This is a genomic window from Colwellia maritima (genome assembly GCF_022669015.1).
Lineage (GTDB): Bacteria > Pseudomonadota > Gammaproteobacteria > Enterobacterales > Alteromonadaceae > Colwellia > Colwellia maritima.
This window is the reverse complement of the sequence record NZ_JAKKSL010000008.1, coordinates 1-57,671: the sequence shown is the minus strand read 5'-3', so window position 1 is coordinate 57,671 and position 57,671 is coordinate 1. Positions and strand designations below refer to the sequence as shown.

General features: G+C 42.8%; 57 protein-coding genes and 6 pseudogenes (1 of these 63 running past the window's edge). 37 read left to right on the top strand and 26 right to left on the bottom strand.

The annotated features are described in order from the left end of the window. Window positions 1-895: the 5' portion of an amidohydrolase gene (locus L3081_RS25825; RefSeq protein ID WP_338027507.1), read on the bottom strand. Its footprint begins 410 nt before the window's first position; the window shows 895 of its 1,305 coding nt (coding positions 1-895); its start codon is at window positions 893-895; the stop codon falls past the left edge of the window. Further along, a complete protein-coding gene (locus tag L3081_RS27695; RefSeq protein ID WP_274620785.1) occupies window positions 856-1,170 on the bottom strand; it encodes an amidohydrolase family protein in 315 nt (104 codons plus the stop codon). The genes L3081_RS25825 and L3081_RS27695 overlap by 40 nt, the downstream gene beginning before the upstream one ends. A gap of 310 nt (window positions 1,171-1,480) precedes the next feature. On the opposite strand from L3081_RS27695, the gene L3081_RS25820 reads away from it, so the two are divergent. The 3 genes from L3081_RS25820 to L3081_RS25810 all read left to right on the top strand — a co-directional run bounded on the left by L3081_RS25820 (window position 1,481) and on the right by L3081_RS25810 (window position 3,621). Continuing rightward, window positions 1,481-1,747: a hypothetical protein gene (locus tag L3081_RS25820; protein ID WP_242289608.1), complete on the top strand. Its 267-nt coding sequence runs from the start codon at window positions 1,481-1,483 to the stop codon at window positions 1,745-1,747. After that, window positions 1,717-2,529: a helix-turn-helix transcriptional regulator gene (locus tag L3081_RS25815; protein ID WP_242289606.1), complete on the top strand. Its 813-nt coding sequence runs from the start codon at window positions 1,717-1,719 to the stop codon at window positions 2,527-2,529. The genes L3081_RS25820 and L3081_RS25815 overlap by 31 nt, the downstream gene beginning before the upstream one ends. Window positions 2,530-2,763: 234 nt before the next feature. Then, a complete protein-coding gene (locus L3081_RS25810; protein WP_242289603.1) occupies window positions 2,764-3,621 on the top strand; it encodes a LuxR C-terminal-related transcriptional regulator in 858 nt (285 codons plus the stop codon). A 149-nt stretch (window positions 3,622-3,770) separates the two neighbouring features. Here the strand turns inward: L3081_RS25810 and L3081_RS25805 are convergent, their stop codons facing one another. The 3 genes from L3081_RS25805 to L3081_RS27690 form a co-directional block, all read right to left on the bottom strand. Continuing rightward, complete coding sequence (locus tag L3081_RS25805; protein ID WP_242289600.1) at window positions 3,771-5,276, bottom strand: aldehyde dehydrogenase family protein; 1,506 nt, start codon at window positions 5,274-5,276, stop codon at window positions 3,771-3,773. 158 nt (window positions 5,277-5,434) lie between these two features. Further along, window positions 5,435-6,349 carry an aminotransferase class III-fold pyridoxal phosphate-dependent enzyme gene (locus L3081_RS25800; RefSeq protein WP_274620784.1) on the bottom strand — a complete coding sequence of 305 codons (915 nt, stop codon included), beginning with the start codon at window positions 6,347-6,349 and terminating at the stop codon, window positions 5,435-5,437. Then, window positions 6,238-6,834 carry an aminotransferase class III-fold pyridoxal phosphate-dependent enzyme gene (locus L3081_RS27690; RefSeq protein ID WP_274620783.1) on the bottom strand — a complete coding sequence of 199 codons (597 nt, stop codon included), beginning with the start codon at window positions 6,832-6,834 and terminating at the stop codon, window positions 6,238-6,240. The genes L3081_RS25800 and L3081_RS27690 overlap by 112 nt, the downstream gene beginning before the upstream one ends. A 179-nt stretch (window positions 6,835-7,013) precedes the next feature. On the opposite strand from L3081_RS27690, the gene L3081_RS25795 reads away from it, so the two are divergent. The 4 genes from L3081_RS25795 to L3081_RS25780 all read left to right on the top strand — a co-directional run bounded on the left by L3081_RS25795 (window position 7,014) and on the right by L3081_RS25780 (window position 9,207). Then, window positions 7,014-7,373 carry a hypothetical protein gene (locus L3081_RS25795; RefSeq protein WP_242289597.1) on the top strand — a complete coding sequence of 120 codons (360 nt, stop codon included), beginning with the start codon at window positions 7,014-7,016 and terminating at the stop codon, window positions 7,371-7,373. 191 nt (window positions 7,374-7,564) lie between these two features. Next, window positions 7,565-7,855: a helix-turn-helix transcriptional regulator gene (locus L3081_RS25790; RefSeq protein ID WP_242289594.1), complete on the top strand. Its 291-nt coding sequence runs from the start codon at window positions 7,565-7,567 to the stop codon at window positions 7,853-7,855. Between the two features lie 124 nt (window positions 7,856-7,979). After that, window positions 7,980-8,810, top strand: a complete 831-nt coding sequence (locus L3081_RS25785) for an MFS transporter (RefSeq protein WP_242289591.1) — start codon at window positions 7,980-7,982, stop codon at window positions 8,808-8,810. A 16-nt stretch (window positions 8,811-8,826) separates the two neighbouring features. Further along, window positions 8,827-9,207 carry a hypothetical protein gene (locus L3081_RS25780; RefSeq protein WP_242289589.1) on the top strand — a complete coding sequence of 127 codons (381 nt, stop codon included), beginning with the start codon at window positions 8,827-8,829 and terminating at the stop codon, window positions 9,205-9,207. A 119-nt stretch (window positions 9,208-9,326) separates the two neighbouring features. Here L3081_RS25780 and L3081_RS25775 read toward each other — a convergent pair whose 3' ends face one another. Next, window positions 9,327-10,286, bottom strand: coding sequence for a CobW family GTP-binding protein (locus L3081_RS25775; protein ID WP_242289587.1), 960 nt, complete (start codon window positions 10,284-10,286; stop codon window positions 9,327-9,329). A 99-nt stretch (window positions 10,287-10,385) separates the two neighbouring features. Beyond that, a complete protein-coding gene (locus L3081_RS25770; protein WP_242289584.1) occupies window positions 10,386-11,309 on the bottom strand; it encodes an amidohydrolase in 924 nt (307 codons plus the stop codon). Between the two features lie 64 nt (window positions 11,310-11,373). Here L3081_RS25770 and L3081_RS25765 point away from each other — a divergent pair, with 64 nt between their 5' ends. The 3 genes from L3081_RS25765 (at window position 11,374) to L3081_RS25755 (ending at window position 14,965) form a co-directional block, all read left to right on the top strand. After that, on the top strand, window positions 11,374-11,943 hold the full coding sequence (locus L3081_RS25765; protein ID WP_242289581.1) for a DUF4158 domain-containing protein: 570 nt from the start codon (window positions 11,374-11,376) through the stop codon (window positions 11,941-11,943). After that, entirely contained in the window at window positions 11,909-14,416 is a 2,508-nt protein-coding gene (locus L3081_RS25760; RefSeq protein WP_242289579.1) for a Tn3 family transposase, read from the top strand. Before L3081_RS25765 ends, L3081_RS25760 begins: the two co-directional genes overlap by 35 nt. Window positions 14,417-14,689: 273 nt before the next feature. Further along, entirely contained in the window at window positions 14,690-14,965 is a 276-nt protein-coding gene (locus tag L3081_RS25755; protein ID WP_182254011.1) for a DUF2913 family protein, read from the top strand. 300 nt (window positions 14,966-15,265) lie between these two features. Here L3081_RS25755 and L3081_RS25750 read toward each other — a convergent pair whose 3' ends face one another. After that, on the bottom strand, window positions 15,266-16,198 hold the full coding sequence (locus L3081_RS25750; RefSeq protein WP_242289632.1) for an IS1595 family transposase: 933 nt from the start codon (window positions 16,196-16,198) through the stop codon (window positions 15,266-15,268). A 383-nt stretch (window positions 16,199-16,581) separates the two neighbouring features. Between L3081_RS25750 and L3081_RS25745 the strand changes: the two genes are divergently transcribed. Further along, window positions 16,582-17,250, top strand: a complete 669-nt coding sequence (locus L3081_RS25745) for a PEP-CTERM sorting domain-containing protein (protein ID WP_242289577.1) — start codon at window positions 16,582-16,584, stop codon at window positions 17,248-17,250. 435 nt (window positions 17,251-17,685) lie between these two features. Here L3081_RS25745 and L3081_RS25740 read toward each other — a convergent pair whose 3' ends face one another. Both L3081_RS25740 and L3081_RS25735 read right to left on the bottom strand, forming a co-directional pair. Further along, window positions 17,686-17,841, bottom strand: a complete 156-nt coding sequence (locus L3081_RS25740) for a hypothetical protein (protein WP_242289574.1) — start codon at window positions 17,839-17,841, stop codon at window positions 17,686-17,688. 125 nt (window positions 17,842-17,966) lie between these two features. Continuing rightward, window positions 17,967-18,575 carry a patatin-like phospholipase family protein gene (locus tag L3081_RS25735; RefSeq protein ID WP_242289571.1) on the bottom strand — a complete coding sequence of 203 codons (609 nt, stop codon included), beginning with the start codon at window positions 18,573-18,575 and terminating at the stop codon, window positions 17,967-17,969. Between the two features lie 478 nt (window positions 18,576-19,053). On the opposite strand from L3081_RS25735, the gene L3081_RS25730 reads away from it, so the two are divergent. Next, complete coding sequence (locus L3081_RS25730) at window positions 19,054-19,689, top strand: recombinase family protein (protein WP_242289568.1); 636 nt, start codon at window positions 19,054-19,056, stop codon at window positions 19,687-19,689. A 262-nt stretch (window positions 19,690-19,951) separates the two neighbouring features. Next, window positions 19,952-20,104: a hypothetical protein gene (locus L3081_RS25725; RefSeq protein ID WP_242289565.1), complete on the top strand. Its 153-nt coding sequence runs from the start codon at window positions 19,952-19,954 to the stop codon at window positions 20,102-20,104. Between the two features lie 53 nt (window positions 20,105-20,157). Here the strand turns inward: L3081_RS25725 and L3081_RS25720 are convergent. Then, a pseudogene (locus L3081_RS25720) lies at window positions 20,158-23,144 on the bottom strand (Tn3-like element ISKox2 family transposase). Window positions 23,145-24,605: 1,461 nt separating this feature from the next. Then, window positions 24,606-25,253, bottom strand: coding sequence for a sulfurtransferase (locus L3081_RS25715; protein ID WP_242289562.1), 648 nt, complete (start codon window positions 25,251-25,253; stop codon window positions 24,606-24,608). A 361-nt stretch (window positions 25,254-25,614) separates the two neighbouring features. Here L3081_RS25715 and L3081_RS25710 point away from each other — a divergent pair. Beyond that, window positions 25,615-25,731, top strand: a pseudogene (locus tag L3081_RS25710) (IS110 family transposase); the annotation flags it as partial. A gap of 51 nt (window positions 25,732-25,782) precedes the next feature. Here L3081_RS25710 and L3081_RS25705 read toward each other — a convergent pair. From L3081_RS25705 to L3081_RS25695, 3 genes are all read right to left on the bottom strand, one after another. Continuing rightward, the gene (locus L3081_RS25705) at window positions 25,783-27,153 is read right to left on the bottom strand and encodes an efflux RND transporter permease subunit (protein ID WP_242289559.1); all 1,371 of its coding nucleotides are present in this window, start codon (window positions 27,151-27,153) and stop codon (window positions 25,783-25,785) included. Between the two features lie 238 nt (window positions 27,154-27,391). Beyond that, window positions 27,392-28,834, bottom strand: coding sequence for an efflux RND transporter permease subunit (locus L3081_RS25700; protein ID WP_242289556.1), 1,443 nt, complete (start codon window positions 28,832-28,834; stop codon window positions 27,392-27,394). Then, window positions 28,831-29,883, bottom strand: coding sequence for an efflux RND transporter periplasmic adaptor subunit (locus tag L3081_RS25695; protein ID WP_242289554.1), 1,053 nt, complete (start codon window positions 29,881-29,883; stop codon window positions 28,831-28,833). The genes L3081_RS25700 and L3081_RS25695 overlap by 4 nt, the downstream gene beginning before the upstream one ends. 55 nt (window positions 29,884-29,938) lie before the next feature. On the opposite strand from L3081_RS25695, the gene L3081_RS25690 reads away from it, so the two are divergent. Next, window positions 29,939-30,577: a TetR/AcrR family transcriptional regulator gene (locus L3081_RS25690; protein WP_242289552.1), complete on the top strand. Its 639-nt coding sequence runs from the start codon at window positions 29,939-29,941 to the stop codon at window positions 30,575-30,577. Between the two features lie 320 nt (window positions 30,578-30,897). Here L3081_RS25690 and L3081_RS25685 read toward each other — a convergent pair whose 3' ends face one another. The 3 genes and pseudogenes from L3081_RS25685 to L3081_RS25680 form a co-directional block, all read right to left on the bottom strand. Then, entirely contained in the window at window positions 30,898-32,022 is a 1,125-nt protein-coding gene (locus L3081_RS25685; protein WP_274620782.1) for an L-serine ammonia-lyase, read from the bottom strand. Further along, window positions 32,003-32,278 (bottom strand): serine dehydratase beta chain, encoded by a 276-nt coding sequence (locus L3081_RS27685; protein ID WP_274620781.1) that lies wholly within the window; start codon window positions 32,276-32,278, stop codon window positions 32,003-32,005. The genes L3081_RS25685 and L3081_RS27685 overlap by 20 nt, the downstream gene beginning before the upstream one ends. Before the next feature lie 255 nt (window positions 32,279-32,533). Next, window positions 32,534-34,043, bottom strand: a pseudogene (locus L3081_RS25680) (transposase). Window positions 34,044-34,296: 253 nt separating this feature from the next. On the opposite strand from L3081_RS25680, the pseudogene L3081_RS25675 reads away from it, so the two are divergent. From L3081_RS25675 to L3081_RS25645, 7 genes and pseudogenes are all read left to right on the top strand, one after another. After that, window positions 34,297-35,083 (top strand): annotated as a pseudogene (locus tag L3081_RS25675) (IS3 family transposase); the annotation flags it as partial. Between the two features lie 114 nt (window positions 35,084-35,197). After that, on the top strand, window positions 35,198-35,857 hold the full coding sequence (locus L3081_RS25670) for a carboxylesterase family protein (RefSeq protein WP_242289551.1): 660 nt from the start codon (window positions 35,198-35,200) through the stop codon (window positions 35,855-35,857). Further along, entirely contained in the window at window positions 35,767-36,480 is a 714-nt protein-coding gene (locus L3081_RS25665) for a carboxylesterase family protein (RefSeq protein ID WP_242289549.1), read from the top strand. Before L3081_RS25670 ends, L3081_RS25665 begins: the two co-directional genes overlap by 91 nt. Window position 36,481: 1 nt before the next feature. Then, window positions 36,482-36,898 (top strand): carboxylesterase family protein, encoded by a 417-nt coding sequence (locus tag L3081_RS25660; protein ID WP_242289547.1) that lies wholly within the window; start codon window positions 36,482-36,484, stop codon window positions 36,896-36,898. A gap of 437 nt (window positions 36,899-37,335) precedes the next feature. Continuing rightward, on the top strand, window positions 37,336-38,160 hold the full coding sequence (locus L3081_RS25655; protein WP_476728561.1) for an alpha/beta hydrolase family protein: 825 nt from the start codon (window positions 37,336-37,338) through the stop codon (window positions 38,158-38,160). 89 nt (window positions 38,161-38,249) lie between these two features. Continuing rightward, window positions 38,250-39,023 (top strand): poly(ethylene terephthalate) hydrolase family protein, encoded by a 774-nt coding sequence (locus L3081_RS25650; RefSeq protein WP_242289543.1) that lies wholly within the window; start codon window positions 38,250-38,252, stop codon window positions 39,021-39,023. Between the two features lie 624 nt (window positions 39,024-39,647). Further along, window positions 39,648-40,169 carry an SDR family oxidoreductase gene (locus tag L3081_RS25645; protein WP_242289542.1) on the top strand — a complete coding sequence of 174 codons (522 nt, stop codon included), beginning with the start codon at window positions 39,648-39,650 and terminating at the stop codon, window positions 40,167-40,169. A gap of 528 nt (window positions 40,170-40,697) precedes the next feature. Here the strand turns inward: L3081_RS25645 and L3081_RS29320 are convergent. Then, entirely contained in the window at window positions 40,698-40,985 is a 288-nt protein-coding gene (locus L3081_RS29320; RefSeq protein WP_420839795.1) for a transposase, read from the bottom strand. 253 nt (window positions 40,986-41,238) lie between these two features. Continuing rightward, a pseudogene (locus L3081_RS25635) lies at window positions 41,239-44,224 on the bottom strand (Tn3-like element ISKox2 family transposase). Window positions 44,225-44,401: 177 nt separating this feature from the next. On the opposite strand from L3081_RS25635, the gene L3081_RS27680 reads away from it, so the two are divergent. Both L3081_RS27680 and L3081_RS27675 read left to right on the top strand, forming a co-directional pair. Then, on the top strand, window positions 44,402-45,112 hold the full coding sequence (locus tag L3081_RS27680; RefSeq protein ID WP_274620780.1) for an amidohydrolase family protein: 711 nt from the start codon (window positions 44,402-44,404) through the stop codon (window positions 45,110-45,112). Next, window positions 45,066-45,986 (top strand): amidohydrolase, encoded by a 921-nt coding sequence (locus L3081_RS27675; RefSeq protein WP_274620779.1) that lies wholly within the window; start codon window positions 45,066-45,068, stop codon window positions 45,984-45,986. Before L3081_RS27680 ends, L3081_RS27675 begins: the two co-directional genes overlap by 47 nt. Window positions 45,987-46,202: 216 nt before the next feature. On the opposite strand, the gene L3081_RS25625 is transcribed toward L3081_RS27675, so the two are convergent. From L3081_RS25625 to L3081_RS27665, 5 genes are all read right to left on the bottom strand, one after another. After that, window positions 46,203-46,397 carry a hypothetical protein gene (locus L3081_RS25625; protein ID WP_085300738.1) on the bottom strand — a complete coding sequence of 65 codons (195 nt, stop codon included), beginning with the start codon at window positions 46,395-46,397 and terminating at the stop codon, window positions 46,203-46,205. Window positions 46,398-46,592: 195 nt separating this feature from the next. Beyond that, window positions 46,593-47,435 (bottom strand): AraC family transcriptional regulator, encoded by an 843-nt coding sequence (locus L3081_RS25620; RefSeq protein WP_242289540.1) that lies wholly within the window; start codon window positions 47,433-47,435, stop codon window positions 46,593-46,595. 26 nt (window positions 47,436-47,461) lie between these two features. Beyond that, on the bottom strand, window positions 47,462-47,641 hold the full coding sequence (locus L3081_RS25615; RefSeq protein WP_242289538.1) for a hypothetical protein: 180 nt from the start codon (window positions 47,639-47,641) through the stop codon (window positions 47,462-47,464). Window positions 47,642-47,914: 273 nt separating this feature from the next. Then, window positions 47,915-48,796, bottom strand: a complete 882-nt coding sequence (locus L3081_RS27670) for a TonB-dependent receptor domain-containing protein (RefSeq protein WP_274620778.1) — start codon at window positions 48,794-48,796, stop codon at window positions 47,915-47,917. 10 nt (window positions 48,797-48,806) lie between these two features. Then, entirely contained in the window at window positions 48,807-50,312 is a 1,506-nt protein-coding gene (locus L3081_RS27665; RefSeq protein WP_274620777.1) for a TonB-dependent receptor, read from the bottom strand. Between the two features lie 559 nt (window positions 50,313-50,871). Here L3081_RS27665 and L3081_RS25605 point away from each other — a divergent pair. The 13 genes and pseudogenes from L3081_RS25605 (at window position 50,872) to L3081_RS29305 (ending at window position 57,139) form a co-directional block, all read left to right on the top strand. Then, complete coding sequence (locus tag L3081_RS25605) at window positions 50,872-52,110, top strand: thiolase family protein (RefSeq protein ID WP_242289536.1); 1,239 nt, start codon at window positions 50,872-50,874, stop codon at window positions 52,108-52,110. Window positions 52,111-52,149: 39 nt separating this feature from the next. Next, the gene (locus tag L3081_RS25600) at window positions 52,150-52,293 is read left to right on the top strand and encodes an acyl-CoA dehydrogenase family protein (protein WP_242289534.1); all 144 of its coding nucleotides are present in this window, start codon (window positions 52,150-52,152) and stop codon (window positions 52,291-52,293) included. 11 nt (window positions 52,294-52,304) lie between these two features. Further along, window positions 52,305-52,427, top strand: coding sequence for an acyl-CoA dehydrogenase family protein (locus L3081_RS25595; protein ID WP_242289532.1), 123 nt, complete (start codon window positions 52,305-52,307; stop codon window positions 52,425-52,427). A gap of 50 nt (window positions 52,428-52,477) precedes the next feature. Then, window positions 52,478-52,990, top strand: coding sequence for an acyl-CoA dehydrogenase family protein (locus tag L3081_RS27660; RefSeq protein WP_274620788.1), 513 nt, complete (start codon window positions 52,478-52,480; stop codon window positions 52,988-52,990). 13 nt (window positions 52,991-53,003) lie between these two features. Further along, window positions 53,004-53,297: an acyl-CoA dehydrogenase family protein gene (locus tag L3081_RS27655; RefSeq protein ID WP_274620776.1), complete on the top strand. Its 294-nt coding sequence runs from the start codon at window positions 53,004-53,006 to the stop codon at window positions 53,295-53,297. Between the two features lie 66 nt (window positions 53,298-53,363). Next, window positions 53,364-54,140 (top strand): SDR family NAD(P)-dependent oxidoreductase, encoded by a 777-nt coding sequence (locus L3081_RS25585; protein WP_242289529.1) that lies wholly within the window; start codon window positions 53,364-53,366, stop codon window positions 54,138-54,140. A 12-nt stretch (window positions 54,141-54,152) separates the two neighbouring features. After that, window positions 54,153-54,601, top strand: a pseudogene (locus tag L3081_RS29315) (enoyl-CoA hydratase/isomerase family protein). Next, entirely contained in the window at window positions 54,540-54,932 is a 393-nt protein-coding gene (locus tag L3081_RS29310) for an enoyl-CoA hydratase/isomerase family protein (RefSeq protein ID WP_420839794.1), read from the top strand. The pseudogene L3081_RS29315 and the gene L3081_RS29310 overlap by 62 nt, the downstream one beginning before the upstream one ends. Before the next feature lie 67 nt (window positions 54,933-54,999). Next, on the top strand, window positions 55,000-55,203 hold the full coding sequence (locus tag L3081_RS25575) for a CoA transferase (RefSeq protein WP_242289526.1): 204 nt from the start codon (window positions 55,000-55,002) through the stop codon (window positions 55,201-55,203). Then, window positions 55,188-55,832: a CoA transferase gene (locus L3081_RS25570; RefSeq protein WP_338027508.1), complete on the top strand. Its 645-nt coding sequence runs from the start codon at window positions 55,188-55,190 to the stop codon at window positions 55,830-55,832. Before L3081_RS25575 ends, L3081_RS25570 begins: the two co-directional genes overlap by 16 nt. Further along, on the top strand, window positions 55,802-56,146 hold the full coding sequence (locus L3081_RS27650; protein WP_274620775.1) for a CoA transferase: 345 nt from the start codon (window positions 55,802-55,804) through the stop codon (window positions 56,144-56,146). The genes L3081_RS25570 and L3081_RS27650 overlap by 31 nt, the downstream gene beginning before the upstream one ends. Window positions 56,147-56,187: 41 nt before the next feature. Next, window positions 56,188-57,048: an aldehyde dehydrogenase family protein gene (locus L3081_RS25565; protein ID WP_242289523.1), complete on the top strand. Its 861-nt coding sequence runs from the start codon at window positions 56,188-56,190 to the stop codon at window positions 57,046-57,048. Continuing rightward, window positions 56,990-57,139: an aldehyde dehydrogenase family protein gene (locus L3081_RS29305; RefSeq protein WP_420839793.1), complete on the top strand. Its 150-nt coding sequence runs from the start codon at window positions 56,990-56,992 to the stop codon at window positions 57,137-57,139. Before L3081_RS25565 ends, L3081_RS29305 begins: the two co-directional genes overlap by 59 nt. 231 nt (window positions 57,140-57,370) lie before the next feature. Here L3081_RS29305 and L3081_RS29450 read toward each other — a convergent pair. After that, window positions 57,371-57,671, bottom strand: a 301-nt coding sequence (locus tag L3081_RS29450) for a hypothetical protein (protein ID WP_242289520.1), incomplete at its 5' end; no start/stop codon positions are given.

Genomic DNA, 57,671 nt, shown 5'->3' with positions numbered 1-57,671 from the left:
CAAGATCAATAACCCCTTTGAAGTTATAGATGTTTTTAATTCTCTCTTCACCGGCCTTAGTGCGAGCATAAGAAAAGTCGGATGGGTACCAAAGTACAGGAGAAAATTCTGCGGTGACATCCAAGGCGTTAAATCGCACTAGATTCTCTTCCATTAATAGCGTGGAGTGGGCGCATTGATGACGCATGCCATTAGGGCCATTAAGTCGACGGGCTTCTGCAACCGCATCAAGAAATAGATCAGATGAACCATCGCCAGTACAATGGGCAATCACTCGTATTCCTTTACGATCCAAATCGACCACCATGTCGCAAATATGCTCAGGGGTCATATTCAGGCTACCACGCCAAGTACTTTCACCGGGCCAAGGCGTCGACAAGTAAGAAGACTGTGTTTCGTGCACTCCATCGAAATGAAATTTAACTGCGTTAGCATTAAAGCGAGCACTGCGATAATAATGGCGTTCACCGACGATAAGCTCCCGTCGTTTAACTGGGAAAATATCATCTTGCCAACTGATAGCCGCTTCGACACGGAGTGTCATTTCACCCGCTTTGTCGAGCGTGCTAAGCGCATTTAAACGGTGCTCACAAACATGTACATACTTGGTTGCTACTACGCCACGACTGCTCTGATACTGCATGCCTTCGCGGTAAGCGCGCAACAACGCGTGCATAGGAGTAGGTGGCATAGCCCCATGAATAAGTGCATAGGCACCATCAACTAAGATACCAGTAGGCTCGCCAGTAATACTGTCACGTTCGATGTAACCGTTACCTGGATCAGGAGTATCTGCGGTTATTCTGGCTAGTGCTAGTGCTTTAGAATTCACCATCATCGAACCCCAAGATCGGTCTAAAATGGCAATAGGACGGTCGGAGATAATACTGTCCACCATTCTTTACCTGCTTTGAGGCCTGCTTGGCGAAAAGTGAAATGAACAAAGTACTGGCCGTAAATCCATTCTTCATCAGGCTTGGCTTCGGCGTAATCCACTATCGTTTGTTTGACTTCTTCAGGGGTTGGGCTATCCAACCCGACATCTAAATAACCTGAATAATCTGGAGCAAGCGTTAGATCAGGATGTGTGTGCATATCATATAAGCCAGGCATAGCAAAACGACCTTGCAGATCCACAACCTTAGTATGCTGATCGATATGAGGTGTCATTGTTTCTCGATTACCCACCGCAATAAATTGGCCGTCTTTAATCGCTACACAGTCAGCCCAAGGTTGTTCAGGGTTAACCGTATAAATACGAGCGTTTACCAGAACGAGCTCCGCTTTACCACCAATATCCCAGTGTGGGTGGAGCGATAATTTGTTGATTTAGGTTTATTCATTACTATTTTCTCCTACTATGAGTCAACTTTCTCGCTGTAGCCTAACAAGTTTAGTTGCTAGTGTTGATAGCATTAATTGACAATGAACTAGCATTAATTGACAATTTGGGTATAAATATTATTTAAAGAAGTAAATAGTGGAACAATTAACAGCCCAACAAGAAGCTAAGCGTATAGCCGCTAATTTTTATTGCCATTTTAGCCAGTGTCTTATACAGGTGAATCAGACCGTTGATTGGGTGGTGCTCTCGGAACAGGTTGGGGTAAGCTTGCCGATAAATGAGCACGCTAAGAAGACGCTTAACTTTCAGCACTATTACCAATTATTGGAGTTAACGGCCTCGCAGCTACAAGCATCAGGATTTTATTTACAGTGGGAAATAGTTACGATATTACTGATTTAGGTGTATTGGGCTATGCGTTACTCAGCGCTGAAAACTTGCGTCAATCATGGAACCTGACCTTTCACACCACCTCGTTATTAATGCACCCGTTAAGTAGTCGGCGCATGGTTCGGGAGGGTAGAGTAGTAGTGGAATTACTACCACCGGCACATACTCATGGTGACCTGCGTTACTTGTATGAGGAGTGGTTAACGGGTACTTGGAAGTGGGTTTGTCAACGTTTGCCACAAGTAGCTAACAGTAGTGATTTGACTATAAAACTAGCATATAGCAAGCCCGTTTATGCTGAGCGTTATAAAGAATTTTTCCCCGGTAAAATTCTTTTTGATCAACCATTAACAGAACTCTCATTTCCCGAACATTGGTATGAGTTAAGGTGCCTCGCTGCTAATCCCTCAGCTGCCCGTTTATGTCAGCAACAGTGGCAGGTGGTTAGTGCGCAAATGAATCAACAAACTGATCTGGTGGAGCAGGTGAGAAGAATATTACTGCTAAACCCGCAGTGTCATTTCCCTACTCAGGTAGAGATGGCAGAACAGTTTCGCCTACCTCCTCACACGTTTCATCGGCGATTATTAAAAGACGGTATGCGTTATAAAAATATTGTTATAGAGGTTCGGATGGAGTTGGCAAAAAATTATTTGGAAATTACTGTGTTGCCACTGCCGGAAATTAGTTATCTGTTGGGCTACGAACATCCGCCGAGCTTTTATCGGGCATTTAAAAAATGGTATGGATTTACGCCACAAAGTGGCGTGAAAAAGCGAGCAGTAAATAGGTGAATTATTTTAATGTGCACAAGCACACCCATGATTAAGCCCACAATACTTTTTCTACTAAATCAGTGTATCGTGGATTTAATTTTTGTTTTATTGGTAACTATACTTTCAAAGATGTTTAGGTAAACCTGTCTACTTAAGATTATTTTTTTATTAAAATAAAAGAGTAATTTTTAAGGTGATAATTTCACTATGGATCAGGCATAATATTGTATTATTAATTTGATGAGTAATATTGTGCTGACTTTTGACAATAACCTGCAGCGGCTTATTGCTGACATAGCTGAAGTAACCAACCATCTCAATAGTGATGAATTTAGTCACGTGCTTATGGGAATGCTTGCCAAGTATGTATCCTTTGATAATATGACCGTCATGAGCTTTCACGCCAATGCTCGTCCACGTTTAATTTATGGCGAAACGAAAAAAGATATTTATTTTCAGGACGGAGATCTAGCTCGATATGTTGATGGGGCATACTTATTAGACCCATTTTATTTAGCTATTCAAGACGGAAAACCGACGGGCTTTTATTATTTAAAAGATATAGTCTCCGATAATTTTTATGAAAGTGCTTATTTTCATCAATACTATCAGTTTTCCAATTTGAAAGATGAAGTGGGCTACTTATTCGCTTTGCAAGATGGCGCTTACCTACATTTATCGTTAGCAAGCACTAAAAACTATCAACCAGAAGAGTTAGCTGTACTTGAGAGCTTTACGCCGTGGTTGGCGGTAATGTTGACAAAGCAGTGGGCTAGTATAGTAAATCAAGGGCAGGAGCACAGTGAAGATGTGACTATGCACAATCAGCTTTCGGTTGCATTTCAAAACTTTGGTCGCTCCTTATTAACCGATAGAGAATGCGAAGTAGCGCAACTAATATTGCAAGGTCATTCGACTAAATCGATGGCGGTAAAACTAAACCTGTCTATTGAGACTATCAAGGTTCATCGCAGAAACCTCTACCCTAAACTGGATATATCATCACAGCCTGAGTTATTTTCTTTGTTTTTAGAGTCATTGGCGTTGGTAGCTACAGCTGAAGAAAAAGACCCTTTGATTGCCTATCATTCCAAATCGAGTAAATCTTGAATTGTTCCATTGAATTCAACTCAATTAGGTGAAAATAAGGTTCTTCATTGATAAAGAACCCTAGCAATTGAATTAATGAGAAAACAGGTGTTCGTTTTAGCTTGAAAGCTAATATTCAATTGCTTAAATGACTGGCAAGTAAGTAAAGTTTAACTATTTATCCATACAGCTTTAGTTTTGAGGAAGTAAGCAAGTTGCTCTGGCCCCATATCTTTACCAAAACCTGACTGTTTAAAACCACCAAATGGCGTGCAGCTGTCTACCAAGTCATGAGTATTGATCCAAACAGTGCCGGCATCTAGTTGCCTTATCATACGTTGTGACCGTGAAATATCATTGGTAAAAACGCCGGCCGCTAATCCATAAATATTATCATTTGCTAAAGCTACTGCTTGTTCTTCTACGTCGAAAGGAATGATAGCTAAAACAGGTCCAAATATTTCTTCTTGCACAATTTTCATATTATTAGTGCAGTTGGCAAAAACAGTCGGTTTAATATAATAACCAGTTCCTTCTATTGCTCCTCCGCCACAGACAACTCTGGCACCTTGTTTTTTCCCCATTTCAATATAATCACAAACAGATTGGCGATGGTGGGCAGAAATCGCAGGTCCCATGTCACATTCAGGATCTAAAGTCATTGCTATTTTTAGGTTACTAGCACCTTTTGCAACGGCAGAGACAACTTGTTCGTATAGGCCTTTTTGCACATACATACGAGAACCAAGACTACATACCTGTCCGGTATTAAAAAATACACTTTGTTGGGTGGCAGCAACAACCTTTTCAATATCGGCGTCATCAAATACTACCATAGGTGATTTTCCGCCCAGTTCAAGTGTTACCGGGGTAACATTGCCCATGGCCGTTTTCCCCACCGTTTTACCGACATTGGTTGAGCCAGTAAAGGATACTTTGTCGATATCAGGGTGGGAAACTAAATGGCTACCTATGTTGCTACCACTGCCAGTAACAATGTTTACCACGCCTTTAGGTAGACCTGCTTGTTCACACAGTTGGGCAAAATAAAGCATACTGAGCGGCGTTAATTCAGAGGGTTTCAAAACAACCGTACAGCCAACAGCAAGTGGTGCAGCTAACTTCCAAATAGACATACTAAACGGCCAGTTCCACGGCACTATAGCAGCAACTACGCCTATCGGTTGCTTTAAGGAGTAAGCAAAATGCTCACCTTCAGCCGATACATCGCGTGTTGCACCTTCAATTTTAGTTGCCCATCCTGCCATGTAATGTAGTAGATCGACTGAACCGGCAATATCTACTGCCTTACAGCCTGAAATAGCCTTGCCCGCATCCGGCGATTCAATTTCTGCTAAAGTTTGACTATTTTCCTCAACCAGTTCAGCTAATCGATGCAGTAATTTTTCTCTAGCATTGGGTTTCATTTTAGACCATTCACTGTTTGTGAACGCCTGTTTTGCCTCTACTACCGCTTTATTTACATCGTTTTCAGTTGCCGAAGGTACTTGTGCTAATAGTCCTTCTGTACAAGGTTCAACAATATCGAACATCTCGTTGTTTTCTGCTTGGCAAAAATTTCCGCCAATGTACATCTGTTGTGTTTGACTGAGAAATTTACGCGTCTTATCTGTTACGCCGAATTGATCGATAAAATTCGTGACTACCGTATCCATTTTATTTACCTTTTGATTATTTTTGTAGAATTAGTTTGGTGACATTAAGTTTGTGAGCTTAATTTTATGAAAGTAATACCTTGAAACCATCACCATCACCATCACCATCACCATCGCGCATCAATGCACAATGGTATTAGTTCTTAAAAAACTGATACTTAATAGAGGCCTTCATCACGTAATTCTTGCATAGTGATTTCAATGCTCTGACGTAGGGTATTAACGATAAAGTCTACGTTGTCTTTGGTCATGGTCAGTGGTGGAGACATTACATTTAAATGAACAATGGCTCGTGTGATTAAACCTAATTTATCGGCATTATTGGAAATTCGCTTACCAATATCTATCTCATCAGGAAAGAGTGCTTTAGTCGTTTTGTTTGCAACATATTCCACACAGACCATAAACTTACGTCCGCGAACCTGACCAACAATCGGCAACTGTTCCAGAGTTTTTAACTGCTGCTCAAAGTATGGACCTACTTCATTTACATTCTCTAACAGCTGCTCTTTTTCCATTATTTCAATATTTTTTAATGCCGCAGCACATGCAACCGGGTGACCAGAATAGGTGAAACCGTGGGCAAAATAACGGCCTGAATCTTTTTCGTTCAACACATCCCAGATTTCGTCAGAAAATAGCAATGCACCTAGTGGCTGATAGCCTGAAGTTAGGCCTTTTGCTGACGTGATCATATCTGGCTTGATGCCAAATTCATCTTCAGAGGCAAACCAATGGCCTAAACGACCAAAAGCGGTGACGACTTCATCAGCAACAAACAAAATATCGTTTTTCTTACAGACATCATACATGCGTTGTAAGTAGCCATCAGGCGCTACAATCACTCCGCCTGCGCCCATAATGGGTTCGGCAAAAAAAGCAGCGACGTTATCTGCACCACCTAGCATTTCAATTTTATCTTCAAACTCTTTAACTAGAGAATCAACAAAGGCTTGTTCAGTCATGCCCTCAACTTCGCAACGATAATAGTTGGGGTAAGAAATATGGTGAATAATATCACTAATAAAATCAAACTCTGGCGGGTGGTCACCTGGTTTACCACCAATAGACATCGCCGCATAGGTAGTACCGTGGTAAGAATTTTTCGCGAAATAATGTGCTTTTTACTGTGTTTACCTCGACAGTTTTGATAATAATGAATCATACGAAAAGCGGTATCGACGGCGGTTGAACCGCCACAAGTAAAGAATACATGATTTAAATTGTCGGGTGCTAATTCCGCCAGTTTAGCCGCTAACTCTGTTGCGGGGATATTGGTTAAATCTACAAATGGGGCGGCGTATGACATCTGATAGGCTTGTGCTGCAATGGCATCAGCCATTTCTTTTCTGCCAAGTCCGATGTTGTTACACCATAGGCCACCTACGGCATCAAAATATTTACGACCATCAGCATCATATATATAACAGTTATCTCCTTTAACAATAGGTAGTGCTCCTTCATCACGGAATACGTCAAATACTTGCCAAGGGTGAAGGTGATGCGCCTTATCTTTTTCAATAATAGCTTTAGTATCGTATTGATCAAATTCGTTCATGTCTTTTATCCTCTGGAGTGAAAACAAAGTAAGTGTTTATCTATTGCTACTTCGTTTGCCGTTGTTAGTGAGGACAGAGTAAAAGAGCTAGCGATCTGCTACCATACCTCTATTAAGGTAGATAAAAATATTCTTAATACTGGGAAAATAAATTTACTGAAATTATTGAGCCTCTACCAATGCAAAATTTATCGTTAGCACAGTTACTTTCACGCCTTGGTGATTTAGTTGAAGTAAGCGGCACTGAGTTTTTTCCTGAAAAAATTAAAGATTTTTTTGAGTCTTTAGGTGATATTTCTGAATTTTCAATTTTGACCTTTCAAAAAAATGCGATTCCTATCCCTGTTTTTACTACAGTCTCCGGAGCTGATAAAAACTTAGAGCATTATTGTAATGGCTTGTATTTACTCGATCCTTTCTATGACAGTTACGTTAAAAATAATTTTGCAAGTTTTGCTACCTGGGGGGATATTGCCCCAAATGTTTTTGAGGAAAGTATTCAGGCTTATATAAATTATATGGGCAACTGGGGGAGTTAGAAGAAGTTGGCTATGTTTTTCCCGTATCGGCCGATACCAGTTTACATTTTTCTTTTGCGCTTCCGAGCAGCGATAAAGGAGGTAATAATCTTTTTACTGAGTTTTTAAAGGACTTGTACCCGTTTCTTAGGCCGCTTATCGCTAAACATTGGCAAGATATTGAAACCAGTATAAAAGAGCAAGAACTGGAAATGCGTCGGCTTCACACTCAAGTACAAAGCATATTAAATAATTTTGGCAGTAGTGTGTTAACGGGGCGAGAGCAGGAAATTGTTCGAAGTATGTTGCAGGGCCATTCTGCTAAATCTACAGCTGAAGTGCTCGGTATTTCAGCGGGTACAGTTAATGTACACAGGTCGAACATTTATGAAAAACTGGATATCTCTTCCAATAGCGAATTGTTTTCCCTATTCATTGATGCTATGACCTCGGTAGAAGTATCAGGCAATCAAGATGTACTGAAAAACTACCTGAGCCATTAAAAATTTATACCTTTAAAAGTTCGCCCACACATTTTTCTGCGAGTTGTTCTCTATAATTTCATATATACCTGTCGCAAGTAAAAATAGTTAGTATGTAAGTTCTATACTTAAATAAGAGATGTTTATGTCCGAAAGCCGGCAGTCTATTATCGATAAAGATGATCCCAAATTAGTATTTGCTTGTATTGCCATGGGAGTCTTAGGTTTTGCTTTGTTTATGGGCATGCCAATTGCGGCAGAAGCCATGCATTCTGATCTTGGTTACGGTGATGATCTCATTGGTTATATGGCCTCAGCAGAATATGGCGGCATGTTTATCGCCTCAGTCATTGCATCGGTTTTTATTAGCCGAGTGGATCGACGTTTGTTAGCGGGTTTGGGTATTTGTGTGGCGATAATCTGTGGTGTTTTATCGCTGTTTTTTCATAATTTTAATACGCTTTTACCACTGCGCCTTTTATCTGGTATTGGCTCCGGTTTAGGATACTCTGTAGCGGTTGCTGTGATGGCGGGAACTCATGATACCGCTAAAAACTTTACCTATTTTATCATCGCACAAGTCGTCACCAACTCAATTATTCTTTATACTTTTCCCTATCTAACCGGAGAATGGGGCATTGACGGTATTTATAGCGCTTATGTCCTTATATTTGCCTGTGGTCTTTTAACTTTGTTTTGGATCCCACACACGGCGGAAGAAGTCACCGGTCAAAAAGTAACAAACACAGATGAAGCGTTACACGGTTTGCCAATTTTCTTACCCTTGTTGTGCCTTGTCGGTATTTTTGGTTTTTATTCTATGCTTGGCAGCTATTGGACCTACGTATATTTGATTGGTATTGATTTGGGTTTTGAAGCGGATCTCGTTGATGATGTGATGGCGGGATTAACACTGCTTAGCCTAGTTGGTTCTTTGGTTAGCACTCGTTTTCGCAAGAAAATTTGGTCAATTTAGGCCTTTTCTAGCAGCGTTGATTGCACTTGAATTGATCTTAATTGCTAATGTTTTTGGTATTACTGGTACCACCTATTTTCTTGGCATGATTGGTCTATTTCTTTTCTGGAACTTTATCGACATTTACCAGTTAGGGACAATGGCTAACATAGACCCCTCGGGGCGATTTGGCGCGATGATTCCTGGAGCTCAAGGGCTAGCAATGGCGGTTAGTCCTGCGGTGGCGGGCTATTTACTCGGTGAAAAGGGTGATTATCAGGTAATTATGTGGATGCTTGCGGGTTTGATTATTTTATCAATTGTCGCCTACAGTATTGTTTATGCTGTGTTGAGAAATTTAAACACTACACAAACTAGCGATGGCAACGAACCTGCAATGATTGAGACAATATATTAACTCTCTTTGCCATGTTGTTGTATCTAGGCCAACTAGTATTACGCAATGACCTAATTGTTGCATAATACAAGTTGGCCGTAGCTTATTTTTTCTATCTGCAAAACATTAAGTTAGCAAACCTACAGTTGGCGCTCAAATTCTACTAGCGTTTCAGCTAACTGAAGCTTACCTTTTTTGGAAATCATAACTAATTTTGATGCTGAATTTTCTTTCAACTGCCTATCACCAAAAGACCACTCAGTTCTTGAACCAACTTTTTGTAGAATGGCAGTTTGTGCGGTTTCACCTTCAATGATAAAAATTCCCTTGGCACGATAAATTTCCGCAGGCAGTTTTTTAATAGCGATTTTTAGTTTATCGATATTTATCGGTTTAACGCACTGCCGGCTGATGCTTTCAAACAAGTCATCGTGGCTCTGGTGATGGTGTTTATGTTGGCAGGTGGCGTCAGAGCAGGTATCTGTAATCGCGCCTTGATTGGCATCGGTGCCGAGTATTAATTGCATAGGCACATCGGCAAAACAGGTTTCAAATACGGTGCTACCATCTAGCAGCCATTTAGATTTAAAGGTTGACAATTGCTGTTCACTGCACAGATCCGTTTTATTGATAACCACAATATCTGCTGTTTTAAGCTGCACCCGAGCGAGTTCAGGAAATTCGCTGCTAGCCACCTCAAACTGCTCGGCATCTACCAGAGTAAGCACGGCATCTACCTGAATTCGTTCACGGAAAATTTTATAGTTGAGCACCCGTGCAATGCGACCGGGATCTGACACTCCACTGGCTTCGATTAACAAATATTCTGGTGGCTCTGGCATATCCGGCAGAGATTCTATCTGGCCAACTAGGTCGCCTGAAATACTGCAGCAAATGCAACCATTGGCCAAATTCATTACTTTGCCATCATTGCTTTTTATCAACGAACTGTCGATATTTATGCTGCCAAAATCGTTCACCAATACTGCCGCTTTTAAATCGAAGTCAGATTGCAAAATTCGGTTAAGCAGGGTGGTTTTTCCGGCTCCAAGGAAGCCTCCAATGATGGTTGCGGGGGTACGTTTTGTTGTTTTACTCATGATTCTACTTATTATTTAAGGCTTTGGTATTGCTATCTCAGTTTTGCATCCTTGCAATTTAAGGAGAAATAATTTTCTTCATTTCATACTTGGCAGAGACTAGCGACGGAACACTTCTTCGCCTTCTAACAAGGTTAGTTGTACCTTGGCCTTAGCAATATCGGCTGATGGAATAGTAAACAAGTTTTTATCTAGTACTATCAAGTCTGCTATTTTACCTACCTCAATACTACCCAGGTCACTTTCGCGGTGATTCGCATAGGCGCCATTAATGGTATAGGCAGCAATCATAGTGTCGAGAACGACGCATTCACTGGCATTAAATACTGGAGCTTCACCGTCAGCTAACATCGAGTCTACTCGGCGTACACCGACAGAAATTCCGTCTAGTGGGTTAAGGCTGGTAACAAACCAATCACTGCCTGCTACTATCTTTCCACCCGAGCGATGTACACTGCCTAGAACAAAATGTGTCTGCTCAACCCTTTCTTCCCCTAATGCTTTGCGATAAAACTTTTTGGCTTCATCATCTTGTGCCCAGTAAGGCTGAAAGTTAGCCATAACATTCAACTCGCCAAAACGAGATGTGTCGTCCGGATCAATCATTTGCAGATGACATATCTGGTGACGCAAGTCTGTATCGGCATTTTTCTCTCTGGCAGCCTCATAGGCGTTTAGCACCATTCGAATACCTCTATCGCCAATGGCGTGGGTGTGCACTTGGATACCCTGACTGTCGAGCCAGGTAACATATTTATTCAGTTGCTCTTGGGTGTGGAACGGCTCAGCATTTTCGTTGAGGTCGTCGAGCAGGTAAGGTTCTAACACGGCGGCCGAGCCATATTCAATCACTCCGTCGATATACATCTTCACTGAGTCGACATCAATCCGCTCATGTTGGTATTGCAGGCGTTGCTCAACGAACTCGTATATTTCATCGCCAAAGGCACCCGGCTGCCAATTGATGGGTGACATTGCAGCACGTAGTCGAATATTCAAGTTATCCTGCTCTGCCAGTGCCACATAGGGGTTTTGCTAACATCCCCTCGAAATTAACCTTAGGGTATTTTATTATCATTCATAAGTTATGATAATAAAAAATAACTCGAAGGTACTCATCATAACTAACTCAACCACTAAACGGATCAAAATACTCAATGAATCCGAAATAAATGAACTTTACGCTCTTCCAAATTTTAATAGAATAGACAGAGAAGATTACTTTTCATTAGATAATGAAACTCAAAAACTTGTTAATGAGTTAAGACGGCTAGAAACTCGAATATATTTCATTCTCCTTTTAGGTTACTTCAGATCACGTCCTATTATCTTCAGTTTTTCGTTTTCCCAAGTAAGTTCCGACTTAGACTACGTCAAAGGAAGGTATTTCACTGATCAAGATATATCTATGGATGATTTATCACCAACCACTAAAACAAAATTAATTAATAAACTACTGAAATATACAGGTTTTACAGCATATCAAAGTAAATTAGATAAAGAGCCGTTACTTAAAAGGCTTAATGATGTAGTAAAAATTAATCTTGAGCCTAGGTACGTTTTTGATGAATGTATTGCCTACTTTGGTCAAAATAGAATAGCGTTAGTCAAGTTATACAACGTTGCAAGATACTATTTCAACAGTATTATCAAATGAACGAAACCGTATCGAGGTTGTGCTCAATGAAAATTTAACTCATTCTACAAAAGCAACATTGCTTAAACTACTGGAATCAAATAATACTTTTACAGACTTAGCCAAATTAAAAAAGATGGCAAAAGATTTTTCAACTAGTCAAATAACACAGGAGCTGAAGACACATAAAATTATACGTTCTCTTTACCCTGAAATAAAAGTACTTATTGCTGAACTTGAACTATCCCCAAAGAACTTAGAATACAATGCCTCTATGGTAAAATATAAGTCTGTTATTAGGCTCCGTCGTCATGCGGACAGTCAAACCCTCTTATACCTTGTCTGTTATTTGTTTTTTAGGTATCGCGAAACCAATGACAATTTAGTTTCTGCCTTTGTCTATTTAATTAGAAAATTAACGGAGTCTGCCAAAAGCTATGCTAAACAGCGCGTTGTAGAAGATGTCACGATTGTTAGAACCAAATTAAAATCCGCCGGTAGCTTACTTAAGTATTTTATCGATAAAGACATGGACGATAACTTGAGTTTTGGCGATGTGCGCAAGAAAGCCTTTGAACTTATCCCCGCAGAGAGCATTAAGTTATTAAGCGATCATTTAGATAATAATGACTTTGATGGTCGTCAATATGAATGGCAATTTATCGATAAACAATCGAGTAAAATTAAAAAACTTATCCGCTCACTCTTCTTGTCTATTGATATCGAGTTCATTCACCTAAAAGATGAATTGCGCGAACAATACACCACAGCTCACGAAGAATTAGGGGCGTTCAAAACGATAAAAACAATTAACATCGATGTTGTACCTAAAAGTGACCGAGAATATTTCGAAGGCGATAATACCAAATTAATTGCTAATCGGTTTGAGTACTTTCTTTACCGAAAAGCAGAACAGCTATTTCATAGCAACAATCTGACCGTTAAAGAGAGTGTTAATAATAGAAGCTTAACTTCTGACTTGATCCAACCTAAAGAATGGGAAAAAAAGGCTGAGATAATTGAAAATACAGGACTTGATAAGTTGAGTACTTCCATTAACCAAACATTAACGGATAAGAGTCAACAGCTAGAAGCTAAGCTGATGGAAGTAAGTGAACACATTTTTAATGGCGACAATAAGTATGTTGAATTTATTCCTGGCAAGGCCGAACTTAAGTGGTCTATTCCTAATAAACGATGGCAAGAAACAATAGACAACCCACTTTATAGTCAAATTCAACACATGGGTATTGTTGAGCTGATGCTATTTGTTGATCAAAAAACTAATTTTCTAAAATCATTTACTCACATTTCAGTTAACAAAGAAAAAACACCGGCTAATAAAGAAGATCTGATCGCTTGTATCTTAGCTAATGGTACTAATTACGGTTTATATAAAATGGCTAATATTTCCGACCGTTCAATGGGGAAATTACGTAGTGTAGATGATAGCTATATTCGATATGAAACGTTAACTCAGTCGAATGATAAGGTTTCCAATGCCATAGCAACGTTGCCAATATTTGCCTATTACCATGTTGATGATAACCAATTATTTTCAAGTATTGATGGTCAAAAATTTGAGTGCCGCATTAATACGTTTAAGGCGCGTTATTCATCTAAGTATTTTTCAAAAGGCAAAGGGGTCTCTGCGCTCACATTGGTTTCAAACCATGTGCCTGTTAGTACACAAGTCATTGGTGCTAATGAATATGAAGGTCACTTTGCTTTTGACTTACTATATAACAATTCATCAGATATACAGCCCAATACCTTATCGACCGATACGCATGGTACCAACAATGTAAACTTCGCTATTTTGGACTTTTTTGGTTATACCTTCGCCCCTCGATACGCAAAAATGAAAAAAATATTTTTTAATTTATTTGAAGTGTCTGAAGAAGATGGAGGTCGCATTCAATTGATAAAAGAAATAAATCATAAATTAATCGCTGAAGAGTGGGACGAAATTCAACGTATAGTGTGCTCATTAAGCCGAAAGACTACCACGCAAAGTACTATTATTGGAAAGTTGAGTAACGGTAAGAGTCGCATCTTGTCTGCTCTTCAGGAATATGACCGATTAATAAAATCAATTTATGTTTTGGAGTACGTTGATAACTCCACGCTGCGCCATTATGTTCAACAAGCCTTGAACAGAGGTGAAGCATACCATCAATTAAAACGGGCGATTACTTCCGTTAATGGTAATAAGTTTCGTGGGGGCAATGATTACCAAGTATCGCAATGGAACGACTGTGCTCGGCTTATTTCAAACTGTATTATTTATTATAATTCCGCATTATTATCGGCATTTTTACAAATTCAAGAAAAGAACGGCAGACAAGATGTGGTTGATATTATTTCAAGGTTATCACCTGTCGCTTGGCAGCATATAAACTTGAATGGAGAATATGCCTTTAATAAAGACCGTAAGGAAATTGATTTAATCGGTTTACTAAATGGTATTGAGACACTTGGTAGTGTCGATTGAACAAACAAACTATGTGGTAGTAAATATAGGCTCTCCCAGAAAGTATTAATAAGGTGTACCTATCGTAGACCGTGACTGTAAAAACTTAATTGTCATAAAGAGGGCCAAATTCATCAGCTAAAAGAACCCAAGTGGTTGCAAAATTTTCGCTTATATTCATCAAGCGTTAAAGACTTCAAAGTGGCATTTATTGACGATAGCGTAACACTAACAAAGTGGCAAAAATCACCAAAAATAGTATTATGCAGAAACTACATCATTTAATGGCTATATATGTACTACGATAATCTCCTAAACCTTTGTTTTGAGGCTTTATTACATCTCTACTTCACTGTTCAGTCAAATGATGGTTACACTTCTGCTACCGCTAGAAATGCAATACTGGTTAAGTTTTTAAAACCTAAATTGAAGTTAGCCGCATATAACGACCAAAAAAAGAATATTCAGCTTATGCTACGGGTGGGACGTCAAAAAGATAAAAAATTAGAGCTAGAATTACTTGAGATAAAAAAACGTGCGTTTGATGTCTATAACGCACCCGACTTATAAGTTCCCTGACCGCCATCTACTGCCCTTAGCAATCATTCCAAGAATATTTTAATTATTAAAATTCATTAACGATCACCTCATGTCAAAAATGTGCCCTTTAATGTGCGCTTTGTTGACGTTAGCTGTCGGCTATTCTTTAGGTCAAGTGTTAGCCAAAAGCGGAAGTTAGCTTTTGAGTTAAAAACGGCAGCTCAATGAGCCTATTATAGTCATTCAACCTTAATTATCTATACTTAGATTGTTTAGGTTATGTGCATGTTGTTTACGAATATCTAGCCAATAACACTTGATATATTTAGGCTATGTTCCCATTAACTGTTGTTGAATGCTAAACAGCTTGTTTTCATTAAGGTTTTCTGGAGTATCCATATACCTGAACCAACCCAGGTAATGATCTAGGTATTTTGTGGCGACTCCATGAAACCGTCCTATCCACGCTTTTAGCCTGCTGTGATAAGCGTTAACATTCTGAATGTGAAAGACTTTATCTATCACTTGAACGCCTCCTGCTACATCTAACCGCTTGTGGATTAAATCATTTTTCGCAGAAAGTGCAATGTAGGGCTTATAGCCGTCACTACACAGCACACTGTCCTTTTCCAACTTACCCGCCAACTCTTGATGAAGAGCCGTAGTCGTGATATTTGGCAAAATGGCTTCATATGTATTCTTGGCTCTATCCCTGACCGTTAAAACTGGCACCCAGTCTTCTTTAGAGCGCCCCCGCTTTTTTGCTTTCATGCCTCGCTTGCGTGGCTGACGAGTTAGCTGCTTTGAGCCTTTTTCTGAATACGGAAACAGTGTTTCATCCGCTTCAATAATGCCCTCAAGCTTTGTTGCCTTCAGTACCGATGGCAGCGCTAAAAAACGATGTCGCCATCTAAACGATGTTTTCAAATTGATCCCGCATTCATCAGCACATTTGCGCAATGCCTTGCTGTCGAGCATACAGCGAATGTAATCTATCCAAAGCTCTTTATATCTAAGCCGAGCTAATGGCGTTGCCGTTGTGGCTACAAAGGTTTTGCCGCAGTTCTTGCAGCGATAACGCTGCATCTTATTCACTTTGCCATGCCGATTAATCAGTGAACTATGACAGTGCGGACATTCAGGGCGCTCAACCATCCGCTCTTCTAACTCTGATACCAATTGAGAGACGCTATCGGCACCTTTTAGCAACTTCGCCACATAACGGACTTGGCTGTCCGTTAAGTTTTCTAACTCGGCTATCAGCTTCGTAAATTGTGTTTGATCATGAGTAAACCCTTATTGACTGTATCTACATACAGTATAGCTACAATTTACGGGAACATAGCCTATATTTATATAGCAAATCTTATAAATTAAGCGGTCTTATTTCACTTATTGCTCAAAACTCACATATTCTCTATAAACCTCAAATATATCCATAAAACCAACTGGTTGATGTACAATTTAGTGTCGAGATGTTTTACAGTTTTACCTTAATGTTATTTGTACAAAATTACACCATGTTGAAATTGCTAAATATTGTTATAGAGGCATGTTTTTTGTATTAATGTGCGAAGATTATTAAAATTATAATTTTTACGATTACCTACCAAAATTGATGGAAAGGGATTAAAAAGGAAGTTCAAATGAAATTTACTAAACCTCTCATTGCCATGGTCATCCTGATTTCTTCTATCTTCTCTGCATCCTGTTTTGCCGGATTGATAGTAAATATTGATGGTACAGGTCAATTAACAGACATTCAGGGTTTGGATGTTAACGGTACTCTATTTGATGTCAGTTTCAATGATGGTTCATGTAATTCATTATTCAATAATTGTACTGATTTTGGGCCAATAACTGATAACCCTGCACTAGCAGAAGACATTGCTCAAGCTTTGCTAGCACAATTATTTATATCCGGTTCTTCCGACAATGGCGTAGATTTAGGGTCTTTTGATACACTACAGTCCAATATCCGTGGATGCTCAAGTATAAGCACATGTCTTTTCTTATTACCGACCAAACTTGGCTTTCCTGATGGTTTTGGGCGTGAAATTACACTTGCGGGCATAAGTCTTTTTAATGCGCAAGCTGAAGGTTCTGACCAATTCATTCAGTATCAAGCTATATTATCTAGCAATACTACTACACAAGCCACTGCTAGTTTTGATACATCTACTAGAAGTAACCTTGCTTACGTAATGGTATCTCATAGCAATATTAATATTCCCGTTCCTGAACCATCTACACTTGCTATTTTTGCATTAGGAATGATTGGTCTAGCATCACGTCGATTTAAGAAACAATCTTAATAACTTCTTAAATATTTAATTCTAGAAAACATCAATCGTCATGTTTGATGTTTTCTTGTTTCTGGTGATTGCTAACTTAGTTTTTCACCACTAAAGTATCAACATAGGGTTAAGTATCCTTTGTTAATTCTGATTAATAATGACTTCTAGCGATTACCACTAATTAATTAGCACTACTTGAGTCTAGTTTTTCTTTTTATACCAAAAAAATTCATGTCGGGTGTCAGCAAGGGTGCCTTTTTTGCCAGTCATGCTATCCGATTAATTGGCAATGTTTATAGTAAAACAATGGATATTTATATCTAGGTGGAACTTCCGCTTTCGTATCTTTGTTAACATAGATCCAGTGATCATTAGAGTCTTCTTCAGCTAGCTAAGAGCGAAAGTTTTCTTTTGAGTTACTAACGACATTTTTGAGCCTAAAAAGGTCATGACTTAAATTTTTAAATACGCTTTAGCTTTCATATGCCCCAAGGCTATCATCTCTTTCGCACGATAAAACTCTAAAGTTTCACAAGCATTACGAGCTATTTTAATTTCAATGTCAGGTGGATATGCCGCTAACTTTTGTCTAGCGATTGTTGACTGCATTGCATCAAAAGCTTGGTTAGCAATATTGTAAGCTCCCCAGTCTTTCGATTTATGATCACTCTTGTTTTCAGATAAATCACTGATGAAGTTTCTAATTTTAATTTGAATCGATTCTATTGGGCTTGTTAACTTAGCCTTACTATCACATGAATTTGATAAAGTATCGTCGCGTTCAATGCTGCCGCTAAATTAACAGCAATGGTTAGATCTGTATCATCCTTAAAAGTTGGGGCAATCGGGACCGGGTTTAATACACCACCATCAATTAAATAGCTTCCTTTATAATTAACTGGAGTAAAAAATAAAGGTAAAGATATTGATGCTCTTACTGCATCAAATAACCTTCCAGAATTTAACCAAACTTCTTTTTCATTGTTAACATCTGCCGCAACAGCAGTAAAAGAAATAGGAAGTTCTTCAATTAAAATATCACCTACTATATCAATTAGTTTATTTATTATCCTGTCACCCTTAACTATCCCACCTGAATGCCAAGAAATATCCAATAAAGTCATAACATCAACTTTGGTTAGTTCACAAACCCATTCCTCAAAGGCATCTAATTTTCCTGCTGCATACACGGCTCCAATTAACGCTCCCGCAGAACAACCTGAAATAGACTTAATAATACAACCACTATTTTCCAACTCTCGAATTATTCCAATATGAGCAAGCCCTCTAGCCCCACCACTCCCTAAAACAAGAGAAACGCTTTTTCCTTTTAATTCCGGCATATAATCCAATTTAGTCTCAGGTAAATATTAATTAATACACTACTATTGTGAATTAATTAACTCAAGCTATTGGTAATATTTATAGTAAAACAATACATGTTTATATCTGTGGGGAATGTCCGCTATCGTATCTTTGCTGACTGTTTTCAAGTCGATTTTTCATTCATAAAAACGTCCGCAATGTGGTAATTGTAATAGTGACGATTAGGTCTATTTCGCAAAAGGGACGAAAGCGAGATAGAAATCACATAGTAATTCGCTTAGTTCAAAATCCGAGAATGCAATAGAACTGCCTTTCTTGAAATGGTGTACCTAATACAACTATTTCTGATAATCATTAATAAGGAATTTTTGGTTTATTTTGGGTATACCTTAAGGAGACCATTTAAAGTCAAGTATTATAATAGTCCATTAAGTCTCTAATACTATGTATAATGGACTGCAATAATAAGACTATGTAAAATGGACTATCTCCTTAATGAGAAATTTTCGAACTTACGCATATTTAAGAGCTTCGACCAAAGAGCAGGATGCGGGACGTGCAAAAAATGCATTGTTACGATTTGCGAATGATCATGATTTGGTAATATCTGCGTTCTTTGCAGAAAACGAATCTGGAGCCACGCTTCAAAGACCTGAATTATTCAGATTACTAGAAATAGCCCAGAAAGGTGATGTAGTACTTGTCGAACAAATAGATCGGATATCTAGATTAAAAGATGATGATTGGGACTCGCTCAAGTCCATCATAAAAGCAAAAGGTTTAAGAGTAGTGTCATTAGATTTACCTACAAGTCACCAATTTGCAGTAGTAAATGATGAATTTACAGGAAGAATGTTGTCAGCTATAAATGACTTGATGCTCGACATGCTTGCAGCTATTGCTAGAAAGGACTATGAAGACCGAAGACGACGACAAAAAGAAGGTATTATTAAAGCTAGGTCCGAAGGTCGTTATCGTGGACGACCAATAGATATAGAATTACAACAAAAGGTTGAAGGCATGTTGTCGGATAAAAAATCCTATGACTATATTCAGCACATTTTAGGTTGTTCTCGTTCAACAATTTCTAAAGTTTCGAAAAAACTAAAGTTAAATAACCTTAAACCCTAAATATAACATAGCCTTTACAGGTTGTGCCTGTCATGGGGTACAGCGATTTAAGCGAAAAATATTCGGTTCATGCACAGAACCCCTAAATAAAAAATGACTAAATATCGCCTAAGGTTAATTTCGAGGGGATGTTAGCAAAACCCCTATAGAAAAAAATATATAGATAGCATTGCTTGTGCAACTGAAATAGGCTCCAAAGGGTTGGCAATGAGCGATGCACAAAATGAACATTTTGATAAAATGCACAGCATCGAAGGTTAACATGATGCAAGTTCCCATTGTTTTGGTGCATACGTGGATATCATTGGCTAGTGATAGTAATAAAGAAACAGATGATGTGGTAAAAATTAGGGCTATATCTATGTTGCAAAACCTTGTTGGGGTTCTAGGGATTTTCCCCTCTAAAGTAACATAAATCGCCACAACCCTCGCAGTTAATGGCTTGTGGAGTCAAGGTTACCTTTCATTTTAGACTTCATTTTCAACAATAGGCCTAGTTATTTCCTGTAAATCAGGTAGTTTGCGGTTACTAGCGAACTGATAAGTGCCGCTCAGATTAATGTTCTGCCATGCAACGGGTGATACTTGTCGAGTTATTGCTGCTTTTTCCTCGTCACCAACTTCTTCAAAGTGCAGTAATAGATGACTTAGGATCATCGAGTTAAAGTAGATAATAGCATTTGCCGTCAAACGGGCACACTCGTTCCAGACGACTATTTCTGATTCGTTTTTTCCACGGAACTGGTCACGATTGACCGATGCAATAGCTCGCCTGAGGAAATGCCAGGCTTCGCCTCGGTTCAGTGCTCGTTGAACATATTGGCGCAGACTTGCATCATCAATATAATCAAGTAAATATTGGGCTTTGATGAGCCTATTATATTCCGTTAATGCTTGTAATATAGGGTGTCTAGATGGATAACCAGATAATTTGCGTACTAGCAATGCCTGTGTTGTGCGTTTTTCTTGAAGGGATAACACAATACGCTGAATATCCTGCCGGCCTTCTTCAATCACATTCATTTTTATCGGCTTTTTCAGCGCCAGATGCGTGTTTCCGTCGTCGCTTTCAGTTACGTTAAATAGGTCATTGATCACACTGGTGAACTGAGCATACCTAGGCGCAAAACTATAACCGCATAAATCCAATAAGGCATAATTAACATGATTAACACCATGGGTGTCGGTTGAGAGGACATCTGGCTTAAGATCACTAGTATTAGATTGTAGTAAGTCGTAAATATAATGGGACTCATGCTCATTAGATCCTATGATACGGGCATTTAACGCACTATGATTGGCAACTAACGTCATGGCCGTAATACCTTTGTTGGTGCCGAAGTATTTCGAGGAGTAGCGAGTTTTAAAAGTCTCAAGGTGAGTTTCAAATTTTTGCCCATCGGTACTGGCGTGCAGGACGTCTTCTTGGATGTGATAGTGGCGGAAAATAGGGAGTGCCGCTACTGCGTTATTGATGATATCACTAGCCTCTTGCAAGGTTTCAGGCCTAATATAATTAGCTTGTATAGTGCTTAGATGCTCATAACTGCGATCAGATATTTGTGCCATCCCATATACGCCGCGATGTGTCGCATTCGCAATTAGAATAGCCAATAAATCATCCTGATTGGCGCCTACTTGTTTTTGTATTGGCAGCACGTGTGCGAAGCATTGCATAAAGTTGGTTTCTTGTTCAACATAACGCAATACATCAGCAATACTGACGGGCATCATCTGTTTAAAGAAAGGGTTGTTGACAAGTGATTGGGAGCCTTTAACTGGCAGTCGCCATCGTGTGCCACTTCGGCTCTTCATGATCACATTGCGGTTATCACCATTATCAATGTGACGAGCAACATCTTCTAGGGATGTTGTTAAGCGTATTTGTTTTACTTGCAGTAGCTTCTGAATCGGCTGCTTTAGCTTTTCCAATGTTGATGATGCCAATAGATCAGACTGTATTGACATTGCAATTAAGTCGTCTTCTAGCGCACGATATTTAGTGACGTTTGATAAGTAAATTCGACCATTAAGCCGAGAAGCCAGTTGACGGTAAAGCAACCATTCGTATCGCTGTGGATGAACAACATCCTTGTTAATTAACCATGGACGATGTTTTTGTTGGATAAGTGTACTATCCATTGTTTGCAATGTATTACCTGCTAATAGTTCTGTTTTTGTGGTTCTGAGTTTGGGTCACCAATACTTCTGAGCCTTTACCTGCTTGGCATTCAAGATATAGAAACACGGGCCTTAATAACTGTTCAATTAACCTGTTTTGATCATCATAATATTGCCATTGATATTCTTCTACTGTGCGTTTTTGCTTTTTTAAGTACAGGCATAGCGTTTCTATATCTTGGTTATTCATTACACTTAATGCTTGTTGCCTAACTGTTGCAAATGGTTGATTATCGTCGATACTGTCATCAACAAACAGATACAGTAATTCTGCGGCTTTGGTGACATTGTCCGCAGCTGACCTCCATGAGTCAAACACTGCCTGTTGGGCAAACGCATGCGCAGCTTCTTGTTGTTTACGGATATGATGAATAAAACCATCAGCCAGTCGCTCTAGGCTTTGCCGTATGCGTTGAGTCAGAAAACACAGCAACCATAGGTGTTGCTGTGGACGCTTAAAGCGTTTTAGTTTACTGCCATAATAATCCACCATTTCACCGAAGTGTTGTAGGTTTTTAGACGATAAGGCTAAGTCCTTAACAGCATCATCAATCTGTCTTGTATAAGGCTGTAACTGATGATACACCGTCAGTTCTTTTTTTAGCTCTGTCACCATAACGCTTTTTGCACCGGCTCTAAGGCCGGCTTAAGGAGAGCCCATCTTTGTCATCGATAATAGTATTTAGAAATCCGTGTAGTTCAGATGAAACATGAATACGAAGCTTATTATTTAACGCCTTCTTGACCTGTTGGATAACACGACTGATAAGCTTTTGTAAGACAGTATATTTAGGGATGGCAATTCTATGCGTTGCTAGATATTCAGTGGCTGCATCGAATAGATAACGAGGCTCAAGCCAAGCTTTGCCGACCATAACAAGATGATCGTACAACGGCGCAAAGTGCAGACTTTCCTCCCATTTCTGATAGTCTAGTAACCTCAGTATTCTTTGATATATACGGTCACGCTGCATCTTATTTATGCTGAAAGGCCTGATCCCTTTGCCTCCTTGAACTTGAGTCGAAATAAACTGCATATCGTCAAAGATGAGGTTAAAGCTAGGTGAAAGAATGACAGGCTTAGACTTAAAATACCCTAATAAAGCAATGAAATAACATCGGTGGTTCCTTAGGCGAATACTTTTCGACTCTGTTAACTCGATCTCGTTTGGCGTAAAATACAATCGTTGTTGTTCAAGTGATAATAGCGGCGGAGAATATAGATCAAGCTGCTCAGCTTTGGTAAGAATTGATAGTTCGTTTTTTATAGCCATAGGAATTAAATTAAGTTTAAGGGGTTGTTAAACTCATAATTTGCCATACTTTGGAGAAGTAACCCACCTTTGTATGCCTTTAAATATGGTGAGTATGGCGATTTATGTTACTTTAGAGGGGAAAATCCCTAGAACCCCAATTATGGCAAATTCGCCATACATAAATTGTCCAACAGCTGTTGGACAATTAATAAATGCATATTTTGCACATTACTTAATATCTCATGATTGCTCAAACTTACCCTTTATTCAATTTCGCAACAGCTTGTTGCAAAATTGGGTGTCTTATTGTTTTAGCGTTTTGTGGAATAATAGAGGAATACTCGGTCGTTCAGAAACTATGACTATAAGCAAGTTTTATTGATAGTCGAAAAGATAGCGCTATGATTGCTTTTCGAGGGCTTTATAGTCATTCCCAACGCAGGATAACTATCCAAAACTTACACTTAATTGAATATCTCTCAAAGATTAGGTTGTCTCTAAAGTTGTATACTCTGCGCTAATTTCTTAACAATTAATATCTACAACAGCGAGCCCACGAATTGCTTTATACGAAGCTCAACTACTACAGACATACTTAAATTGTCACATCGGCAACATGTGACATTGGATAAAACAACCAAATTGACGACGTTTCGACAGAACGTCTGCGTGTAAAATTTCAAGGCCTACTCTTCAAAAAATTAGTTTACGATTTCATAGTAATTGTTGGTCGCGAATTATCAAATAATACCGTTATTAGCATTATTTGATAATTTTACGCTCTTTTTTATCTGAATTCCGGTGCTTAACTTTGGTGTGTAAACGTCTCGCAGAGTAAGGTCGCATATGCGATATAAAGATTTTGCTTGTCGCTTTTTGTGAACTAAACCCCATTGTCACCGGATGCTTGATCTGACAATGGGGGTTTTAATATGAGAAGCTATTTAGCATTTGCCCGCATGCGCATACCGAAAGGTAGTAAAAGTTAATATCGCCAATGCATGAATTTTTTAGGCAAAACTTTTCCTCTTTGCACTTCCGTAGCAATCAAGATGGCGCCTTAAAAATCGTCATTAATATAATCATAAATAACGTCAATGTTATAAGTGAATATAGAGATGACTAACAAATTAATCCTCAGCAAACCATTTTCATTCTACTCGCTATATTATAAAAGCAAGCTTGATTCTCTGGAAGAAATATTAGGGCTAAATAGACAGTTTACAGCGCGTCTTGAATTAGCTGAATCATTAACTCAGTTGCTCAAAATCGAAGGTAACTATCCAAATAAACTAGACGCTATATTAAAGAAATACCTCTACGCAATTGATAGTGTTCTGGATAACGAAGCAGGGGAAGTCCCAAAACGAGTTGAATTATCGGGGCGAAACCCACTAATTGGCAAGGTTACTACCTATGAATATGCAGCATTTTTCCTGTTTAATCCACACAATCAGGTCAAGAAGAAAGTACAAATCATCAGGCATATAGTGTTAGTTGCACTAATACTATTAGGATCACGCAAGTATAAAGCCATTTGTAGACGTACAAGAGTTGCATTATCTGACTTCCCTTTACCCTTTGCTGTTCTTGAAGCACTTCCATCATCAATATCATTTCTTTGGCAAGCACTTCATCGTGTTGCGCAATCAACTCAGGACGTGGATTCGAAGTTAACTGTTGTGCAGGTCGGCTAACAGGCTCAAGAGAAAGCTCATTACCTGTAGATGTCCATGCAGCGAGACCACCGTCCAGGATGGCGGCATTATCAAAACCAACCCAACGCAGCATCCACCAAACCCGTGCAGCCCGGCCAGTGTAATTTGCATCGTAAAGCACAACACGGGAATCATTCCCCACACCCAGTTCGCTCATGGAGGCACAAAATTGTTCAGGGCTTAATAAGTCGAATTCAACTGGGCCATTAGATTTGCAGAGTTCGTCTTTAAGATCAGCAAAGCCGGCATTGGGGATATGACCAAGCTCATAATCAGGACGCCCACTGACATTATGCAACCCACGAGGATCATTTGCATCGGGCATGGTAACAACCGTACAATCAAGTATGACTATATCTGAGTCATTAATATGCTGTTTAAGCCATTCTGCAGTTACTAGCGTATCCAAATCGACACCTCCAAATGTGAACTCAACGTAAAAATGGGTAACGTATATTTATTTCTTTAACGTTATTAATTCATAAATATAACGGCCATGCTAACTTGCCATTTTATACAGTGCAGAGTGAAACGGCGCGGCGTATAAAATGGTCAATATTAAGCTACTTGTATGATTGAAATATCAAAAAAGTGGGTAAACCTGAGACCCATCTTTAGCTCGCAACTAAAGGCCTTTATGCAATAGCTCGATTGAGCAATGGTCCCCTTGGAGGCCGATAACAAGTATGAGTGCTGCATAACTCTTAAGTAATAACTCGAACAGTCATCTGGGTCTCAGAACCCGTATCGCAAGCAGGAGTCAGCTTATCATGAATTCACAACAGGAAATCAATGTCGGTGTTGATACCGAAAAAACACAGCTCGATATTTTTATTCGTCCCATCGGAGACTATTTCACCGTAGCCAATAATGCCAACGGGATTCGTTAAGGGGACGGAGTCCCCAGTACCCCATCTTTAAAATCCAGGTATGCCTGATTAATTTGCCCGAGATTTATCTAACTTGAACCATAGTGCATAAAGTGCCGGCACAAATAGCAAAGTGATTACCGTACCTACAGCGACCCCGCCGATAAGAACATAAGCTAAAGGCCCCCAAAAACTGTCATGCGTGAGTGGTACAAACGCGAATACGGCGGCCGACGCTGTGAGTATTACCGGTCGTGCTCGTCGTACAGCCGCTTCGATAACCGCTGACCAGGGTTCCATGCCTTCGTCAAAATTATCCTGCACCTGTTGCGTCAGAATCATGGTGTTTCGCATCAAAATACCCGCCAGTCCGGTCAGCCCCAATAACGCTACAAAACCGAAAGGCTGATTGAACAGTAGCAGGGCAATCACTGCGCCAATAAGTCCAAGTGGAGCTGTAGCAACGACCATGAATGTCCCGGAGAAGGAACGCATTTGTAACATAATGAAAATAAGCATGAGCGCTATCATTAAGGGTTGCAACTTTTGAATAGAAGCATCCGCTTTTCCAGATTGCTCTACTGACCCACCGATATCAATGCGATAATCTTCGGGCAGCTGATCGCGTATTGACTCCGACTTTTTCCAGATAGCCATGGTTACATCTGGCGCTTGTGCACCTTGCACGTCTGCATTTACTGCCAGAGAGCGCTCACGATTATAGCGTTTAATGACCGGCTCTTCATAACGCACCTCCAGTGTGCCTAATTGCGCGAGAGGAACTATACGTCCATCCTGGGTCTTGATTTCGATATTTTCAGGTAAAGGATTGGTCGCGCGTAAACCACGGGCACGTACCTCTACGCTGCGAATATCCTGACGCACTTCGGTGACGGGTACACCGTCAAGTTGAAACTGTAGCTGCTGTGAAACGTCACGGGGGGTGAGTCCCATCAGTCGTAAGCTTTCGTTATCCATAGACAGGTGCAGTACCGGGGCACGTTCATCCCATTCCAGATGTGCATCGATAGTATTCGGATGAGCTGCCATTGCTTCTCGCACTTTATGTGCGATCTTACGTAACTTTAGCGGGTCGGTACCGATGACGCGGAAGCTTACCGGCCAAACTACGGGTGGTCCAAAAAGCAGGCGTGTGACACGTACCCGGGCCTCCGGGAATTCACCATTATCGATATGGCGCTGTAATTCAGTCATAATTTTATTACGTGCTGCTTCGTCACTGCCGATTGCAATAATTTTGGCAAAAGCCGGGTCAGGCTGTTCCGGGTTGGCAGAAATGAAAAAGCGTGGTGCACCTGCACCCACGTAGGCTGACAGGGTTTTCACTTCTGGCATTTTAGCCAGAATATTTTCGATTTTTTTGCTTGTGGCATCGGTTGTCGTGATGGCGCTGCCTTGAGGCAGGTAAATACCGACCAATACTTCGGGCCGGTCAGAGGCGGGAAAAACTGCTTTTGTACAAGCGTCGCCATGCCAACGATTGACAGTAGCAGTAATCCGACTGTAATTGCGACTACTGTTTTACGATAGTGCACACACCCGGTAATAAGTGAACGTAATTTTTGATAGGAAGGCGTACTGTATAGAGCATTACCTGAGCTGTCCGTATGGACCTTGAAATCAGGCAGCATCTTCACCCCAAGGTAAGGTGTGAAAATCACCGCCACCGACCAGGAAATGACGAGTGCATAGGCAAGCACCCAAAAAATGTTGCCTGCGTATTCACCCACACCAGACTGTGCAAAACCAATAGGGACAAAACCCGCCACTGTGACCAGAGTGCCGAATAACATGGGTGCGGCAGTGACATTCCAGGCGTGGTGGCGGCGCGTACCCGATCCCAACCTTCTTCCATCTTTACGATCATCATTTCGATGGCAATGATGGCATCATCAACGAGTAGCCCCAGGGCAATAATGAGCGCACCTAGCGTGATACGGTCAAGATTCACACCCGTTATTTTCATCAGCAGAAAGGTCAAACCCAACGTGAGTGGTACAGCTATACCCACAACCAGACCCGCTCTTAAACCAATGGCAAGAATGCTCACGAGTACCACCACGGCCACAGCTATCAAAAACTTTATCTGAAAAAGATCTACCGCTGCAGTAATGGCATCGGTTTGATTAGTCAGGGGCGATAAGTTCATGCCCAGAGGTAAGCGGCTCTGTTCATTGGCGATAAAAGTGCCTAGTCGCTCTCCGAAAGCGAGACCGTTTTTGCCCTTTTGCATCACCACACCGAGCAGTATCGCGTCCTGTCCGTGTGCCCGCACTAAATAGCTCGGCGGATCTTCATAACCGCGTCGAATAGTCGCCAGGTCAGACAGTTGTAACAGACGTTCACCAACACGAATGGGGACAGCGGCAAGCTGATCCGGATCTGATAAATCAGCATCAACACGCAAATAAACCCGTGGCCCGGCCAAATCGCTAAAACCTGCAGGTATAAGCCGGTTGTTATCGTCAATTGCATCAAAAATGACCTGTGGTGTGATCCCCAGGTTTGATAATCGTGCCACATCAAACTCAACAAAAACGCGCTCGCTGCGTTCACCCAGAATAAGCGCCTTGTGAACACCTTCCAGTTGTTGTAACCGGTCGCGAATAACTTCAGTTTCTCGGGTTAGCTCTCGCATTGGTAGCCCGGGGGCAGTAATTGCAATCAGTGAAAAATAAACATCAGAAAAATCATCATTGACGATGGGGCCGATCATCCCTTGAGGTAGACGTGGTGCTTCATCCTGCATGCGTTTGCGTACCTGATAGAGCAGGTCGGGAATTTTTTCACTGGGGGTATAGTCCTGAAATTCGACTTGAAAATCAGCTCGCCCGGGTCGAATAGTGGTTTCAATACGATAGAGATAGTCGACTTCCTGAATACGTTTTTCAAGGCGGTCAACCACCTGCTGCTGAAGCTCTTCGGGGGTTGCTCCTGGCCATACCGCTGATACCACCATAACCCTTACGGTAAATGCAGGATCCTCGGCGCGTCCAAGTGATGAAAATGCGTAGACACCTGCCGCCACTGATAACAGAATAAAAAATAAGGTTAGCGCGCGTTCACGGACAGCAATAGCCGAAAGATTAGGAAAACTCATTGCTCGCGTGTCCTTACCGACATTCCCGGGTTAAGTAAATGAGTACCGAGTGCAATGATGCGTGTATCCGGTGGCAGATCCACTGTGATACGTGCCTGCTCAGCACCCAATCCAACTATTTTGACAGACACGGGTTCCGCGTGCCCATCAATCACGCGCCAGATGCGTGGCCCTTCGCTGCGTTCATCCAGAGCCCCGAGTGGTACCACTAATGTATTCTGTTCAGTATCTTCACTTGTCAGCAGCACCTGAACGATGATCCCCAGGGGTAGATTTTTTTCAATACCTGTTATGCGGTAACGTGCACGCCAGGTACGACTCATTGGATCTGCTGCGCCGCCGATTTCGCGTAACTCAAGCACCACCTGGCGACCATCATTCAACTTTGCCACACCAATGCGAGGCGGATGGCGACTGTCAGGCAAAAATACCTCGACATCTCGTTTACCATCCTGTGCTAACACAGCTACAGTCTGGCCGACACTGACAACTTGACCCGGTTCTCCACTGACTTCAATGAGTATTCCGGACTGTTTTGACTTCAGATCGGCATAAGCCCGTGTAATATAGGCCTGTTTCAAACTGGCCTGTGCTACATCGCACTGGCTTTCGGCAGCACGTTCCGCCAATTCAAAACGTTCAATTTCAAACTGGCTAATTAACTTTTTTGTCACCAGTTTTTTTTGTCGCTTAAGCTCACTACTGGCAGTCGCCAGTGCTGCTTCAGCTGAAGCAAGTTGTGCTTTGGCAACATTTTCAGCCTCGTTCAGATCGCGTGGATCCAGACTGAACAGAAGCTGCCCGGCATCTACCCACTGTCCGGCATCAATGTTACGGGTGAGAATGCGACCGCCCATTTGAAAAGCAATCGGTGTTTCGTAGCGAGCCCGAATGGTACCGCTAAGTTTATGCAATACCCCTTCATCAATTTTAATGCTCACAGTTTTGACCAATGGCGGCTGTTTTTGACTATCCGTGTCATTATTATTTCCGGAGCAACCACCAAATATCAGGGTGAACAGCAGTGAGAGTATGATTTTATTTGACATGGTAATGTACTTTTTTTTATGAATACAGTATTATTGAACGCAATCGTACACTAATTTGGTTGAAAAAGAAATGGCGAAACACGAGCGCGTTGGAAGGCCCCTTGATCATAGTAAGGACAAAGCTATTTTTACAGCAGCACATGAGCTCTTATTCAGTAAAGGACCTGCTGAATTTTCCATAGAAGCGGTTGCTCGTCTGGCAAAAGTATCCAAGGTAACTATCTATTCCCGTTATACCAATCGGGAGGCGCTGATCGATGCGGTTATCAGCCAACAGGCAAAGCGAATGGCCGAGAGCCTGTCTATCGAGCCTGCGAGTCTTATAGATGTCCGTAGTGCGCTTACAGACTTTGGGGTAAGTCTATTGTCATTTCTCCTGAGTCAGGAATATCAGGACTTTATGCGTGCACTGAGTAGTACTTCAGGTCTGTCCGTTGATGTGGTTCAAAATATTTATCGTAGTGGTCCTCAGTGCACAACGAATAAACTCGCGGACTGGATGAGTCATGCCCATCAACGCGGGCTGCTTAATCTATCTGAGCCGGAGAAATGTGCAGAGTTACTGCTCGGTATGTTGATGGGACTCAATGTTGTACGGGTGATGTATGGCGAACCTTGCCAACGTGACAGGCATAATATCGAAAATCATGTCAGTTGGGTTATAAACACTTTTTTGAAATTATATGAAAGCTGATTAATCTTCAGTGACTGTGATAAAAAACTTATATTTCATCAGCATGCCGAATCGTAATGAATGCTGTGATCCCGGGAAATAATTAATAAAGGAAATCGAATGAAGTATTTGAATCGATATATTATCAGTTTGCTACTTTTTTATTTCTGCTGATGTATCTTGTGCACTTGATTTAAAAGAAACAATTATACTTGCACAACAATATGACATGACATATCAGGCTCGTTAAGGTGTACTCTGACCCCTTTTGCTCATATCTAACGCTAGTAACAAGTGGCGCATTCAAGCATCCACCTGGTTAATTTGTTATTTGCTGAACTTCAGCATTCAGTCAGACTTACAGCAAGTCCGCCTAGTGCTGTTTCCTTATATTTATGCGACATTTCCAATCCGGTTTGTTTCATCGCTTCAATACAGTTATCCAGTGGCATGAAGTGATGACCGGTGCCTCGAAGCGCAAGAGAGGCTGCGGTATACGCCTTAATGGCACCAAAAGCATTACGTTCGATACACGGTACCTGAACAAGACCATTAACCGGGTCACAGGTCATACCAAGGTGGTGTTCAAGCGCTATCTCAGCAGCATTTTCTACCTGTTCAGGTGTGCCACCGCGAATCGAACACAAACCTGCGGCGGCCATAGCTGCCGCGGAACCTACTTCACCCTGACAACCTACTTCGGCGCCGGAAATAGAGCTTCGATGTTTAATTAAACCACCAATTGCACTCGCTGTAAGGAGAAATTCTCGCACCTGTTCTTTTATAACATTTTCATGGGTGACGGAATAATAGAGAACAGCAGGTATAACGCCGGCGGCACCGTTTGTTGGCGCGGTCACCACCATATTACCGGCTGCATTTTCTTCATTCACCGCCATGGCATAAGCACATAACCAGTCATTGATATTTGCATTAACAGGATTATTTTTAAGACTCTGATAAAGATCTTTAGCGCGTCGCGAGATACCCAGGCCGCCAGGTAATATGCCTTCGGCTTCCGGCCCCTTCTCAATGCATGTTTGCATGGATTGCCATATTTTATCCATGCCTTCAACAAGCGCTGTTTCAGTTAACTGCACAAGTTCGTTAATCAACTTCATCTGTGCTATTGAAATGTTACTGTCTTTCGCCATCTGTAACATAGCGCCTGCCGAATCAAACGGATATTTGCACGAAGATGAGGATTCCATTTTAAGTGGTGCTTGCAATTGATTAATTTCTGCCAGGGTATTTATAAAGCCACCACCAATTGAAAAATAAGTTTCTGAATATAATTTCTTTCTGTCGTGACCTATAAGTTCAAAAATCATACCGTTAGGATGCTCGGGTAAGGACTCCCCTTTATCAAAAAAAATGTGATCATCTGGATTAAATGAAATGCCGAGGTTCTCATCTATACAAATATGATCACTTTCCCAGATCTGTTTAACCGGACTCTGCAACATCTTTATCGGCCAGACTGGCCGGTAGATGGCCATGCAATCCTAAAGCAACCGCGCGATCAGTAGAATGCCCCTTACCTGTATAAGCCAGGGAACCCTTAAGAGTACAACGTATAAATGCGTCTTTTATACTAGAACCAATTAATTTCTGATTTTTTATGCGGGCAATGAAATCATTTGCGGCAACCATTGGACCAAGCGTATGTGAACTCGATGGGCCAACGCCTATTTTAAATAGTTCTAATACACTGATAAACATGATAAGTTTTTAATTACTCAATAATATAATTTTTCGAGTATAAGACGGATTAAAGCTATTTGCTACCCCCTGTGACAGCTGTCTTTATGACTAGATTGGTTTGTTGAAATATCGAATTGTGGGAGTGTTTTATGGCGTGTTAGTTTAGCATTTCATGCGTAGACAGGCCTTTGGTAAAGGACATGAGGAATTGAAGCGCGAATAGCCCCACCATTTACTAGTGTTTTTCTTTACTCTTGCAACAGTAAATGGAGCCTACGCCCCAAAATTGAAGTCACGTTGAATAGTGAAATCGTTTCCGTATTGTTCATCAGGTGGCGCACGCAAATGTGGCAACAGTTTTGTTTGTTTAGAAGTTGGGTACTTTTTATCTAAATGCTTCAGTATTTTTTGAATAATGTGGATATCTATTATGCAAGCGATGATGCTTACATTGTGTTTTTCACATTTTTCGCATTCAGTGATGTCAATATTGAATACTCGCCTTAAGCGGGGGCCCACGTCATTGCTCGCGCATGGTAAGGTTTATCCGAATGTCCGTCCTCTATATTGACGAGTCTAGGGCTGTTCTTACCGCGTTGTGATGCAGTGACTTGTGCACGAAGATTGCTGTTAGGGGCGAATACGCCGAAAAATCGGGTGAGGTTAAGTCTTGGCGGCGGAATGAGAGCGGCTAGTTTGCCAATAAAGTCGATAGGGTCAAAGAACACGTGTGTAGTACCATCTCTATAAGGCGTCTTCAATTCATAGCGCACCTTTCCATGGTCAGTCATACTTAAACGTTGCTCACTAATAGGCTTGGGCGACTGATGTAGCGGCATAACCTTTCTAACTTATCTGGCTCATCGGCATTAGCGAAGACCCCTGCATGTAAGGAAAAGCCGGAGGTGTTAGCCAACTGACCATATTCACCGTCACTGCTTGCAGGGAGTGTATGTAGTGTAAACACCTTTTGCCCTTGTTGAGGACCCATCGCTATGCGATAGCTGACGGAAGCACCTTGCAAATGGAGGAGGCTATCTTCATCATCAACAGGCAAGTTGAGAAAACTGTTTTCCATATCACGCTCAACCAAACCTACTTTCTCAAGATATAGAGCGATGCGATGACTGATGGTGTGAACTAGTTCGACCATGTCGCTATGAGAAGGTGCTTTAATGCGGGTAAATGTCGTGCCACCCCATGGATTTTCGCTAATCACGCCTTCTAAGAACAACATGTGGAAATGGATATTTAGATTAAGTGCGCTACCAAATCGCTGAATCAGGGTAACTGCCCCAGTTTTCGCTTGTTTGTTGGTAAAGCCTGCTTTGTTCACAATGTGCGTGGAAATGGCGCGGTGAATGATTTGCATCACTTTGCTCAGTTCACTTGGGTACCTTGCTAGAAGCAATCGAAGCGGAATGGGTAAACTCAATACCCACTGGCGAATTGGATAACCAAGTAATACATCATCTACAAGAAGCGCTGCACTTTCTGCCATTCTTCTGGCTCCGCAGCTAGGACAGAAACCTCTGCGTTTACAGCTAAAAGCGACTAACTTCTCATGCTTGCAGTCGCCACATACCACGCGTAAAAAGCCGTGCTCTAGTCGACCACAACGTAAGAAATCATCAAACTCACGCTCAACATATTTTGGTAAATACTTACCTTGGTCAGCTAAATTGGCGTTAAACTCTGGGTAGTAACGTTCAACCAATTGATAGAGTAGCGTTGTTTCTGGTCGATGGCGTTTATATATTTCACTTTGTTGTGTTGCCGGCACATTCGTTCATCCCTAAATGGTGTACTGACAAGTGTGGCAAAAACACGCTCAATTTACGACTGGCTGAACGTCCGGTTTTGGATGTGAGTTGCCAGTCAAAAAATTAAGTCAAACCACCATTTTCTTCAAAATATGGTACTCATAGCTAACGTCTGCAAACTTGGGCAGAGCAGTCGTTCGCAGACCATGCATTGGCTACGTTTATAAGGCTCTGTGATTTTTGCAGAGAATATGAGATCCCACACATATTAGCTACTACGAACACTGCCATAGGATACAGCGCGTGGATGTTGAGCGTGTGGCCCTGAGAGCCCAGGTTAACGAGATGTTCAACAAAAGCCGCAGCTCCGCAGGTAGCCGCACCATACAGGGCTTGCTGAACGACCAGGGCGTTGAGATCGGTCGCTTCAAGGTGCGCCGGCTGATGGGCGAGTTAGGTCTGGTCTGCAAGCAGCCAGGGCCGCATGCCTATAAACGCGCCACAGTGGAGCGGCCGGACATTCCCAACCGGCTGGATCGCGAGTTTGATGTGTCACAGCCGGACCAGGTCTGGTGTGGTGATATTACCTATATCTGGACTGGCCGGCCGGAGCTATCTGGCGGTGGTCTTTGGACTTGTGTGCCCGTCGCGTGGTTGGTTGGGCGATGTCTGACACGGCGGATGCGGAATTGGTTGTTCAAGCCTTGGATCATGCCTGGGAGCAGCGAGGACGTCCGGAGAAAGTTATGTTCCATTCCGACCAGGGCTCGCAGTATGCAAGCCGCCGGTTCCGGCAAAGGCTCTGGCGTTACCGCATGGTGCAGAGCATGAGCCGCCGAGGTAACTGCTTTGGGACAACGCGCCGATGGAGCGCCTGTTCCGAAGCCTGAAAACCGAGTGGATACCTGCGATGGGCTATCACAGTCTGACGGCAGCTCGGAAGGATATCAGCAGCTATCTGATGGGGTACTACAACACTGTGCGGCCGCATGCCTTCAATGGCGGAATCGCTCCGGCGGCGGCGGAAGAAAAACTTAAAACAGTGTCCGGAATCAGTTGACCACTACAAGCTTTTTTAGTACTATCCTGAGTTGAGTCCGACGGATGATCGGACATCGGGAGTCGCTACAGGAAGCGCCCCCGCAAACAACAATAATTAATCAGGAGAGATGCCATGCGTTCTCGCGCCCGAACGACCGACTACCCTTTCGCACTGTTACCCCGCCCCGTTTTATCCACACTAGCCGTTGCCGTAGTTGGGTCGCTGACGCTATCCGGCTGTCTGGGCGGCGGCGGCGGCGCCGGCAGCAACATCACGCCGGCCGCCCAGATAAGTCTGGCTAATGGCTCTGTGCAGGGAATCGCTGAGGACAACACACTGATCTGGCACGGCCTGCCCTATGCTAAACCACCGGTCGGCGATTTGCGGCGGCGCGCTCCACAACCGGTCGATAACTGGACCGGAGTCCGGGACGCCACCGAGCGTCATTCCGAATGTGTCCAGGCCGAAACCACTTCCCAGTGGCAGCGAACCTCGAACATGGTAGGTAGCGAAGACTGCCTGATCGTCGATGTCTATCGCCCTAATCGTGCGGATTATCAGGACGAAAAACTGCCCGTTTACGTCTGGATTCATGGTGGCGCAAACAACTTTGGTACGGCCAGACAATACGACGGCCGCAACCTCGTCGAAAACTCCGACGTCGTGATGGTCGTGTTGCAATACCGCCTGGGACCGGCAGGGTGGTTTTCCATCCGGACGTCCAGACCGGTGGCGCCGACCCGCTGTCTGACTCTGGCAACTTCGGCACACTGGATACCATCCAGGCACTGAAATGGATTCAGGCCAATATTGCTGAATTTGGCGGTGATCCGAATAATGTCACTATCACCGGAGAGTCCGGCGGCGCGCACAACGTTCTCAATCTGATGACGTCCCCCGAAGCGGGCAACGGCTTGTTCCACCAGGCCGTATCCCAGAGTGGCGCGATAACTACACGCAGTACCAACAGCGCTCGCAACTCTGCAAACAGCCACATCGAATGGCTTATTCGCCTGATAGAGGACCGCAGGACGCCGACCACTCCGATAAGTTCGGCCCAGGCCACGCAGATGCGTCTGGACATGGAAGCCGCAGGCACACTAGGTACCTATCTGCGAGCCGCCGAGGGGCGTGATCTATATCAAGCCGTGTTCAACTACAGCTCATTGGGTACGTATGGTGGGATCGAAGACGGTACCGTTATTCCCGCCGGTGGGCGGCTGCCCGCCTTCAACAGTGGCAATTTCAACAATGTTCCTGTTGTTCTCGGTGCCAACGAGTACGAACGAAAATCCTTCATGCCATTGTATGGGGGAGCACTGAAGGGAGCCACCGGCACCATTCCTTCGGCAGCGGGCAAGAGGCTGGTCGGATCTGCTCGATGTTGCCTTCACCGGCGGCCAGACTCTGGATGACGTGCTACCGACCCAGAAGGACAAGGACACCTATGAGGTCACCGGCTATAACGGTGGGCGCGCCTGGCGAGCCAAGTACGTGGACGAGCTGGCGAGGGTGATCACCCGGCATCAGCCAGATACCTATGCCTATGACTTCCGGCCGGGTACTCAGTCTGGTCCTGCTCCCTTCAACTTTATTTACGGGGCCGGCCATGCCGCAGAGATCTCATTCTTCCACGGCATCGGTGAGGGTCTTCTTAGCTTACCCTTTACTCAGCAGAACGAGCCCGGCCGCAAAGCACTGCAAAATGCCATGATGGACTACCTGGCTGACTTTGCCCGGGGTGGTAATCCCAATGGTCAATTCAGCAGCAACGAGTCCGGCATGGCAGCCATGGTCAAGCACCGCAGGAGCGGACAAGGTTCTGGTACTTGATGCCACCGATGCAGCAACGGACATCAGCATGTCCAATGAGGAGCTGACACTTGGCGGGGTCAATACGGCCTGGACAGCAGCAATGACCGGCCTTGGCTTGACGCCTGTGGAGCAGGGCACGCTGCGCGCCTTCTTCGGACAGTCTGCGAGTTACTCCACCCCCTGATAAGCGGCCGGCCCGACCAGTCGCCAAACCAAAACGGGACCCTCGGGTCCCGTTTTTTATGACTCAATTCTAAAAAATGACTCTTTCACCCGATTGGGCGAGTTTCAATCTCGTTACCGAGGCATACATTCGTTTGCGTCAGGGCACTGTTGTGGACACACAGTCATTGGGCTCTGTAGGTAATTCCAACAACAATAATATCCCACAGGTAACTCCATGAACGCATCCGCTGCTTTCAAATTAACCGGTCTGGCCCTTGGCCTAGTACTTTCTGCAAGCGCCCTGGCCGGCCAACCCATCACCTAGTCCTACGCCCACTCCGACGCCTGATCCAGGCACAGGTAGCGCATTCCCATCCGTATCCGATTTCAGTCGTTCCGGTTCCTTCTCGACCACCGGCAACGCCGGCCCTAGCTGCACTATCTACCGCCCGCGCACGCTCGGCGAGCAAGGTCGTCGCCACCCGATCATTCTCTGGGGTAACGGCACCGGTGCTTCACCAAGCACCTATAGCGCATTGCTGACCCATTGGGCCGGCCAGGGTTTTGTCGTCGCTGCCGCACGCACCTCCAATGCCGGGTCCGGCGACGAGATGATCGACTGCCTCGATTACCTTGTGCAGGAAAACGGCCGCAGCAGCGGCACTTACGCCGGCAAACTGAACGTTAACCGTGTCGGTTCCGCGGGTCACTCTCAGGGTGGTGGTGGTTCCATCATGGCCGGTCGCGACGGTCGCATAACTGCTACCGCCCCGTTCCGGCCCTATACCATTGGTCTGGGTCACCGCAGCAGCTCGCAAAGCCGGCAAAATGGCCCGATGTTTCTGATGACCGGAAGCAGGGACACCATTGCCGTACCCCGTAGCAACGCCGGACCGGTTTTCAACAATGCCAACGTTCCTGTGTTCTGGGGTGAGTTAAGCGGTGCCGGCCACTTCGAACCCGTGGGTGACGCGGGTGGATTTCGTGGGCCTTCAACTGCCTGGTTCCGCTTCCACCTGATGGGCGACAACAACGCCCAGAGCACGTTCTACGGCAGCAACTGCCGTCTGTGTGGTGACCGTAACTGGGAAGTCCGTCGCAAGGGCATTAACTGATAGCCCAGTAACAGCAGCTGTTCCGAGGCCAGTCCCCCTAGGGAACTGGCCTTTTTTTACCTGCCAAGATTGATCTGAAAAACAACCCAATGGGTAACATTATTTTTATCTGTCTCAATTTTCACCCGAATAGGCGAGTGTTGAACAGGATTGCCGCGACTATATTCAAGGTCGCTGAGAGCCTGATAGTGGTAATACGCCAAAGGCTCAGTGACCTTAACAAAAACAAACTGAAGAGAAATCACTATGAAAATGGCAACATTCAAAATGTCGGCATTGCCGCTGCCCTCTTGATGTCGATCAGCGTCATGGCCTACACCCCAACTCCGACTCCAACTCCGCCACCCTCCGGCGGCGGCGGTGGCGATTTCCCATCGGTTTCCGATTTCAGCCGCTCAGGTCCCTTTGCCACTACCGGCGGCAATGAAGGCCCTAGCTGCACAGTTTATCGTCCACGCACTCTGGGCGCTGAAGGACGTCGTCACCCGATCATCATCTGGGGTAACGGCACCGGCGCCTCACCAGGCACCTACGGCAGCCTGCTGAATCACTGGGCCAGTCATGGTTTCGTCGTCGCCGCAGCTCGCACCTCCAACGCCGGCTCCGGTGATCAGATGATCGACTGCCTCGATTATCTTGTGCAGCAAAATGGCCGTAGCTCAGGCACTTACGCGGGCAAGCTCAACCTAAATAAAGTCGGTAGCACTGGCCACTCACAGGGCGGCGGCGGCTCCATCATGGCCGGTCGTGACGGTCGTGTGACCGTGACTGCTCCCTTCGACCTTACACCATTGGTCTGGGCCACCGCTCCGGCTCCGGCGTCAGCAAAACGGACCCATGTTCCTGATGACCGGCGGTCGTGACTCTATCGCTTCACCAGGTCTGAACGCCGCACCGGTATTCCGTAATGCTAACGTTCAGGTATTCTGGGGTGAGCTCAACAGCGCCGACCACTTCGAGCCTATCGGTAATGCTTGGAGACTTTCGCGGTCCGTCCACTGCATGGTTCCGCTTCCACCTGATGAACGATGGTAACGCCGAAAGCACCTTCTACGGCAGCCGTTGTGGTCTGTGTACTGACCGCGGGCCGGATGTTGAGCGCAAGGGCATCAATTGATCGGCCATTGCTGATCACAATGCACCTGGCACCATAAGCGCCGGCAACCAGAAGCCGGTTACCCGAGGGTAACCGGCTTTTTTGCATCTGCGGTATGCTTTGGCATCGTTCATTCAAGGGAAACAACAATGTCAGAGAACCGACCTGTCGCTTTGATTACCGGTCTTTGGGGAGTGGCATTGGCCGCGCTACCGCCATTGCCCTGCTTGATGCAGGCTATGCCGTGGTCCTGGGCGGCCGACGCGAAGAACAGCTGAATGAGACTATCAAGGCTGCTTTGGTCCCATGGGCGACAATGCCCTTGCAGTGGTAACTGATGTTCGCAAACCGGAGTCCGTTGAAGCGCTTTTTGCTACTATACGCGAGCGCTTTGGAAGGCCGGGATGTGCTATTCAACAATGCCGGTACCGGCGCACCGCCAGTACCACTGGAAGACGTCAGCTTCGCCCACTGGCAAGCGACTATCGAGACCAACCTGACCGGCGCCTTTCTCTGCACCCGGCAGGCATTTCGTATCATGAAAAACCGACAACCAATGGGCGGTCGCATTATCAATAACGGTTCGATTTCTGCCCATGCGCCACGCCCCAACTCGGCACCCTATACCTCGACCAAACACGCCATGACCGGGCTGACCAAATCCACCTCTCTGGATGGCAGACGCTACAATATTGCCTGCGGACAGATAGACATTGGCAATGCGGCTACCGATATGGCTGCGCCCATGCAACGCGGCGTGCCACAGGCCAATGGTGAGATCGCCATTGAAGCGGTAATGAATGTGGAGCACGTAGCACAGGCAGTGGTCCAGATGGCCAGCTTGCCTCTGGAGAGCAATATCCAGTTCATGACCATCATGGCAACAAAGATGCCCTTTATCGGCCGCGGCTGAAGGTTGCCAGGAAAAAGGAAAAAGGAAAAAGTTGGTAATCCTGTTGATGGAGTAGTTACCAATCCATGGCTTGAATCAGAGTATAAGACGGATTAAAGCTATTTGCTACCCCCTGTGACAGCTGTCTTTATGACTAGATTGGTTTGTTGAAATATCGAATTGTGGGAGTGTTTTATGGCGTGTTAGTTTAGCATTTCATGCGTAGACAGGCCTTTGGTAAAGGACATGAGGAATTGAAGCGCGAATAGCCCCACCATTTACTAGTGTTTTTCTTTACTCTTGCAACAGTAAATGGAGCCTACGCCCCAAAATTGAAGTCACGTTGAATAGTGAAATCGTTTCCGTATTGTTCATCAGGTGGCGCACGCAAATGTGGCAACAGTTTTGTTTGTTTAGAAGTTGGGTACTTTTTATCTAAATGCTTCAGTATTTTTTGAATAATGTGGATATCTATTATGCAAGCGATGATGCTTACATTGTGTTTTTCACATTTTTCGCATTCAGTGATGTCAATATTGAATACTCGCCTTAAGCGGGGGCCCACGTCATTGCTCGCGCATGGTAAGGTTTATCCGAATGTCCGTCCTCTATATTGACGAGTCTAGGGCTGTTCTTACCGCGTTGTGATGCAGTGACTTGTGCACGAAGATTGCTGTTAGGGGCGAATACGCCGAAAAATCGGGTGAGGTTAAGTCTTGGCGGCGGAATGAGAGCGGCTAGTTTGCCAATAAAGTCGATAGGGTCAAAGAACACGTGTGTAGTACCATCTCTATAAGGCGTCTTCAATTCATAGCGCACCTTTCCATGGTCAGTCATACTTAAACGTTGCTCACTAATAGGCGGGGCGACTGATGTAGCGGCATAACCTTTCTAACTTATCTGGCTCATCGGCATTAGCGAAGACCCCTGCATGTAAGGAAAAGCCGGAGGTGTTAGCCAACTGACCATATTCACCGTCACTGCTTGCAGGGAGTGTATGTGGGGTTCTAGGGATTTTCCCCTCTAAAGTAACATAAATCGCCACAACCCTCGCAGTTAATGGCTTGTGGAGGCCGGGTTACCTTTCATTTTAGACTTCATTTTCAACAATAGGCCTAGTTATTTCCTGTAAATCAGGTAGTTTGCGGTTACTAGCGAACTGATAAGTGCCGCTCAGATTAATGTTCTGCCATGCAACGGGTGATACTTGTCGAGTTATTGCTGCTTTTTCCTCGTCACCAACTTCTTCAAAGTGCAGTAATAGATGACTTAGGATCATCGAGTTAAAGTAGATAATAGCATTTGCCGTCAAACGGGCACACTCGTTCCAGACGACTATTTCTGATTCGTTTTTTCCACGGAACTGGTCACGATTGACCGATGCAATAGCTCGCCTGAGGAAATGCCAGGCTTCGCCTCGGTTCAGTGCTCGTTGAACATATTGGCGCAGACTTGCATCATCAATATAATCAAGTAAATATTGGGCTTTGATGAGCCTATTATATTCCGTTAAAGCTTGTAATATAGGGTGTCCAGATGGATAACCAGATAATTTGCGTACTAGCAGTGCCTGTGTTGTGCGTTTTTCTTGAAGGGATAACACAATACGCTGAATATCCTGCCGGCCTTCTTCAATCACATTCATTTTTATCGGCTTTTTCAGCGCCAGATGCGTGTTTCCGTCGTCGCTTTCAGTTACGTTAAATAGGTCATTGATCACACTGGTGAACTGAGCATACCTAGGCGCAAAACTATAACCGCATAAATCCAATAAGGCATAATTAACATGATTAACACCATGGGTGTCGGTTGAGAGGACATCTGGCTTAAGATCACTAGTATTAGATTGTAGTAAGTCGTAAATATAATGGGACTCATGCTCATTAGATCCTATGATACGGGCATTTAACGCACTATGATTGGCAACTAACGTCATGGCCGTAATACCTTTGTTGGTGCCGAAGTATTTCGAGGAGTAGCGAGTTTTAAAAGTCTCAAGGTGAGTTTCAAATTTTTGCCCATCGGTACTGGCGTGCAGGACGTCTTCTTGGATGTGATAGTGGCGGAAAATAGGGAGTGCCGCTACTGCGTTATTGATGATATCACTAGCCTCTTGCAAGGTTTCAGGCCTAATATAATTAGCTTGTATAGTGCTTAGATGCTCATAACTGCGATCAGATATTTGTGCCATCCCATATACGCCGCGATGTGTCGCATTCGCAATTAGAATAGCCAATAAATCATCCTGATTGGCGCCTACTTGTTTTTGTATTGGCAGCACGTGTGCGAAGCATTGCATAAAGTTGGTTTCTTGTTCAACATAACGCAACACATCAGCAATACTGACGGGGATCATTTGTTTAAAGAAAGGGTTGTTGACAAGTGATTGGGAGCCTTTAACTGGCAGTCGCCATCGTGTGCCACTTCGGCTCTTCATGATCACATTGCGGTTATCACCATTATCAATGTGACGAGCAACATCTTCTAGGGATGTTGTTAAGCGTATTTGTTTTACTTGCAGTAGCTTCTGAATCGGCTGCTTTAGCTTTTCCAATGTTGATGATGCCAATAGATCAGGCTGTATTGACGATGCAATTAAGTCGTCTTCTAGCGCACGATATTTAGTGACGTTTGATAAGTAAATTCGACCATTAAGCCGAGAAGCCAGTTGACGGTAAAGCAACCATTCGTATCGCTGTGGATGAACAACATCCTTGTTAATTAACCATGGACGATGTTTTTGTTGGATAAGTGTACTATCCATTGTTTGCAATGTATTACCTGCTAATAGTTCTGTTTTTGTGGTTTTGAGTACGGGTCACTAATGCTTCTGAGCCTTTACCTGCTTGGCATTCAAGACATAGAAACACGGGCCTTAATAACTGCTCAATTAACCCGTTTTGATCATCATAATATTGCCATTGATATTCTTCTACCGTGCGTTTTTGCTTTTTTAAGTACAGGCATAGCGTTTCTATATCTTGGTTATTCATTACACTTAATGCTTGTTGCCTAACCGTTGCAAATGGTTGATTATCGTCGATACTGTCATCAACAAACAGATGCAGTAATTCTGCGGCTTTGGTGACATTGTCTGCAGCTGACCTCCATGAGTCAAACACTGCCTGTTGGGCAAACGCATGCGCAGCTTCTTGTTGTTTACGGATATGATGAATAAACCCATCAGCCAATCGCTCTAGGCTTTGCCGTATGCGTTGAGTCAGAAAACACAGCAACCATAGGTGTTGCTGTGGACGCTTAAAGCGTTTTAGTTTACTGCCATAATAATCCACCATTTCACCGAAGTGTTGTTGGTTTTTAGACGATAAGGCTAAGCCCTTAACAGCATTATCAATCTGTCTTGTATAAGGCTGTAACTGATGATACACCGTCAGTTCTTTTTTTAGCTCTGTCACCATAACGCTTTTTGCACCGGCTCGAAGGCGGCTTAAGGAGAGCCCATCTTTGTCATCGATAATAGTATTTAGAAATCCGTGTAGTTCAGATGAAACATGAATACGAAGCTTATTATTTAACGCCTTCTTGACCTGTTGGATAACACGACTGATAAGCTTTTGTAAGACAGTATATTTAGGGATGGCAATTCTATGCGTTGCTAGATATTCAGCGGCTGCATCGAATAGATAACGAGGCTCAAGCCAAGCTTTGCCGACCATAACAAGATGTTCGTACAGCGGCGCAAAGTGCAGACTTTCGTCCCATTTCTGATAGTTTAATAACCTCAGTATTCTTTGATATATACGGTCACGCTGCATCTTATTAATGCTGAAAGGCCTGATCCCTTTGCCTCCTTGAACTTGCGTTGAAATAAACTGCATATCGTCAAAGATGAGGTTAAAGCTAGGTGAAAGAATCACAGGCTTAGACTTAAAATACCCTAATAACGCAATGAAATAGCATCGGTGGTTCCTTAGGCGAATACTTTTCAACTCTGTTAACTCGATCTCGTTTGGCGTAAAATACAATCGTTGTTGTTCAAGTGATAATAGCGGCGGAGAATATAGATCAAGCTGCTCAGCTTTGGTAAGAATTGATAGTTCGTTTTTTATAGCCATAGGAATTAAATTAAGTTTAAGGGGTTGTTAACCTCATAATTTGCCATACTTTGGAGAAGTAACCCACCTTTGTATGCCTTTAAATATGGTGAGTATGGCGATTTATGTTACTTTAGAGGGGAAAATCCCTAGAACCCCAAAGACGGCCAATTTATTGCGGTGGGTAATCGAGAAACAATGACACCTCATATCGATCAGCATACTAAGGTTGTGGATCTGCAAGGTCGTTTTGCTATGCCTGGCTTATATGATATGCACACACATCCTGATCTAACGCTTGCTCCAGATTATTCAGGTTATTTAGATGTCGGGTTGGATAGCCCAACCCCTGAAGAAGTCAAACAAACGATAGTGGATTACGCCGAAGCCAAGCCTGATGAAGAATGGATTTACGGCCAGTACTTTGTTCATTTCACTTTTCGCCAAGCAGGCCTCAAAGCAGGTAAAGAATGGGCGGACAGTATTATCTCCGACCGTCCTATTGCCATTTTAGACCGATCTTGGGGTTCGATGATGGTGAATTCTAAAGCACTAGCACTAGCCAGAATAACCGCAGATACTCCTGATCCAGGTAACGGTTACATCGAACGTGACAGTATTACTGGCGAGCCTACTGGTATCTTAGTTGATGGTGCCTATGCACTTATTCATGGGGCTATGCCACCTACTCCTATGCACGCGTTGTTGCGCGCTTACCGCGAAGGCATGCAGTATCAGAGCAGTCGTGGCGTAGTAGCAACCAAGTATGTACATGTTTGTGAGCACCGTTTAAATGCGCTTAGCACGCTCGACAAAGCGGGTGAAATGACACTCCGTGTCGAAGCGGCTATCAGTTGGCAAGATGATATTTTCCCAGTTAAACGACAGCGGGAGCTTATCGGCCGGTGAACGCCATTATTATCGCAGTGCTCGCTTTAATGCTAACGCAGTTAAATTTCATTTCGATGGAGTGCACGAAACACAGTCTTCTTACTTGTCGACGCCTTGGCCCGGTGAAAGTACTTGGCGTGGTAGCCTGAATATGACCCCTGAGCATATTTGCGACATGGTGGTCGATTTGGATCGTAAAGGAATACGAGTGATTGCCCATTGTACTGGCGATGGTTCATCTGATCTATTTCTTGATGCGGTTGCAGAAGCCCGTCGACTTAATGGCCCTAATGGCATGCGTCATCAATGCGCCCACTCCACGCTATTAATGGAAGAGAATCTAGTGCGATTTAACGCCTTGGATGTCACCGCAGAATTTTCTCCTGTACTTTGGTACCCATCCGACTTTTCTTATGCTCGCACTAAGGCCGGTGAAGAGAGAATTAAAAACATCTATAACTTCAAAGGGGTTATTGATCTTGGTGGCAATGCAGTTATGGGTACAGATTGGCCTGTCGCTAATATCAATCCTTGGGTTGGTTTTGAAACCATGATCACCCGAAAAAACCCATGGGGTGAGCGCGAAGAAACCTTCTATGGTTCAACGATATCTATTGAGCAGGCTTTGCGTGTAATGACCATAAACGGAGCTTGGAGCATGGGTATAGATGACAAGGCCGGTAGTATTGAAGTGGGCAAGTCGGCTGATTTAATTGTATTAGATCGTAACCTTTTTGATTTAGAGCCTCAGGGTAATATGCACAATACTCAAGTAGATGTCACCTTAATAGAGGGCCAATTAGTTTGGGACAGGCTAGAGCAGTTTAAGGCCTGCGGTTTAACAGCTGTGTGGCACAAAGATGAAGTGCCAGAATTTTATGACAAGATGTAACCAATTCAATAATAAAATTTTCTTGTTGTTGATTTAAATAAAAATCAGTTAAAGGCACTGCATGTATTTGTGCCTTTAACTGTAAAACGTAATGGGGTTATGTGAATCTACTGAGTGGATTAGTGACTCACTGCCTAAGAGATAATGGGCCAAACCTTAATATTAGTGAAGTAGAAAGAAATACCCTAGTCAGCGCTTAAACAGCCCAGAAGTTAATTATAAATCCTCAATATAAATACATTTTAGTTCAAGATAATCATCAACTCCATATTGAGAACCTTCTCTGCTGAGGCCTGACTCTTTAACGCCACCTAAAGGTATGACTTCACTGATGATAGCGACCTCATAAGCCGAGCAGTCAAGAACTAAGCCAGAAATCCTATCTCGGTTTGTGCCCCGATATAACTTCAATTGTCTACATAATAGTCAATACTACAACTGTAGACATGCACTCATTTTGTACGAATATCGCCCCCAAAACGAGATATACAAATTAAAACTGTTTTTCTTTAGTCAACTGTTGATTTACGAATACAACCTAATGTTGCACACATGAAGGTGGCAACTTTTGTAACTATCAGTATTTTCTAATCCCAATACTGGGAGTTACTTACTATTTTCCTGACGGTAACTCTGTGGATTTTTACCTGACCACTTGTGAAAACTATGAATAAAAGATGAAGCATCACACAGGTTAAGCTTGTAGGCAATTTCTTCTACTGTTAATTTTGTTGTGGTTAAATAATGAGCAGCTAACTTATAACGGTAGTCATCTTTAAGCTGTTGAAAGGCGGTACCTTCAAAAATCAGTTTTCTATGTAGCGTACGTGTTGAAAGATTGAGTTTTTTTGCTACTTCTTCTTTATTTGGCAGCTCATTCATTGACATTGACATTGACATAAACAGATGTTGCACCTTACCCGCATAAGTGACATTGTCTGCTAAATGCAGCTTAATAAGTTGCATTGGGTTTTGAAAATAATGTGCAACCTGATCATATTTTGCATTTATCGATGAGTGTAGATGAAGTTCATCAAATTCAAAGCCTAAGAAATCAGAATTATAAACTAATTTGTTGTTATAAAGCAGTTTGTATTCTTCGCCATAAGAAGGTTTGCCATGGGGTACAAATGTTTTGTAAATATGGATACGTTTATTAATTAACATACAAACTAGTCGGTAAAAGACCATGATATAAATTTCAGCGATAATCCCCTGCTTTATAGTCGGGATAAAATCGATATAAATACATAATGTCGCTTTTCCCCCTCTTCGTTTTAATTGAAGTTTTAATGGCCCAAGGGTCAAGTTGTAAAATTCTTCAATAGTGGTCAATGCACTCAGCAAGTTTTTAGCGTGGCAACCCAATTTGCATGCAAATAAGGTTGTGCCCTTAGCTAATGGTGATGTCGCGGTATGCAGTAGTTCATCATTAGTTTGATCATACAAAAAAAAGAACGCATCTTCCAAATACTTTAAAGGTAACCTTGAGCGCTGTTCTCGCTCTTTTTTTTCAAACCAATGTGACTATCCAGTGTTTGCACGGGTATGTCATGACAGGCCGCTATTTTTTCAAACTCCACTAGCGTTTGAAAAGGCATAGTGATCTCTTTTTCCATAAACAAATCAGAATTATTAGTTAATTTAATATTCATTGTGGCACATTATTTAATTAAAAGAGACAATAACTATTTCAAGGGTCGCACAACACAATTTTACGCCAATCGTGCGCACCTTATTTATACGTTAAAAAAAGTAGTTTTCTTCACTGATGAGAGCCTTGATTTAACGCTGATATAATCTGTATCGGTTTTAATCTTAACCAGTGCATGCACTGGTCAGTCATTTTCAAGTAAATTAAACACAGTACAATAAAGAACTAAATTTTTAAAAGGCCTGCTTGTCTTACACAAGCAGGCTTTGTTGAGTTAAAAGCTGTAACCAAACTCAAGGTTAATCATACGTGCCTTTTTATGCATACCATTGGCATAGGCCCCTGTGTTCAGCGGGATCTTAGCGATGTATATTTCATAATCTTTATCAAGGAGGTTAGTGACCGTTAGTGCTACATGCCAGTCACTGTCTTCTGGTGTCAGTTTTAAACGGTAATCAACTAGGGCATAACCATCTTGAAGAAAACCCTGTTCGTTACTAGAGTCTATTGTATGTTCAGACTTGTAATTCACAATTAACGTGTTAGACATTTCATAGCTACCCATAACGTCATTCAGATGCTCTACTGCCACAACAGCTTTAAACTCTGGCACCCAAGCTAGGTTGTCTCCAGACCAGTCACACAAGCCATCTTCGTTCGCTTCACCTTCATATACTTCAGTTAAACTACAGGCAGCGCCCTCAAACTTGTCATAGTAAAAATCTAAATACTCAGCATTGGCTGTAATGCTTAGGTCATCGGTAGCTTGCCAAATAAACTCTACATCAATACCTTTTTGTATAGCCTTACCCGCATTACCAACGTTGAATCCGATAGAACCATTGAAAATGGAGGTCTGCAAGTCATCATAAGTGCCATAGAACACGCCAACATTCAAACGCATATCATCCCAGTCAGACTTAAAGCCGATTTCGTACGCGGTAACCTGTTCATCTTCAAATTGGGTATCTTCCGGAGTACCGGCACTTGGACCAGGCGAAGTACCCGGCGGTGATGCAGATGAAGGACCTTCATACAGAGTATCGAAACCACCGACCTTGGCACCGTCAGCAAAATTAACATAGCCCATAAAGGTATCTGTGAAGAAGTAACTTGCGGCGGCTTGTACCATAGTGTGACTTTCTTCGCGCTTCATGTTCTCAAACTCATGCGGCGCACCTACCGATTTCAAAGCGCCCCAATAACTCAGCAAAGGCCGGAGTCAAGCCCGCATAAGGGTGACCATCAGGGAAAGCAGGACGAGTATCTACCGTTCCATCGATATTAAGAAGAGTTAACCCTTGTGTAGCGGTTTTTTCGATATCGCTATACCGCACACCTAAGGTCAATGAAAGTTTGTCTGTTGCCTGATAGTCTACTTGAGCAAAAATCGCGCTTTGTTCTGTTTTTTGTTCAAGATAATTTGAACGAGTAAAGTTTGGCACACCTAGTTGAGTTAAATGAAAATCAACGTCAAAGCCGGTATTGAAATCAGCATCTTGATAGTAGAGCCCACCCATCAAATTAATTTGCTCATTAACTATCATATCAAAGCGAAGCTCTTGCGAAAACTGTTCATAATCTTCAGGAACATCAGATGACATGATATCTTCGGGTGTCATATCAATATCTAAGGTATGAAAATAGTCATAACCACTTTGAGCTGTAATAGAGGTAATAGTCGTATTATCACTGATATTCCATACTATTTCTAACATGGTCTCGTCACTTTCATTTTTATTCCCTGACGGACCGTTATTGAAAATGGAATCGTCATTACCAGTATTCAATTCGCCCGTGCCAATTCCAAATGGTGCCAATGGCGAGTTTTCAACGTCAGTGAAATCCGGATTAACATGACGATAAATGGCCAGTGACTCACCGAACTTCTCAAATGTAGCTTGCTCATGACGTAAGTATAGGCTCAGATCATTATGTGGCTGCCAAACTGCGCCGATACGAAAGGCCGAATCTTCGAAATAAAGCTCATCTTTCCCCGTGTAGTTATTAAACGCCGCACCTTTGTTCTGATCACGCCACTTACCGGCAATACGCAGAGCAAACTCATCCGTTACCGGGATATTGAGCCCACCCAAGATCTGAGCTTCTTCATACTCAGTTTCATACTTAACCGTGAATTCGCCATTTAGATCATCACCGACATCAGGTCGATTAGTGATCATACTTAAGGCACCACCAATCGAGCTATTACCGTACAATGTAAGTTGCGGTCCTTTCAGTACTTCGACACGTTGCATATCAAAGAAACCGGCGCGTTGCTGATTCATTCGGCCACGGTAAACGCCATCTACGTAGGTGCCGACAGACTGCTCAAATGACTGGTTATCGCCTGACGATACACCACGCAGTGAGAGTCGACTGTGGTTAGCCAGTTGCGGCTGTTCCAAACCAGGTACGTATTTAGATAAGTCTTCAACAGTGTGCACCCCCATAGCTTGAATGTTCTCACCGGTAACAGCATTTATGCTACTTGGCACGGTCTGCACAGATTCAATACGCTTACGTGCTGTGACTTCAATAACTTCAAGTGCAGAACCTTTTGCCTTAACATCCTTTGCTTCTTCTTGAGCTAAACTGGCAAATGAAGTCGATCCCAACACTATGCACAATACCTTGGCGATTGGTGTTTTTGGAAAATCTTTAATGTTCATAATGTATTACCTACTTTAAATTCGTTATATTGGACTAAAAAATTAGTTACAATTTATAATTATTGTCATTACAAGTTAGCAAATATTGATAAATACAATAGTGTTAATATAGGCCATCATGTGAACAATTAAGGCCCAATTTTACATGTAGGATTTTGAATGGTTTTTCACAAAGACATCAACTGATCTAAAGCTAAATAGTCTAATAGCACGAGCAGTTTCGAGTGTTCACGGTTTGTTTACTATAAGAAAAATTGGTAATTATTCCGGCTTCAAGAAATTTCTTAAATTAGCAGCAATCATCTTGTACTTCTTTTATTTATCTCAAAATAATCTACAAAATAGAACTGTGATAACCAATAAGCACTCCTAATTTAAAACAACGAGTGATTATTTAAATATGCTCAGTTCATTAGTTTATAAACTTCAGACCGTAAAATTGACACTTTATAGTTGTAATTTTAAGCCAAACTATCGAATCCATTGACACATTACCCCATGAGATTATTTAAATTGAGATGCTAGCCTTTTAGCAAGTCAAAATTAAGGGTCACTTGGAATGTCAAATATATATATAGTCGGTGTCGGAATGACACCATTTGGTCGTCATATCGAACGCAGTATGGAAAGTCTATGTGATGAAGCATTAGACGCAGCGATAAAAGATCTTGGTTGTGAAAAATCAGATATCGGTACCGCTTTTTATTCAGGAACCACTCAAGGTCATCTTCAAGGACAAACCTTTATCCCTGGTCAAGTCTATCTAAGCAAAATTGGTATACAAGGCATTCCTGTATTTAATGTTGAGAATGGCTGTACCGCTGGCTCTTCTGGTTTTCATCTCGCTGTTCAAATGTTAAAAGCGGGAAGCTGTGATGTGGCATTAGCCATTGGCGCTGAAAAAATGAACATTACTGATAAAGCAAGAATGTTTTCTGTTTTTGACGGCGCTTGGGATTTATCTGAACCCGATGCAAATTTAGCAAGGTTGTTAGCTCCTGCAAAAGATTTTGTTGTGCCAGAAGGTCATGAGTCTGACCGTCCTTATAGCGTATTTATGTCTGTATATGCCGCATTTGCTCGTGCTCATATGCATAAGTATGGTACCACTCAACGCCAAATAGCGGCTGTTTCAGCAAAAAACCACCAACATTCTACGCACAATCCTCTGTCTCAATTTCAACAAGCCTATTCGATTGAAGAAGTATTGAATGCGCCACCTATTACTTACCCACTGACATTACCCATGTGTGCGCCAATTTCTGATGGTGCAGCTGCAGTAATCGTTTGTAACGAAGATGGGCTTAAACGCATTGGCTCTGACAAAAATCGCGCCATCAAAGTGTTAGCGACAGTTACTCGAAGTGCAACTGATCGCTCTTATTCAAATCCTGAGTTACATTGCGCTCATTTATGTGCAATGGAAGCCTATGAGCAAGCAGGCGTTGGTCCTCAAGATATGGATGTCTCGGAAGTACACGATGCAACAGCTATGGGTGAAATACTGCATGCAGAAAATCTTGGACTAGTGCCTTTCGGTGAAGCAGGTCCGGCAGCTGAGCGAGGTGACTTTAGCATTGGTGGACGTATACCAATCAACACGTCTGGTGGTCTTGAATCTAAGGGACATCCGTTAGGTGCTACCGGTTTAGGTCAACTTCACGAGTTGGTCACTCAATTACGCGGTGAAGGTGGTGTCCGTCAAGTTGAAGGAGCAAGACACGCTGTTCATGAAAACAGTGGTGGTCTAGTTGGTATAGAAGAAGGTGCCGTAGCAGTCAATATACTCGCAAAATAAGTACGGAACTAAATAAAAAATAAAATTGAGGAGAAGACAGTGAGCTTTTTAATGACAGAAGAACAAAAAATGGCTACCGAAGGCCTGCGTAAATTTCTTAACAAAGAAATCAAGCCACAGCTTGAAGCACATGGTGAAGGTCATTTCAGCAAAGAACAGCTGCAAGGCTGCACCAAAGTTTAGCCGAATTCGGTTTGGTTTGTGCGCCACACCCTGAAGAGTTTGGCGGCCTAGGCATGGATTGGGTAACACATTTATTGTTATGGGAAGAAGTTGCTGTCGTTTCCTTAGATTTGGCTATGCCCGACCCTCATTAATGTAGTCGGTGCCGATTTGTTGATTAATAACGCTCCCGAACATATTCGTGATGAATATGTTCACTGGATTATTGAGTGGCGAAAAATTTATCGCCGTTGGTATATCTGAGCCAGATGTTGGCTCCGACGTTGCAGCTGTGAAAACACGTGCGGTACGAGACGGCAATGATTGGGTACTTAATGGTGAGAAAACCTGGATTTCCAATGGTGAACACATGGATCTATTCGTTTGTACCTGTAAAACAGGTGAAGGGGAATTGACCCATATAGCGATCCCTGCAGGAACACCGGGAATGGAGGTACGTGGCATTCCTAAAATGGCGCTCAACAGCCAGTCTACTTCGCAAATTTTTCTGGCAGATGTGCGTGTGCCTATCGCTAACACCGTGGGAAGTATTGGCGATGGTTTAAAAAACACACTGGTAACTTTTGAACGCGCTCGTTGTCATATGGCAGCGTGGGGTTACTCATTGGGTCGTCGAGCATTAGAAGAGTCAATTAAATATTCACAAGAGCGTACTCAACACGGTAAACAAATAGGCTGGACATCAATTAATTGCTGAAAAAATTGCCACTATGGCAACCCAAATCGATGCAGCAAGGCTATTAACATTGCGTGCCGGCGATATGATCGATAAAGGTATTCGTTGTGACGTAGAGTGTTCAATGGCCAAATGGTACGGCACGGAAATTGGTGTTAACACCACACGTCAAGCGGTGCAAATACATGGCGGTAACGGTGTTACTAAAGAGTTTGTTGTGGAACGTTTAGCTCGTGAAGCCATTATTGGCCCTATTCCTGATGGCACGACTGAAATTCAGAAGCTACTGATTGCACGTATGCTGACAGGGGTTCAAGCCTTTAGATAATTGATTAACATTAAAAAAGGCTAGAGTTTTACTCTTACTTTAACAAATATCGAAGAGAATATATAAATGAATTTACAAAATAAAGTTGTCGTGATCACAGGTGGTGCATCTGGTTTAGGCCGTGCAACGGCAGAATATATGGTGACTGAAAAAGGTGCGAAAGTAGCTTTATTAGATTTAAACGCTGAAGCCGGTGCCGAAGTTATAACATTGCTCGGTGAAAATAATGCAATATTTTGTCAAACCGATGTCACCGGCGAAAAAAGTATCGATGCAGCCGTTGCCGATATCGTGGCTAAATTTGATGCTATCCATGTAAACATTAACGCCGCAGGTGTGCCATTGCCATGTAAAATTTTGGATAAGGAAGGCAAAGCAAGCAGCCTTAAAAAATACGCCATGGTACTTAACGTAAACCTTAATGGCGTATTTAATGTCATGGCAAAATGTGCCGAGCAAATGGCGAAAAACGAACCCGATGAAAAAGGTGAGCGAGGTGTTGTTATCAACATTTCTTCTGGTGCTGCCTTTGAAGGTCAAATTGGCCAATCAGCTTATTCTAGTTCTAAAGCAGGAGTAAATGGCATGAATATACCCGCTGCTCGTGAATTAGGTAAGTATGGTATTCGCGTCAATTCTATCGCTCCAGGCCTATTTGGCACACCTATGATTAAATCACTAGACGAGAAAGTACAAGTCGCACTCACTGCTATGTGCCAAGCCCCACAACGTATGGGTGACATGGCAGAATTTGCCCACACATGTGCTTATCTTGCGGAAAATGCCTATGTAAATGGTCGTTGTTTACGTCTTGATGCTGCAACAGTCATGCAGGCACGCTAAGAGGAGAATAACATGTCAGAATTATTAGTAGAAACAAGAGGTCAATCAGAAATTTGGTTAATACTTAATCGACCAAAGGCGTTTAACTCACTCACACGCACTATTTTGGACGATTTAGCAATCGCTTTAACCGATTTTGAACAAGACGATAACATTCGCGTTGTAGTACTCGCCGCCACCGACTGCCCTGCTTTTTGTGCAGGAGCTGATTTAAAGCAAGTACTTGAAAAAGCAGAGCCAGGTGAAAAAGATTTTTTAATGCAATGCCGTACTAGTTTTGGGGCCCTACGCAACTGCTCGAAACCCGTAATAGCCGCAATAAACGGCATGACCATGGCGGCGGTTTAGAACTTACTATGTGTTGTGACATTGTCATTGCATCAAACAAGGCAACATTGGGTGACGCCCACTCAAATTTTGGTGTATTCCCCGGTCTTGGGTGGCGCGGCAATATTGCCTAAATTAGTACCTGTCAACGTCGCTAAATATTTATTATTTACAGGCAAATCATTACCGGCAAGCGAAATGAAGCAATACGGACTGGTTAACGAAATTGTAGAGCATGAGCAACTGTACTCTCGTGTTCAAGAACTTTGTGACGACCTAGCAGAAAAAAGCCCATTAGTGCTGCAACGTATGAAAAAAATAGCGAATCAAGCGCAGGATCAAACTCGACAATCAGCGCTAGATTCTGAACTCCTCGAATTACGTGAACATTTCTTATCTGCTGACATTCAAGAAGGGTTAGCGGCATTTTCAGAAAAACGCAAACCTGTATTTATTGGTAATTAGTAGCAATGTTTAAGCTGAATTTAAAAAGTAAATTTCGGACTTTTAAAAAAATAATAGGTTAAAGATTATGAGTGCATTGCAAGGTATTAAAGTAATAGAAATAGCCGGCATAGGTCCAGGACCTATCGCTAGCATGATGCTAGCAGACTTGGGTGCTGAAGTGATTTTAATTGAACGTAAAACCGATAACCCAAATGCTCGCCTGGCCTTTTTAACTCAAACAAAACAGAGTTTTTTAAACGAGGAAAACAATCAATTGCTCTTGATTTAAAACAACCAGAAGCAATCCAACTAGTGTTATCACTCGTTGAACAAGCCGATATGTTTATTGAAGGTTTTCGTCCTGGCGTAATAGAGCGCTTAGGTTTGGGACCAGAAGTGTGTTTAGCACGTAATAAAAAAATGATCTATGGTCGAATGACTGGTTGGGGACAGCATGGCCCCTTAGCTCAAGCCGCAGGCCACGACATAAATTATGCCTCCATTTCTGGTGTATTAGCTTACAGCGGTTTTGCTAACGATAAACCATTCCCTCCTGCCACTATTATTGGTGATGTTGGCGGCGGTTCGTTGCATTTAGTCATGGGCATGCTAGCTGCCTATATTCATGTACTTAGCACCGGTGAAGGACAAGTGATAGACGCTGCAATTTGCGATGGCAATGTGTACATGCAGACTTTACTAACCAGTTTGTATGCCAATGGCTTAGTCGGAGAACAACGTGGCGGTGATTTTTTAACTGGTGCCTCTCCTTGGGCTAATACCTACCAATGTGCTGATGATAAATATATAACGGTTCAGGCTCTAGAGCCTAATTTTTACAAAGAATTTATTACGCTTATTTATTTGCTGACGATCTTAATTTTTCAATGCAATACGATAAATCATTATGGCCTTTAGCAATAACCAAATTAACGAAATACTTTAAATCTCAACCACAAGTGCATTGGAATAATATTTTTGAAGGTACTGATGCATGTTATGCCCCAGTAATGTCGCTCAAAGAAGCGGTTGAACATCCACATAATGTGGCTCGACATAATTTTGTCGTCGAGAATGATTTAATTCAACCTGCACCGGCACCGAAATTGAATAAGACGCCATCACAAGTAGGGAAAATACCAAAATTTGGTGAACATACAGAGCAGATTTTAGCTCAGTTGAACTTATCTGATGAACAATACGCTAAACTTAAGGCTATGGCGGTTGTTTAAATTACATACAAATATTAATTACTAAAACAGAGGTGGAAGCTATGTCTTTACAACAAGAACTCCATTATGGCCATTTTATCGATGGGCAAGATTATTTAGGGCATACGCCTGAATCAATTGACGTAATCAACCCGACAAATGGTGAAGTTTATGCAACCATGTCTATGGGGGACAAGGGTGATGTCGATGCTGCAGTAGCTGCAGCAAAGCGGGCATTTAATCAACCTTCATGGCGTGAAATGAGTAACAATGACCGTGGAGACTTGTTATTCAAATGTGGTCAGGTGATTGGGGCTCATGCTGAAGAGTTAATGTTTATCGAATCACGAGATTCTGGCGGTACCATCCGCCGTGCAGCCGGTATGGACATCCCTATTGTAATCGATTTAATCGGCTACTATGCTGATTTAATAAAAACGACTAATAATATAGTTGATTTACCCACTAAGCCTCTACCTGAAGCGGGTCACGCACAAGTTTGGCAAGAACCCATCGGTGTCTGTGCATTAATTACGCCTTGGAACTTTCCTATTTTTATTGCTGTAGCAAAAATAATACCGGCCCTTGCCGCAGGAAACACCGTTGTAATTAAACCTTCTGAATATACACCGGCAAGCACAACTCATTTGGTGCAACTACTGTCAGACGTTTTACCTAAAGGTGTTCTAAACATAGTAAATGGTGACGGTGCTAGTGTAGGTGAAGCGCTTACTACTCACCCAGACGTTGGAAAAGTATCTTTTACTGGCTCTACCTGTGTTGGCAAACATATTCAAAAAATGGCTACTGAAAGTTGCAAACTTGTGGGTTTGGAGTTGGGTGGCAAAGGCCCAAAGAATAGTTATGAAAGATGCAGATCTCGACCTTGCAGCATATGGTATAACCTTTGGCGGCTTATTTAATTCAGGCCAAGCGTGTGAATCTGGTACACGCATTTTAGTTCACGAAGCCATTCATGATCAATTAATGGAAAAAACTTGCAGCAGTATGTGACACCTTAGTGGTAGGTAACCCGTTAGATCCAAAGAACATCTATAGTCTGATTGCCAATAAAAATCAATACGACCGCATCATGGGGAGCATTGATTGACAAGCAACAAGGTTTAACTTTTGTTTGTGGTGGTGAGCCGATTAAGCCCAAGGGATTTGAGGGGGTATTATGTTCAACCAACCAGCAATCACAGATGTTAAAAATGATATGGACATTGGTCATGCAAGAAATATTTAATCGCGTTTAGTGTAATTAAATTTAGCATGAACAACAGGCGATTGAAATTGCCAATGAAACCTCATATGGCTTATCGGCAGGAGTATGGAGTGATGATTTAGTTCATGCTCAAAAAATTGCCAAGCAATTACAAGCAGGATCAATCTGGTAAACGACTGGCACATGCTGCGCTCAGATGCACCCTTGGTGGTTACAAGAATAGTATAGGTCGCAACTTGTACGCCGGGCTTACAAGCTTTTATGCAAACCAAGACGATTGGCGGTATCAATGAACGTGATCCACGTAATAAAATGATG

Bases quoted from the DNA above. Each gene is read 5' to 3' on its own strand.
- L3081_RS25565 (WP_242289523.1), top strand. From the start codon at position 56,188: ATGTCTTTACAACAAGAACTCCATTATGGCCATTTTATCGATGGGCAA.
- L3081_RS25800 (WP_274620784.1), bottom strand. From the start codon at position 6,349: ATGTCTATTGGTGGTAAACCAGGTGACCACCCGCCAGAGTTTGATTTT.
- L3081_RS25670 (WP_242289551.1), top strand. From the start codon at position 35,198: ATGCGTTCTCGCGCCCGAACGACCGACTACCCTTTCGCACTGTTACCC.
- L3081_RS27660 (WP_274620788.1), top strand. From the start codon at position 52,478: ATGAATATGTTCACTGGATTATTGAGTGGCGAAAAATTTATCGCCGTT.
- L3081_RS25775 (WP_242289587.1), bottom strand. From the start codon at position 10,286: ATGAGTAAAACAACAAAACGTACCCCCGCAACCATCATTGGAGGCTTC.
- L3081_RS25615 (WP_242289538.1), bottom strand. From the start codon at position 47,641: ATGAATATTAAATTAACTAATAATTCTGATTTGTTTATGGAAAAAGAG.
- L3081_RS25650 (WP_242289543.1), top strand. From the start codon at position 38,250: ATGGGTAACATTATTTTTATCTGTCTCAATTTTCACCCGAATAGGCGA.
- L3081_RS25805 (WP_242289600.1), bottom strand. From the start codon at position 5,276: ATGGATACGGTAGTCACGAATTTTATCGATCAATTCGGCGTAACAGAT.
- L3081_RS27670 (WP_274620778.1), bottom strand. From the start codon at position 48,796: ATGAAGCGCGAAGAAAGTCACACTATGGTACAAGCCGCCGCAAGTTAC.
- L3081_RS27665 (WP_274620777.1), bottom strand. From the start codon at position 50,312: ATGAACATTAAAGATTTTCCAAAAACACCAATCGCCAAGGTATTGTGC.
- L3081_RS27690 (WP_274620783.1), bottom strand. From the start codon at position 6,834: ATGAACGAATTTGATCAATACGATACTAAAGCTATTATTGAAAAAGAT.
- L3081_RS25745 (WP_242289577.1), top strand. From the start codon at position 16,582: ATGAAATTTACTAAACCTCTCATTGCCATGGTCATCCTGATTTCTTCT.
- L3081_RS25605 (WP_242289536.1), top strand. From the start codon at position 50,872: ATGTCAAATATATATATAGTCGGTGTCGGAATGACACCATTTGGTCGT.
- L3081_RS25585 (WP_242289529.1), top strand. From the start codon at position 53,364: ATGAATTTACAAAATAAAGTTGTCGTGATCACAGGTGGTGCATCTGGT.
- L3081_RS29305 (WP_420839793.1), top strand. From the start codon at position 56,990: ATGAAAGATGCAGATCTCGACCTTGCAGCATATGGTATAACCTTTGGC.
- L3081_RS25785 (WP_242289591.1), top strand. From the start codon at position 7,980: ATGTCCGAAAGCCGGCAGTCTATTATCGATAAAGATGATCCCAAATTA.
- L3081_RS27695 (WP_274620785.1), bottom strand. From the start codon at position 1,170: ATGACACCTCATATCGATCAGCATACTAAGGTTGTGGATCTGCAAGGT.
- L3081_RS27675 (WP_274620779.1), top strand. From the start codon at position 45,066: ATGATATTTTCCCAGTTAAACGACAGCGGGAGCTTATCGGCCGGTGAA.
- L3081_RS27680 (WP_274620780.1), top strand. From the start codon at position 44,402: ATGACACCTCATATCGATCAGCATACTAAGGTTGTGGATCTGCAAGGT.
- L3081_RS25700 (WP_242289556.1), bottom strand. From the start codon at position 28,834: ATGAGTTTTCCTAATCTTTCGGCTATTGCTGTCCGTGAACGCGCGCTA.
- L3081_RS25765 (WP_242289581.1), top strand. From the start codon at position 11,374: ATGATAATAAAAAATAACTCGAAGGTACTCATCATAACTAACTCAACC.
- L3081_RS25695 (WP_242289554.1), bottom strand. From the start codon at position 29,883: ATGTCAAATAAAATCATACTCTCACTGCTGTTCACCCTGATATTTGGT.
- L3081_RS25685 (WP_274620782.1), bottom strand. From the start codon at position 32,022: ATGTTGCAGAGTCCGGTTAAACAGATCTGGGAAAGTGATCATATTTGT.
- L3081_RS25730 (WP_242289568.1), top strand. From the start codon at position 19,054: ATGAGAAATTTTCGAACTTACGCATATTTAAGAGCTTCGACCAAAGAG.
- L3081_RS25795 (WP_242289597.1), top strand. From the start codon at position 7,014: ATGCAAAATTTATCGTTAGCACAGTTACTTTCACGCCTTGGTGATTTA.
- L3081_RS25740 (WP_242289574.1), bottom strand. From the start codon at position 17,841: ATGCAGTCAACAATCGCTAGACAAAAGTTAGCGGCATATCCACCTGAC.
- L3081_RS29320 (WP_420839795.1), bottom strand. From the start codon at position 40,985: ATGACTGACCATGGAAAGGTGCGCTATGAATTGAAGACGCCTTATAGA.
- L3081_RS27650 (WP_274620775.1), top strand. From the start codon at position 55,802: ATGCAATACGATAAATCATTATGGCCTTTAGCAATAACCAAATTAACG.
- L3081_RS27655 (WP_274620776.1), top strand. From the start codon at position 53,004: ATGGCAACCCAAATCGATGCAGCAAGGCTATTAACATTGCGTGCCGGC.
- L3081_RS25725 (WP_242289565.1), top strand. From the start codon at position 19,952: ATGATGCAAGTTCCCATTGTTTTGGTGCATACGTGGATATCATTGGCT.
- L3081_RS27685 (WP_274620781.1), bottom strand. From the start codon at position 32,278: ATGTTTATCAGTGTATTAGAACTATTTAAAATAGGCGTTGGCCCATCG.
- L3081_RS25735 (WP_242289571.1), bottom strand. From the start codon at position 18,575: ATGCCGGAATTAAAAGGAAAAAGCGTTTCTCTTGTTTTAGGGAGTGGT.
- L3081_RS25790 (WP_242289594.1), top strand. From the start codon at position 7,565: ATGCGTCGGCTTCACACTCAAGTACAAAGCATATTAAATAATTTTGGC.
- L3081_RS25755 (WP_182254011.1), top strand. From the start codon at position 14,690: ATGTACTACGATAATCTCCTAAACCTTTGTTTTGAGGCTTTATTACAT.
- L3081_RS25575 (WP_242289526.1), top strand. From the start codon at position 55,000: ATGAGTGCATTGCAAGGTATTAAAGTAATAGAAATAGCCGGCATAGGT.